This is a genomic window from Xenorhabdus thuongxuanensis (assembly GCF_001908095.1).
Taxonomy (GTDB): Bacteria; Pseudomonadota; Gammaproteobacteria; order Enterobacterales; family Enterobacteriaceae; genus Xenorhabdus; species Xenorhabdus thuongxuanensis.
Genome location: NZ_MKGR01000016.1, coordinates 37,877 through 87,988, shown reverse-complemented (window position 1 = coordinate 87,988; position 50,112 = coordinate 37,877). Strand labels below are relative to the sequence as shown.

At 43.4% G+C, this 50,112-nt stretch carries 39 protein-coding genes; 21 read left to right on the top strand and 18 right to left on the bottom strand.

The genetic code is table 11. The features are described from left to right. Positions 1 to 993: 993 nt before the first annotated feature. Positions 994 to 1,314, bottom strand: coding sequence for a thioredoxin (gene trxA / locus Xentx_RS11780; protein WP_074020425.1), 321 nt, complete (start codon positions 1,312 to 1,314; stop codon positions 994 to 996). An 833-nt stretch (positions 1,315 to 2,147) separates the two neighbouring features. On the opposite strand from trxA, the gene Xentx_RS11775 reads away from it, so the two are divergent. From Xentx_RS11775 to Xentx_RS11740, 8 genes are all read left to right on the top strand, one after another. After that, a complete protein-coding gene (locus Xentx_RS11775) occupies positions 2,148 to 5,567 on the top strand; it encodes a non-ribosomal peptide synthetase (protein ID WP_074020424.1) in 3,420 nt (1,139 codons plus the stop codon). Further along, positions 5,564 to 7,216 (top strand): GMC family oxidoreductase, encoded by a 1,653-nt coding sequence (locus Xentx_RS11770; protein ID WP_074020423.1) that lies wholly within the window; start codon positions 5,564 to 5,566, stop codon positions 7,214 to 7,216. The genes Xentx_RS11775 and Xentx_RS11770 overlap by 4 nt, the downstream gene beginning before the upstream one ends. Next, positions 7,206 to 7,958 (top strand): thioesterase II family protein, encoded by a 753-nt coding sequence (locus tag Xentx_RS11765; RefSeq protein WP_074020422.1) that lies wholly within the window; start codon positions 7,206 to 7,208, stop codon positions 7,956 to 7,958. The genes Xentx_RS11770 and Xentx_RS11765 overlap by 11 nt, the downstream gene beginning before the upstream one ends. 2 nt (positions 7,959 to 7,960) lie before the next feature. Next, the gene (locus Xentx_RS11760) at positions 7,961 to 9,097 is read left to right on the top strand and encodes an acyl-CoA dehydrogenase family protein (protein ID WP_074020421.1); all 1,137 of its coding nucleotides are present in this window, start codon (positions 7,961 to 7,963) and stop codon (positions 9,095 to 9,097) included. A 136-nt stretch (positions 9,098 to 9,233) separates the two neighbouring features. Continuing rightward, positions 9,234 to 9,698: a group II truncated hemoglobin gene (locus Xentx_RS11755; RefSeq protein ID WP_074020420.1), complete on the top strand. Its 465-nt coding sequence runs from the start codon at positions 9,234 to 9,236 to the stop codon at positions 9,696 to 9,698. Positions 9,699 to 9,739: 41 nt separating this feature from the next. Continuing rightward, entirely contained in the window at positions 9,740 to 10,582 is an 843-nt protein-coding gene (locus Xentx_RS11750; protein ID WP_074020419.1) for a metallophosphoesterase family protein, read from the top strand. Between the two features lie 34 nt (positions 10,583 to 10,616). Continuing rightward, a complete protein-coding gene (locus tag Xentx_RS11745; protein WP_074020418.1) occupies positions 10,617 to 11,192 on the top strand; it encodes a flavoprotein in 576 nt (191 codons plus the stop codon). Positions 11,193 to 11,497: 305 nt separating this feature from the next. Beyond that, entirely contained in the window at positions 11,498 to 12,769 is a 1,272-nt protein-coding gene (locus Xentx_RS11740) for an MFS transporter (protein ID WP_074020417.1), read from the top strand. Between the two features lie 60 nt (positions 12,770 to 12,829). Here the strand turns inward: Xentx_RS11740 and satP are convergent, their stop codons facing one another. After that, a complete protein-coding gene (gene satP / locus Xentx_RS11735) occupies positions 12,830 to 13,402 on the bottom strand; it encodes an acetate uptake transporter (protein ID WP_074020416.1) in 573 nt (190 codons plus the stop codon). 348 nt (positions 13,403 to 13,750) lie between these two features. On the opposite strand from satP, the gene dnaK reads away from it, so the two are divergent. Next, positions 13,751 to 15,664, top strand: a complete 1,914-nt coding sequence (gene dnaK, locus Xentx_RS11730) for a molecular chaperone DnaK (RefSeq protein WP_074020415.1) — start codon at positions 13,751 to 13,753, stop codon at positions 15,662 to 15,664. A gap of 104 nt (positions 15,665 to 15,768) precedes the next feature. Next, positions 15,769 to 16,905 (top strand): molecular chaperone DnaJ, encoded by a 1,137-nt coding sequence (gene dnaJ / locus Xentx_RS11725; protein WP_074020414.1) that lies wholly within the window; start codon positions 15,769 to 15,771, stop codon positions 16,903 to 16,905. A gap of 123 nt (positions 16,906 to 17,028) precedes the next feature. Here dnaJ and Xentx_RS11720 read toward each other — a convergent pair whose 3' ends face one another. Next, positions 17,029 to 17,874: a DMT family transporter gene (locus Xentx_RS11720; protein ID WP_074020413.1), complete on the bottom strand. Its 846-nt coding sequence runs from the start codon at positions 17,872 to 17,874 to the stop codon at positions 17,029 to 17,031. A gap of 207 nt (positions 17,875 to 18,081) precedes the next feature. On the opposite strand from Xentx_RS11720, the gene nhaA reads away from it, so the two are divergent. Then, a complete protein-coding gene (gene nhaA, locus Xentx_RS11715) occupies positions 18,082 to 19,281 on the top strand; it encodes a Na+/H+ antiporter NhaA (protein ID WP_074020412.1) in 1,200 nt (399 codons plus the stop codon). A gap of 222 nt (positions 19,282 to 19,503) precedes the next feature. Further along, the gene (nhaR, locus tag Xentx_RS11710) at positions 19,504 to 20,430 is read left to right on the top strand and encodes a transcriptional activator NhaR (protein ID WP_074020411.1); all 927 of its coding nucleotides are present in this window, start codon (positions 19,504 to 19,506) and stop codon (positions 20,428 to 20,430) included. Positions 20,431 to 20,533: 103 nt separating this feature from the next. Here the strand turns inward: nhaR and rpsT are convergent, their stop codons facing one another. Continuing rightward, entirely contained in the window at positions 20,534 to 20,794 is a 261-nt protein-coding gene (rpsT, locus tag Xentx_RS11705) for a 30S ribosomal protein S20 (protein WP_038240544.1), read from the bottom strand. 348 nt (positions 20,795 to 21,142) lie between these two features. Between rpsT and ribF the strand changes: the two genes are divergently transcribed. The 5 genes from ribF (at position 21,143) to ispH (ending at position 26,959) form a co-directional block, all read left to right on the top strand. Then, positions 21,143 to 22,087, top strand: coding sequence for a bifunctional riboflavin kinase/FAD synthetase (ribF, locus tag Xentx_RS11700; protein WP_074020410.1), 945 nt, complete (start codon positions 21,143 to 21,145; stop codon positions 22,085 to 22,087). 26 nt (positions 22,088 to 22,113) lie between these two features. Continuing rightward, a complete protein-coding gene (gene ileS, locus Xentx_RS11695) occupies positions 22,114 to 24,927 on the top strand; it encodes an isoleucine--tRNA ligase (protein WP_074020409.1) in 2,814 nt (937 codons plus the stop codon). Further along, positions 24,927 to 25,439: a signal peptidase II gene (gene lspA / locus Xentx_RS11690; protein WP_074020408.1), complete on the top strand. Its 513-nt coding sequence runs from the start codon at positions 24,927 to 24,929 to the stop codon at positions 25,437 to 25,439. The genes ileS and lspA overlap by 1 nt, the downstream gene beginning before the upstream one ends. Before the next feature lie 115 nt (positions 25,440 to 25,554). After that, positions 25,555 to 26,025 (top strand): FKBP-type peptidyl-prolyl cis-trans isomerase, encoded by a 471-nt coding sequence (gene fkpB / locus Xentx_RS11685; RefSeq protein WP_074020407.1) that lies wholly within the window; start codon positions 25,555 to 25,557, stop codon positions 26,023 to 26,025. Further along, on the top strand, positions 26,006 to 26,959 hold the full coding sequence (gene ispH / locus Xentx_RS11680) for a 4-hydroxy-3-methylbut-2-enyl diphosphate reductase (protein ID WP_074020406.1): 954 nt from the start codon (positions 26,006 to 26,008) through the stop codon (positions 26,957 to 26,959). Before fkpB ends, ispH begins: the two co-directional genes overlap by 20 nt. 115 nt (positions 26,960 to 27,074) lie before the next feature. On the opposite strand, the gene Xentx_RS11675 is transcribed toward ispH, so the two are convergent. Continuing rightward, the gene (locus Xentx_RS11675) at positions 27,075 to 27,725 is read right to left on the bottom strand and encodes an alanyl-tRNA editing protein (protein ID WP_074020405.1); all 651 of its coding nucleotides are present in this window, start codon (positions 27,723 to 27,725) and stop codon (positions 27,075 to 27,077) included. Between the two features lie 94 nt (positions 27,726 to 27,819). On the opposite strand from Xentx_RS11675, the gene Xentx_RS11670 reads away from it, so the two are divergent. From Xentx_RS11670 to carB, 4 genes are all read left to right on the top strand, one after another. Continuing rightward, positions 27,820 to 28,803, top strand: coding sequence for a LysR family transcriptional regulator (locus Xentx_RS11670; RefSeq protein ID WP_074020404.1), 984 nt, complete (start codon positions 27,820 to 27,822; stop codon positions 28,801 to 28,803). Positions 28,804 to 28,941: 138 nt separating this feature from the next. Beyond that, positions 28,942 to 29,763, top strand: a complete 822-nt coding sequence (gene dapB, locus Xentx_RS11665) for a 4-hydroxy-tetrahydrodipicolinate reductase (RefSeq protein ID WP_074020403.1) — start codon at positions 28,942 to 28,944, stop codon at positions 29,761 to 29,763. A 437-nt stretch (positions 29,764 to 30,200) separates the two neighbouring features. Further along, a complete protein-coding gene (carA, locus tag Xentx_RS11660; protein WP_074020402.1) occupies positions 30,201 to 31,361 on the top strand; it encodes a glutamine-hydrolyzing carbamoyl-phosphate synthase small subunit in 1,161 nt (386 codons plus the stop codon). 16 nt (positions 31,362 to 31,377) lie between these two features. Next, a complete protein-coding gene (carB, locus tag Xentx_RS11655; RefSeq protein WP_074020401.1) occupies positions 31,378 to 34,602 on the top strand; it encodes a carbamoyl-phosphate synthase large subunit in 3,225 nt (1,074 codons plus the stop codon). A 149-nt stretch (positions 34,603 to 34,751) separates the two neighbouring features. Here carB and Xentx_RS11650 read toward each other — a convergent pair whose 3' ends face one another. From Xentx_RS11650 to Xentx_RS11590, 13 genes are all read right to left on the bottom strand, one after another. Beyond that, the gene (locus Xentx_RS11650) at positions 34,752 to 35,027 is read right to left on the bottom strand and encodes a helix-turn-helix domain-containing protein (protein ID WP_074020400.1); all 276 of its coding nucleotides are present in this window, start codon (positions 35,025 to 35,027) and stop codon (positions 34,752 to 34,754) included. A gap of 18 nt (positions 35,028 to 35,045) precedes the next feature. Then, positions 35,046 to 35,876: an MrpH family fimbial adhesin gene (locus Xentx_RS11645; protein ID WP_074020399.1), complete on the bottom strand. Its 831-nt coding sequence runs from the start codon at positions 35,874 to 35,876 to the stop codon at positions 35,046 to 35,048. 64 nt (positions 35,877 to 35,940) lie between these two features. After that, the gene (locus Xentx_RS11640; RefSeq protein ID WP_074020398.1) at positions 35,941 to 36,504 is read right to left on the bottom strand and encodes a fimbrial protein; all 564 of its coding nucleotides are present in this window, start codon (positions 36,502 to 36,504) and stop codon (positions 35,941 to 35,943) included. 120 nt (positions 36,505 to 36,624) lie between these two features. Continuing rightward, a complete protein-coding gene (locus Xentx_RS11635; protein ID WP_074020397.1) occupies positions 36,625 to 37,383 on the bottom strand; it encodes a fimbria/pilus periplasmic chaperone in 759 nt (252 codons plus the stop codon). A 130-nt stretch (positions 37,384 to 37,513) separates the two neighbouring features. Then, the gene (locus Xentx_RS11630; RefSeq protein ID WP_083600951.1) at positions 37,514 to 40,156 is read right to left on the bottom strand and encodes an outer membrane usher protein; all 2,643 of its coding nucleotides are present in this window, start codon (positions 40,154 to 40,156) and stop codon (positions 37,514 to 37,516) included. 497 nt (positions 40,157 to 40,653) lie between these two features. After that, positions 40,654 to 41,193: a fimbrial protein gene (locus Xentx_RS11625; RefSeq protein ID WP_074020395.1), complete on the bottom strand. Its 540-nt coding sequence runs from the start codon at positions 41,191 to 41,193 to the stop codon at positions 40,654 to 40,656. Between the two features lie 712 nt (positions 41,194 to 41,905). Continuing rightward, on the bottom strand, positions 41,906 to 42,622 hold the full coding sequence (deoD, locus tag Xentx_RS11620) for a purine-nucleoside phosphorylase (protein ID WP_074020394.1): 717 nt from the start codon (positions 42,620 to 42,622) through the stop codon (positions 41,906 to 41,908). Between the two features lie 73 nt (positions 42,623 to 42,695). Then, entirely contained in the window at positions 42,696 to 43,919 is a 1,224-nt protein-coding gene (gene deoB, locus Xentx_RS11615) for a phosphopentomutase (RefSeq protein ID WP_074020393.1), read from the bottom strand. Between the two features lie 77 nt (positions 43,920 to 43,996). Further along, the gene (deoA, locus tag Xentx_RS11610; protein ID WP_074020392.1) at positions 43,997 to 45,373 is read right to left on the bottom strand and encodes a thymidine phosphorylase; all 1,377 of its coding nucleotides are present in this window, start codon (positions 45,371 to 45,373) and stop codon (positions 43,997 to 43,999) included. Between the two features lie 87 nt (positions 45,374 to 45,460). Continuing rightward, entirely contained in the window at positions 45,461 to 46,240 is a 780-nt protein-coding gene (gene deoC, locus Xentx_RS11605; RefSeq protein ID WP_074020391.1) for a deoxyribose-phosphate aldolase, read from the bottom strand. A 108-nt stretch (positions 46,241 to 46,348) separates the two neighbouring features. Continuing rightward, positions 46,349 to 47,614: a NupC/NupG family nucleoside CNT transporter gene (locus tag Xentx_RS11600; protein ID WP_208607578.1), complete on the bottom strand. Its 1,266-nt coding sequence runs from the start codon at positions 47,612 to 47,614 to the stop codon at positions 46,349 to 46,351. A 297-nt stretch (positions 47,615 to 47,911) separates the two neighbouring features. Further along, complete coding sequence (locus Xentx_RS11595; protein ID WP_074020389.1) at positions 47,912 to 48,682, bottom strand: TatD family hydrolase; 771 nt, start codon at positions 48,680 to 48,682, stop codon at positions 47,912 to 47,914. After that, positions 48,683 to 49,801, bottom strand: coding sequence for a patatin-like phospholipase family protein (locus Xentx_RS11590; RefSeq protein WP_074020388.1), 1,119 nt, complete (start codon positions 49,799 to 49,801; stop codon positions 48,683 to 48,685). Positions 49,802 to 50,112: the final 311 nt, after the last annotated feature.

The following is a 50,112-nucleotide window of genomic DNA, read 5'->3' as shown; positions in this document are numbered from 1 at the left end:
CGTTAAAAGGGATGTGAAGTGAAGGCTCTCAGAGTCTGAACTAGTAACGCCCCTCTGGGGCGAAATCAAAGCCGCCTTCTATGAAGGCGGATTTTTACTAAAAAAATAGTCTGGTTTGAAATTTTAGTCAACGATAAATAATCTATGCCACTTTATTCCTTACCCATCATATAACCATTTGTTATTAAATGGGAATATAAGGTATGAGTTTCTAACTAACTTAGCAATTTCTGTTATTCAATGATAAAAGCCAATATTTACATACTGGCATAATTTCATTATGACTTATTTTATTTTGTTACTATTGCTAGGAAATATTTAATTTTGGCAAAAATTCGCAGATTAATTGATGAAGAACAGTACTAAACAGATTTACCTAATTATTTCATTTAAAAACTAAACACCCAGTCATTTCTGAATGGCCTTAATGTGTTAATAATATTATGAATTATTAAACTGTAACCATTTCACTACATCAAATGCCGCCATACATCCTGAACCTGCTAATATTCTTGCCTGACATATTTGTCATCAGAAGCATCGCCTGCTGCAAATACCCCAGGAATTGATGTCATGTTTCAAAATAATGAGATCTGCCATTAACAATAATACATCCATTATTTAGTTTTAATTTATTTTTCAAAAACCTGTATTCGGATTATGACCTATAGCCATAAAACAACCACTGATAGGAAGATCAAATAACATGCAATTGACCCTGTCGCAATAATGATACTTTCTGCCTGGTATTTATTTTTCGCCCCTGAAACCAAGAAGGGTTTAAAATCAAAATCACAACAACAGGAGAGAAACCGCCCTAGCTGCATATATCACCGCAGTATACCCAAAAGGGCCAGTTTCTATAATTAATTCTTTCGTATAAATAAACAGTAAATGCTCCTTTATTTTACTAATTAAAAGCAAATGATGATATTGGTTTAGACTGTTAGGTAAGGCAGGCTCCTCAAATCATTAAATTTAACTCAACCTGAACTACAAATTTTGAGAAACCATATTCTTAAATTGCGATAATGAAGCGACGCCAACAAGAGAATCTACAGGTTGCCCATCTTTATATACTAATGTCGTTGGTATGCCGCGAATGCCATATCTCATAGCGATATTATTAGCATCATCAATATTGATTTCCCCGAAAGTGGCACTATCTTTCATATCAATTGATAATTGATTAAACGTTGGTGCTACTGCACGACACGGGCCACACCATGGCGCCCAGAATCTAACAACACAGATCCCTTTAGAACCGACTACACTATCAAAATTATCTTCGGTTAATTCAATTAATGTACTCATATTGAATCCTCAATAAAAATTTTTAAGTTACTAAAATACAGCTCATAAATGAAACGTGGGGTATGCGCATGTATATTTGTTAACTTTGGTATTGGAACATTCATTTTATGAATCCATGTACAAAATAATCGCTAACTCAGAATACTCGACACCCTTAATTAAATTATTATATTGAATATTATAATTAGATCAATAGATCTTTTCCTATCAGGAAGATAGGCATAAGCTATCAATTAATAACGGTCAGTTATTAAAATTCTTAAAATCAATCACATAAATTCTGATTGATAACTTTAACCAGAGAAAAAACCAATGGAGAATTTGCTAATTATAAATACGATGATTTCATATACTAACTATTAAAAAATAAAAAATAACTTTATAATATGTTTACCTAAAGTTATTAACTTAGCTGCGGAAGAGTTAGCGGGTTGGTGAGGTATCAGAAATTATTATACGACTGCCAACTTGAATTTGATCAGCATCCATATATTTCACATAACAATAATCGTTAATAAAATATTATTATTTGATATTACATTTAGTTATAAACATGTTATTTTTGCACAAAAGAAAACCAACAAATAAAACTAAACACCTTACTAAGATTAATGAGGCGTCTGAATATGCACTACTTTTATTTTAAACTCGTGAGTCAATATATTAATCTGATAGTAAATGATGTTTATTTTCACAAAAATAAATTGGTGAATTGTAAAAAGATTATTTGTTAAGAATTCCAACCATACTCCCAGCACTATTTTATTTCAAAGATAAAAAACAACCTCAAAAAAGCATAAGTTAACTTATCAATCAAATACAAGGGATAATGCATGCAAAATTTTCTCCAGGCATTACAAGAATCCGGATTAGAAACCTCTAATCCCCCTGAATTATATAAACCAGAAAATAAAAATTTAGAAGTAGAGTTATCAAATTTGAAACAGCAAGTTAATGGGATACTTCAAAACAGATTACCATTAATAAATACTATCATTCCTGTAACTCTACAAGAAGATACGATTGAGGCAGAAATTTTTCCATTAACAGATATTCAATATGCCTATTTAATTGGGCGTAACCCCGGACTGGAACTAGGGGGGTTAACCAGTTGTCTATATACTGAATTAGATATTAATTCATTAGATATCAACTTGTTAAATAACGCATTAAACAAAATCATTGAATATCACCCTATGTTAAGGGCGACTTTATCTTTAGATGGACAACAGCGGATTTTACCCACGCCATTAAATTACATCATTCCTATTCAGGATTGTAGAAAGTGGTCAGAGTCAGAAAAAGATAATATGCTGGCAAAACTTCGTCAGGAAATGGAAACGCAATTATTACCTATAGATAAAGCACCTACATTCGATATACGGGCAACAATACTTAATAATGATATTACCCGTCTACATATTTATTTCGACCTGATGTTTGTCGATATTCATAGTGTCCGTTTGGTATTACGTGATTGGTGGCAAGTTTATCAAGGTTATGAGCTGCCTGCTCTACCTGATAATATAAATTTCCCCAGTTATATCAAATTAGAACGTTATCTACAGGGGCAGCCACAAGGATTACGTGATAAAACTTATTGGGAACAACAACTAGAGCATTTACCTCAACCACCGGAATTACCGTTAAAAAATGCACCAGAGATACTTTCTCCACCTGCGTTCAAACGTTACAGCCGAACAATTTCTTCTGAAACATTATTAGCTCTGAGAAAAAAAGCGGAATTACGCAAATTAACATTGGAAACTGTACTTCTCGGTATGTACGCAGAAGTGCTTCGTCAATGGTCGAAACGTCAGACTTTTACACTGACTGTCACTCAATTTGGACGCCGACCCTATTTTGATGGTATTGAAAATGTTGTCGGCAATTTCCTGCAACCCATGTTACTTGGTATTGGAGGAACAGGAGAAGAAAGCCTCAATAATCGTTTGGTACAGATCCAGACTGATTTGATGATGAACCGCTGGCACTGTTCCTACAATGGTGTTCAAGTTCTCAGAGAACTGACCCGCCGAAATCATGGCAACCGAGCAGCAACCGCCCCCGTAGTATTTAGCAATACTCTGACGGCCAATTTGGATAATGTCGTGACAGATGTCAGTTGGACAGAAGCGACCCAAATTTATAGTAGTAATCAAACCCCACAAGTTTGGTTAGAGAACCAGATTGTTCGTGTTGATGATCTTGTGCAAATTAACTGGAATACAGTCAATGAGCTATTCCCTGATGGCATGGTGGAAGCTATGTTGGATGCGTATCTGGCGCTGATAACGACTTGTGCAGAAGACAATTCAGTATGGGATAAAAACACACCACTGGTGAAATTACCTGCCTCAGATTTAGTGGAAAGAACAAAAGCCAATGCAACGGCTACCGAATTTGATCTCAAGCTACTGCATGAAATGGTTTTGCAAGCTGCTGGCAAATATCCTAATGCAATTGCACTTATTCAGGGCGAAAAACAAGTTACTTATGCAGAAATGGCCAACAAAGCCTATGCAGTAGCACAACAACTACGAAGCTCTGTCCTAATTCATCCCAATGATATTGTCGCTGTCTCCCTGCCACAAAGCCCAGAGTTAGTCATTGGTTTACTGGGTGTTCTTATGTCAGGTGCTGCCTACGTAGCCATTGATCCCCAACTGCCTGCTGAGCGTCGAATGAGTTTGCTCAACCGCTGTTCAGCCAAAGGGATTGTCACTGACAGCACAGTTTTTGAACATGATGAATTTACGCATTTACTTCGTATCAATTTGGATGAGTGTTCCATACACCAGGCAATGGATGCAGAGCAAATGACTACAGCACATTGGTCTTCCATGTCTTCAATGCAAGGATTAGATGATCTGGCCTATGTCATCTTTACCTCTGGTTCAACAGGAGAACCGAAAGGGGTGATGGCTTCCCACCGTAATGCTGCCAATACCGTATTTGATATTAATCATAAATTCCAGGTAACAGAAAAAGATGTTGTGTTGTCTGTCGCGCCTGCTGGGTTTGATTTGTCCGTCTATGACTATTTCGGGCTATTAGGTGTGGGAGGAAAAGTTATTTTTTCCATGCCAGAAACGGCCAATGACCCCAAAATCTGGCTAGACATGCTGCTCAAACATCAAATTACGATCTGGAATAGTGTCCCTGCTCCCGTGAAAGTATTGGTAGACAGAAATGGTTCCGCACTGTCCGAGACCCAATTAAGGCTAATCCTTATGAGCGGAGACTGGATACCTGTCGATCTCCCTGAACGTATTCGGGAAAGTTTGCCAAATACTGCGATCATTAGTCTCGGTGGAGCAACTGAAGGCTCTATCTGGTCGATACATTACCCCATTGAAACAATTGATAAAAACTGGAAAAGCATTCCTTATGGCAAGCCGCTGGCAAATCAAACTTTCCATGTTTTGAATAACTGGCTTCTTCCCTGCCCCAAATGGGTAACCGGAGAACTCTATATTGGTGGAGACGGAGTGACTCAAGGTTATTTGGGCGATGCAGAAAAAACTGCACTACGCTTTATTACTCATCCCGTCACAGGTGAACGGCTGTACAGAACTGGAGATTTGGGACGATATATTGCCGATGGCCTAATAGAAATTTTAGGGCGTGAAGATAATCAGGTAAAAATCAATGGATACCGCATTGAATTAGGTGAAATTGAAGCCTGCCTTCTGACCCACGAAAATGCCAGCCATGTCGTCATTGATGCTCCCATCCATGCTAAAACCGGACAACGACATATCGTCTCCTATGTTGTGCCTGAGACGCCAGAAACGTTGGATGACCCGACCCATTTTCAGGAGCAATTGAGGGAAATTGCCCGCAAAACGTTGCCCTCTTATATGGTGCCCAGTTATTACATCTTATTGCCCCATATGCCATTAACCAGTAATGGAAAAATTGACCGCAAAGCGCTGCCTATTCCTTGGTCTGATTCCGAAGAACATGCAGATGCTCCGGTTGCACCCGCTAATGAGATAGAAGCGAAAATCCTGAAACTCTGGCAAGCACAACTTCAGCACGATGATTTTGATGTCACCGATGGCTTTTTTGATATTGGCGGTGATTCACTCCATGCCGTTGGTTTACTTAGTGCACTGCGACAGGAATTTAATATTACGCCAGTTGGCGAACAGGACATCATTGAAGGGCTGTTCATGAATTCTAATATTCAGTCTTTCTCTCGCATCATCGAAACCATCGTCCAATCTCAAGCGGTGAATGAACTATGACCAAAGCATATGATTATATCGTGGTAGGCGGTGGTTCAGCAGGATGCGTGGCAGCCTCTCGCCTGTCTGAAAATAGCACAAAGTCCGTACTGCTGATTGAAGCAGGTCACGAATCTGATGTACACAACCCTGCCAGTCCACTCAGAGATGCATCAAGGCTGGTGCTGGAAGGATATAATTGGGATTACGAAGCCAATGTACGCAATGATGATGATCGGTTCGCCGCTCTCATTGCTTCTCCTGCCCATGGACAAGATAACAAACAACACTCTCGTAAGCACAAAGAGCGCAAGCCGTTCAATTATCGCGTGGGGAAAGTCCTTGGGGGTTCTTCCGCAGTCAACGGCGCTATTGCCTTGCGAGGATTTCGGAGCGATTTCGATAAATGGGCCCAAATGGGTTGCCCTAATTGGTCTTGGGAGCAAGTCCTGCCGTGGTTTAAGCATTTAGAGAATGACACTGATTATATCGGTGATGATAACCACGGCTCACAGGGACCGATGTGTCTGCGCAGACCGGCAAATAGCGAGATCCATCCCCTTGATATGGCTTTTGCCCATGCCTGCGAACAGTTTGGTGTACCTTACGTCAATGATCTCAATGTCGGTGAAGATCCCGCCGTCGGCCCTGTGCCCGCCAATGTCGTTAACGGAGCAGAAAGAGTCGATGTTTATCGCTCATACCTTGAACCGATCCTGAATAGAGCAAATCTGCATGTGCTGACGGATGCCCTGGTCACTCAGATCATTTTCAACGGCACTATCGCCTCAGGGGTAAAAATTATTCAGGCGGGAGAAGAGCTGGTTTATCAGGCCAAACAAATTATTCTCTGCGCTGGCGCAATTGGTTCGGCAACATTATTACAGCGCTCAGGTGTAGGTGATCCAGAACATCTGAGCAGATTAGGTATCCCTGTTGTTGCACAAGTGCCCGCCGTTGGCAGAAATCTAACTGACCATGCTTCCGTGGTGCTCTGGGCGCTGCCTAAAGCCGGTGTCTGTACCACGGGCCTGCCGTGGCGGCAAATTGCTGCCCGCATCAGAAGCGGTTATGACGCAAAAGTCGATGTACAAATTGGCTTGTTGAACAATGTTGCCAGTGACACCGTACCGGGATTCAGAGATCGCGTTACTTATCCAATGCTAGTTGGTGCTTCCGTCATGTTAATGCGTCCTGAGATTCAAGGACGGGTTTTCATCAATTCAGCTACGCCCACGATATTACCCCAAATTGATCTGCCGTTGACTCACTCCCCATCAAATATCGCACGCCTTGTGGGGGGAGTGCGTAAAATTTGGCAGGTTTTACGCCACCCGGAAGTGGATGTTTTTCTTGATGGCATCCAATTTTGGTCAGACTCCATGATTCATAACGACGAAATCATGAACAGTGCAATCAAAAACCTGGTTAATCCAGGCTGGCATGCGTCTGGAACGCTCAGAATGGGTGCCCATGATGATCCTGATAGCGCCGCACAAGAAGATGGCCGAGTCCATGGCATTACGGGTGTAACAGTTGCTGACGCTTCTCTATTCCCCACCATTCCCTCTATGCCAACTAATCTGACAACCATTATGACGGCTGAACGTATTGTCAGTTTTTTAATAGAGAGAGAAGCCACCAGCGAGCGGAGGACAAATGGAAACTAATTGCAGACGGGTGATTTATGCCTTTCCCCATGCAGGAGCAACAACAGCGATTTATCGCCCCTGGCTAACTGATCTCATGACCACTCAATCTGCGATCTTACAACCCGTTGCGATCCCTGGTCGTGGTTATCTGGCTAAAGAACCTGAAATTCACGATCTCGATTCCCTGATTGAACGACTGGCATCAGATATCTGGACTGATTTCCAGCAAAAACAAGCACAGGGTATCACGGAGTGGATCACCTTTGGTCATAGCTTTGGCGGCGCGCTGAGTATCGCGGTAGGTCAGGCGATAATAAAAAACTATGGCACTTCTCCTTTATTTGGCGTGGTATCCAGCTCTGTCCCTCCTCATCGTCAACCCAAAGATGAACGGCATGAATGGACAGATGAACAATTGATTCAGAAAACCAAAGCAGATCAAGGGACACCCGAAGCAATCTTGAACGAACCTGCGCTGATAAAACCTATCATCCGGCAACTGCGCAATGATTACCTGATACGCAGCCAATTTCCCCAGCTTGGCAATATACAGGTGAGTTATCCACTGGTGCTGGTTTCCGCCACTCGCGACAGTTATGTCACTTTGGCAGACATGGAAGCCTGGAAAAATTACACCTCTGACGATATTTCACTCATCCATATTGAAGGGGATCACTTTGCTGTGTACCACCACTGGGATGTTATTAAACAAATATTGCTGAGTGAAAAACCATTTGGTCTGACAAAGAACCTGGAGTAAATATGCGTATTGAGATTGATAATTTTGATAATTACCGGAAATCCTGTCGTGAATTCCTTGAGCGTGAAATCGTCCCTGAACATCAGAGGTGGGAAGAGGATGGGCTGGTTGAACGCACCTTTTGGGAGAAATTGGGCCAGTCAGGGTTATTAGGTATGAGTGTCAGCCCTGAGCTTGGGGGACTGGGAAAAAACGATTATCGGTTTGCGGTCATTCTGACAGAAGAACTCATCAAAGCAGGTGTAACTGTACCAGGTATCGTCGCTCATAACGATATTGTTGCTAGCTACATCTTTGCCCTCGGTAATCAGGAACAGAAAAAAAGATGGCTGCCAGAATTGTGTAGCGGAAAACGAGTTGCAGCCATTGCCATGACGGAACCGAGTGGAGGTTCCAATACAGCAGACATCAAAACTGTGGCTAAACGTCAAGGTGATTACTATCTGGTTAATGGCGGCAAAACTTACATCACCAATGGTATCAATGCGGATCTGATCGTTGTAGCTGTAAAAACAGAAGAGGGGCAACAAGGTCAGGGTATCAGTTTACTGGCAATAGAACGGGATATGCCCGGATTCACCAGAGGAGAACCACTAAAGAAAATTGGCTGGAATGGCAGCGACACGGCTGAACTCTTTTTCCATGACTGTCAGGTTCCTGTCACCAACCTGATTGGCCGTGAAAACCTCGGTAACTATTACTTTATGTCAGCAATGCCTCGTGAACGCCTCAGTATCTCAACTGTGGCGGTTGCCAGTGCAGAACATATATTGCAGAGCACACTGGAATATGTGAAAGAAAGAACAGCCTTCAATCAACCGATCGGCTCCTTTCAATACAACCGTTTTATTCTTGCGCAATTAGATACCGAAGTAAAAATTGCCCGAATCTACCTGGATAACGCTGTTGATCTCTTTAATCAGGGACTTTTCAGTTTAGTAGATGCAGCCCGCATCAAGTGGTGGACGACCGAACTACAAATGAAAGTGGCAGATCGTTGCCTGCAATTGCACGGCGGCTTGGGTTATATGCGTGATTCCATTGCTGGCAAAAACTGGCTAAATAGCCGCGCCCAAACTATTTACGGTGGAACCAGCGAAGTGCTGCAAGAAATCATCAGTAAATCAATTGGACTTTAAGACACAGTAATACGCAGTGGGAGGGGATAAGGTCAAGGCCATTGCGTCTTTGGAGTTAGGGTAATGGATATCAACAAACAGCCATTACCTGAATCGCAACATCATTAATAAATGTATTCATATGAGAGGTTATGTTATGGCAAATGAAACACCGACCTTATTTGAATGGATGGGAGGCCGTGAGGTTCTCATGAAACTCATGGACACCTTTTATGCCAAGGTTGAAAAAGATGAGCTGCTTGCTCCGCTGTTTAAAAATATGAAATCCGATCACCCTGGTCACGTCGCCATGTGGTTGGAAGAAGTACTCGGCGGAGAAAATCTCTATACCAAAGATCGTGGTGGCTTCAAAGTTATGATAAGCCGTCACAGAGGCAGAAGCATTCAATCTGAACAAAGAAAGAGATGGGTAGAACTGTTAATGGAATCTGCTGATGAAATCGGCTTACCTTCTGATCCTGAATTTCGCGCAGCATTCGCCGGTTACATCGAGTGGGGTTCACGCAGGGCTGAGGCCAATTCTCAACCCAATGCTGCCCCTTCACGTCGCGAAACTGTACCTAAATGGGGATGGGGAGAAGCCCCTCCAGGAACCCCTTGATTTTTAAAGAAACTTACAAGTAAAGTTAGAGAGGTGAGCTTATGCTGTTGGCCGTCAGTGATTTACATGTATCTCATGCAACAAATAGGGCTATAGTCGAATCATTCAGGCCATCAACACCTGACGATTGGCTGCTGCTGGCAGGCGACATCGCAGAACAGGAGTCAGACTTTACATGGGTCATCAGTATGCTTTCCCAACGGTTTGCTCAAGTCGTCTGGACGCCAGGAAATCATGAACTCTGGTGCACACCAAAAGATCAATTAAAGTTGCCTGGCGTACTGCGTTATGAACATCTGGTCAATATCTGCCGGCAGCATAACGTACTCACCCCCGAAGATGAATTTCGTCATTACCACATGGGCAATGGTACAACGGTGACCATTGCCCCTATTTTTACCCTATACGATTATTCATTTAGAAATACCTATGACTATACGGCGGAACAGGCCATAGAGCGCGCTCGTCGTTGTGGTGTCATTAGCTCTGACGAGTTCTTCCTGAAAACCTATCCCCATAGAAATATTATCGATTGGTGTCGGGAACGTATCCAATATACCGACAAACGCTTGAACGCCATTCCAGATGGCGAAGATATCGTACTGATAAGCCATTTCCCCATCATCCGTAAGCCGCTCGAATCCTTACGTAACATCGAATTTTCCATTTGGTGTGGCAGTGAAAAAACTCACCAATGGGCATCAAAAAAAGGGGTTCGTATGGTGGTATATGGACACCTACACATTCCTAATCTCGAATATATTCAAGATGTTGCTCATTTGGAAGTCTCTTTGGGATATCCGCGGGAATGGCAAGAGCGTGGCAGAAGTTCTTACTTAGTACAACTAGACGGATTACTGGAACACGCTAACGCGTATAGCTAATCATCTATTTTTATAATAAGAGGCTAATTTACCGATGAAAAATGATGAAATAACTCCACAGATAAAACCTCGGATCTTAATTGGGGCAACTGGGTCAGTAGATATCACTCTCCTCCCCAAATATCTTTCAGCAATTAAGGCGACGATCGACTGTACATTAACAGTATTGATGACAAACAATGCCACTACCTTTTTACCCGCCTCAACCATAGCACTCTATGCCGATCGGGTCATTAGCGGAGAGATGCCACAGGATTGGCCAACAGACAAACCTTCACGCATTGTCGCAGATCATGACATTCTCGCAGTTTTACCTGCAACGGCTAATACACTTGCGACCGTTGCTTGTGGTGGCGCAACCAATCGATTAACAACTGTCGTTCTGGCCTCCACATTTCCTGTACTGTTTTTCCCAGTCATGGGACACGTGATGTGGGAAAAAAAAGCGACACGTCGCAATATCACTCAATTACGTGATGATGGCTATCATGTTATTGAACCCGTATGGCATGAAAATTTTGATGTTTCACTACAACGAATGGTTGGACATCCTTCATTACCAGATATTGAAACAGTTATTTCACTACTGAAACAACATCTGTCAGAATAAGTTCGAGATTAATCGCGTTATGGAAGAGTATTTCGCCCCTTAATTGACAAAAAATATTCGACATGAAAGTGATCTAACATGTGGGCTGGGTACTCTTTTATTTCACATTTTCCCTGATATATAGCTGTAAATTCTTCCTTTATTCAAATATAAGTTACATATTACCACAATGGGTTCTTTTTAAAATTTGTAGAATAAATATCTTTTAATATAGCATAAGTTTTATTTTCATCTATTTTGAGTCTGGCCAGAACATTGAAAATAAACACCTTATAACCCATTTTATAACTATAAATCGGTAACTTATGTCACAACATCACAATCGTCCATTAAATAAACAAGATTATAAAACGCTGTCCTTAGCGGCTTTAGGTGGCGCACTGGAATTTTACGACTTTATTATCTTTGTCTTTTTTGCTGTTGCACTTGGAGAACTCTTCTTCCCTGCGGATATACCTGAATGGCTCAGACAACTACAGACATTTGGTATTTTTGCAGCGGGTTATCTGGTTCGGCCTTTAGGTGGGATAGTCATGGCTCATTTTGGCGATCTCATTGGGCGTAAGAAAATGTTTTCACTCAGCATATTGATGATGGCCATACCAACACTGGCCATTGGCATGTTACCCACCTATGATACCATAGGTATTACTGCCCCTATTCTTCTGTTATTAATGCGGATTATGCAGGGCGCTGCAATTGGTGGAGAAGTGCCCGGAGCTTGGGTTTTTGTGGCAGAACATGTTCCTCATAAACGTGTCGGATTTGCCTGTGGTGTTTTAACGGCAGGATTGAGTTTGGGGATTTTATTTGGTTCTCTCGTAGCAACCATTATTACTACTATTTATTCCAGACAAGAAGTCTTGGATTGGGCATGGCGCCTGCCATTTTTCTTAGGCGGTATTTTCGGTTTATGCGCCATGTATCTGCGCCGTTGGTTGCATGAAACCCCTGTCTTCAAGGAAATGCAGGAACGCAAAGCGTTGGCAGAAGAGTTACCACTAAAAACTGTCGTTTTTAATCACAAGCGCGCCATCTCTATTTCCATGCTGCTGACATGGCTCCTTTCCGCAGGCATTGTCGTTGTCATCTTGATGACGCCAACCTATATGCAGACAGTATTTAATCTGGAACAATCACTGACTTTGAAAGCAAACAGTCTGGCCATCATTTCATTGGCGATTGGCTGTATCTCTGTAGGATATTTATGTGATAAATGGGGAGCCGGTATCGTGCTGATTATCGGTTGCATTCTATTAGCTGCCACAACATGGTTTTTCTACCACAATATTAGCCATGAACCGCTTAAACTATTTAGTGCTTATTCCCTCGCTGGTCTGGCTGTAGGTGTGATTGGCGCAACTCCTTTTGTCATGGTAAAGAGCTATCCGCCAGAAGTCAGGTTCAGTGGCATTTCATTTTCATATAATTTGGCTTATGCCATTTTTGGTGGATTGACACCTATTTTCGTCACCTTATTGCTGGCATATACCTCACTGGCCCCCGCTTACTATATGATGACTTTATCGGCTGTCGGTCTTTTATTGGGGTTTTACTTGCGGAAAAAATCTATCTGAAAAAGCAGATGGAAATAAAGTGCAGGATGAGCATAAATCACTCATCCTGTCTAAAAACGGTTAAGCGTGTTTCACTTCACCAATCGGCAGAACAGTACGGCCATATTGTTCATTCAGAACTTCAGCCATTGCCAGATAGAAAGCACTCGCACCACAGATAACGCCTTCAAAACCTGCGAAGGTCAAGATGCTGGCATTACCGGTGATATTGCCAATTGCCAGCAGTGCAAACAGCAGCGTCAAGCTGCCAAAGACAAATTGCAGGACACGGTTAGCTTTCAACGTACCAAAGAACATAAACAGCGTGAAAATTCCCCATAGAGCGAGATAAACGCCAAGGAACGCATTGCTGGTTGCTTCAGCCAGCCCCATTTTTGGCAGGAGCAGCAAAGCAATCAGGCTCAACCAAAACAAACCGTAAGAGGTAAATGCGGTTGCAGCAAACGTATTTCCTTTTTTATACTCAAAGATGCCGGCCAGAATCTGAGCCAAACCACCATAAAAAATTCCCATGCTCAAAATTACTGAGGCTAATGGGAAAAAACCTGCATTGTGCAGATTCAACAAAATGGTTGTCATGCCAAAACCCATTAAACCCAGTGGGCCTGGGTTTGCCAACTGATTAGAATGCATATTTCCCCTAAAAAATTCAAATAAAACAAAATACTCAAAAAATTATCGTGGCGCTTTCCTGCACCACGAAATCAGAAAAGGCGGCGAATCATAATGTGATGACATCAACTACACAATGGCTCGTGAAAAATTTTTTTATTAAATCTCAATTTTTTTTCAATTCTCCCCTTGATGACGAGATGAATGACCCCATCTAAGTCTCAACTACAGTTACTACTGAATATTTCGGCATTAGCTGGAAAACAAAATGAGGAATTTCTGGCAAACAGGGCCATTGAAAAGCAAACATTCGTCCTCATATAGCTAGTAACTTGACCGAATATATGAATTTTTTGTGGAGGCGTTTAGATGGGTAAAATTATTGGTATCGACTTGGGAACTACCAACTCTTGTGTAGCAATTATGGACGGCACAACCACTCGTGTGCTTGAAAACAGCGAAGGTGACCGTACCACACCTTCTATCATCGCATATACTCAGGATGGTGAAACTCTGGTTGGTCAACCAGCTAAACGTCAGGCTGTTACTAACCCGCAAAACACCCTGTTCGCCATTAAACGCTTGATTGGCCGTCGTTTCCAAGACGAAGAAGTGCAGCGTGACGTATCTATCATGCCATACAAAATCATGGGTGCAGACAACGGCGATGCGTGGCTGGAAGTCAAAGGCCAAAAAATAGCTCCACCTCAGGTTTCTGCTGAAGTTCTGAAAAAAATGAAGAAAACCGCGGAAGATTATCTGGGAGAACCAGTAACCGAAGCAGTTATCACCGTTCCTGCATACTTCAACGACGCACAGCGTCAGGCAACTAAAGATGCTGGCCGTATCGCAGGTCTGGAAGTTAAGCGTATCATCAACGAACCCACTGCGGCTGCACTGGCTTACGGCCTGGACAGAGAAGTGGGCAACCGCACCATCGCAGTTTATGACTTGGGTGGTGGTACTTTCGACATCTCTATCATCGAAATCGATGAAGTTGATGGCGAAAAAACGTATGAAGTTCTGGCAACCAATGGTGATACCCACTTAGGTGGTGAAGATTTCGACAGCCGCATGATCAACTATCTGGTTGACGAATTTAAGAAAGAACAAGGCATCGATCTGCGTAATGACCCACTGGCAATGCAGCGTCTGAAAGAAGCAGCAGAAAAAGCGAAAATCGAACTTTCTTCTGCACAGCAGACTGATGTAAACCTGCCATACATCACAGCAGATGCAACCGGTCCTAAGCACATGAACATTAAAGTGACTCGTGCAAAACTGGAATCTCTGGTTGAAGACTTGGTTAAACGTTCTATCGAGCCTCTGAAAGTTGCATTGAATGACGCGGGCCTGTCTGTCTCTGACGTTAACGACGTTATTCTGGTTGGTGGTCAGACTCGTATGCCACTGGTGCAGAAAGCAGTTGCAGATTTCTTCGGCAAAGAACCACGTAAAGACGTGAACCCAGATGAAGCAGTTGCAATGGGTGCAGCAGTTCAAGGCGGTGTACTGGCTGGTGACGTGAAAGACGTTCTGCTGCTGGACGTAACTCCACTGTCTCTGGGTATTGAAACCATGGGCGGCGTGATGACTTCCCTGATTTCTAAGAACACCACTATCCCAACTAAACATAGTCAAGTGTTCTCTACAGCGGAAGACAACCAGTCTGCGGTAACGATCCATGTACTACAAGGTGAGCGTAAGCGTGCCAGCGATAACAAATCTCTGGGTCAGTTCAACCTGGATGGTATCCAGCCAGCAATGCGCGGTACTCCGCAGATCGAAGTTACTTTCGATATCGATGCTGACGGCATCCTGCACGTTTCTGCGAAAGACAAAAACTCGGGCCGTGAGCAAAACATCACCATCAAGGCATCTTCTGGTTTGAACGAAGAAGAAATCCAACAGATGGTACGTGACGCAGAAGCAAACGCAGAAGCTGACCGCAAGTTTGAAGAGTTGGTTCAGATTCGTAACCAAGCTGACCAATTGATCCACGGCACTCGTAAGCAAGTTGAAGAAGCGGGTGACAAACTCACTGCGGATGATAAAGCGGCAATCGAGAAAGCAACTTCTGAACTGGAAACTGCTGCGAAAGGCGAAGATAAAGCTGAAATTGAAGCGAAGATCCAAGCCCTGGTTGAAGCATCCAAGAAACTGCTGGAAATTGCACAACAACAAGCCCAGGCTGGTGCTGCTGCCGATGCTGGCGCAAACAACGCGAAGAAAGACGACGACGTTGTAGACGCTGAATTCGAAGAAGTTAAAGACAAAAAATAATAGCCCTTAGCGGGCAAAGTAACAGGGCGCCTGTTACTTGTTAACTGGCACGGGCGTTGAGGTAACTCCACGCCCGTGCGTGCGTGTTAAGGGTAAACAATACGATGGCAAAAAAAGATTATTACGAAGTTTTGGGAGTTTCCAAAACCGCAGACGAAAAAGAGATCAAAAAAGCCTATAAACGGCTGGCAATGAAATATCACCCTGACCGTAACCAGGGTGATAAAGAATCAGAAAGTAAATTCAAAGAAATTAAAGAAGCGTATGAGATCCTGACAGACTCTCAGAAACGTGCCGCTTATGACCAATATGGTCACGCAGCCTTTGAACAGGGTGGCATGGGCGGTGGCGCAGGTGGTTTCGGTGGCGGAGCTGACTTTAGCGATATCTTTGGTGACGTTTTCGGAGATATTTTCGGTGGTGGCCGTCGTCAGCAGCGTCCTAGCCGTGGCTCAGACCTGCGTTACAGCATGGAATTAACCCTGGAAGAAGCTGTCCGTGGTGTGACCAAAGAGATCCGCATTCCAACCCTGGAATCTTGTGATACCTGTCATGGCAGCGGAGCTAAAGCGGGCACCAGCCCAGAAACTTGCCCAACCTGTCACGGGGCAGGTCAGGTACAAATGCGCCAAGGGTTCTTCGCAGTTCAACAGGCTTGTCCGCAGTGTCATGGACGCGGAAAAATCATCAAAGATCCTTGCGGTAAATGTCATGGACATGGTCGTGTTGAAAAATACAAAACGCTGTCCGTTAAAATTCCAGCAGGCGTCGACACTGGCGATCGCATTCGCTTGAGTGGTGAAGGTGAAGCCGGTGAACACGGAGCACCATCCGGCGATTTGTACGTTCAGGTGCAAGTCAAGCCTCACCATATCTTCGAGCGCGATGGTAGCAATCTTTATTGTGAAGTTCCGATCAACTTCGCAACCGCGGCATTGGGCGGAGAAATTGAAGTTCCAACCCTTGATGGTCGTGTCAGCCTGAAAATCCCGACGGAAACCCAGACTGGCAAGTTGTTCCGTATGAAAGGTAAAGGTGTTAAATCCGTCCGTGGCGGTGTTCAGGGCGACTTGCTGTGCCGTGTCGTAGTAGAAACACCGGTTAAGCTGAATGAAGAGCAAAAAGAACTGATGCGTAAATTGGGCGAATCTTTTGGCGGAAAAAGCGGTGAAACCAACAGCCCTCGCTCCAAAAGTTTCCTTGATGGCGTGAAGAAATTTTTTGATGATCTGACTAAGTAATTTGATACCTTTGTGAGATCTCGCATAAATCCCGCCTGATTATCTTTCTAATGTGTTGATAATCCGGCGGGATTTCTAATCTATTAAGTTACCTTCAATTTTAAAGGGAAGTGAATTTTTGCTTTACCCTAGCTTCGTACCAATAACCCCAGCCACAATCACAATACAAGCTAATAATCGCATTTTACTAAACGGTTCCCGCAAGATAACGACTGACAATAACATTGCAAATAACACGCTAGTTTCGCGCAATGCCGCAACCAGCACGATAGGTGCATGGCTCATAGCCCAAATCACGATGCCATAACTCAATAATTGCATCAGCCCGCCCAGTACTCCCTGTTTCCAGTATTGGTGGAGCATCCTTCCGGCAGTATTCCAATACCGGAAATACATAATTGCGCCCATTACCCAGCCATTGATAGCAAACAGCCATAAGATATAGGACAAAGTATTATCGCTGGCTCTGGAGCCGGCTCCATCGGATAAAGTATAACCAGCGGTAAATACCGATGTTGTGATTACTGCAATTAACGTTTTGCGATCCAGTTGAAGAGAATTTTTCCCGTGTGGAAAAGCAATTAACATAATCCCCACGATAATAAGCCCTACTCCTAACATAGCAAGGGGAGGTAACATTTCCTGCAAAATTACCCAACTAAATAAAGCGGTAATGAGTGGCGCACAACCTCTGGCAATTGGATATACCTGCCCTAAATCTCCCGTAGCATAAGAGCGGCTTAAAAACAGACAATAAGCCGTATGTAAAACAGCAGAGAAGATTAACCACGGCAGAGAGGATAATGATGGCAATTCAACCCAAAACAATCCCAATGTGGCGATAATTCCGGCAAAAAAGACAATGATTGAAATGCCCAAGAACCGATCTGCGCTAATCTTAACCAAGGCATTCCAACTGGCATGTAGCAACGCTGCGCCAAGGACAAACAGGAAAAGTAACGTTGTCATGGAGTATCTTACTCATATCGTTAGCACAAATAATGATTAAAATTTCTTCTTCTATACAGTGTAATTTATCAATAGTTCGAAAAATATTATTTCATTATATTACAATTCGAATATAGCGATTAATATAGCATAAATAATCTACTTTTTCCGAAGTTATGACTAGCATAACATGCATGACTTTGATCCATTTCATAGGTTAATTTATCCATGACTGCAATCATTCGCCAATTTTTGAAATTAGAGGCCGCTGGAGGAGTCCTTCTCATTATAGCGGCCATTTTTGCGCTGGTTATGGCGAATACGCCATTGCAGGGTATTTATCATCAATTTCTCAACCTTCCTGTTGCAGTGCAATTCGCAGCGCTGGAAATCAATAAGCCATTATTACTATGGATAAATGATGGATTAATGGCCGTGTTTTTTCTCATTGTCGGGCTGGAAGTGAAACGGGAACTCATGGAAGGCTCACTTGCTGGTCGCGACAAAGCCATTTTCCCAGCCATTGCTGCACTTGGGGGGATGTTAGCTCCAGCATTGATCTATCTGCTGTTTAATGGCAGTGATGAAATCACCCAACAAGGTTGGGCAATTCCCTGCGCAACAGATATTGCTTTTGCACTAGGGATCATGGCGTTATTGGGGAAACGCGTTCCCACCGCATTAAAAGTATTTTTGCTTGCGCTGGCGATTATTGATGATTTAGGTGTCATCATTATTATCGCTTTGTTCTATACCAAAACAATATCCTTGGCAGCATTAGGCTTGGCGACTGCCATGATTGGGCTATTGGCTTGGATGAATTGGAAAGGAATAGCTAAAACATCCGCTTATCTGATTGTTGGTGCTGTTTTATGGGTGTGTATCTTGAAATCAGGTGTTCATGCCACACTGGCTGGCGTTATTGTTGGATTCTTGATCCCTCTTCGAGATAAAAAAGGTGAGTCACCCTCAGAAACCCTGGAGCATGAACTGCATTCATGGGTTGCTTATTTAATTCTGCCACTGTTTGCTTTTGCCAATGCGGGTGTTTCACTACGGGGCGTCACATTAGGTGGCTTAACCAGTATATTACCAATAGGCATTGCACTTGGCCTGTTTATTGGTAAGCCATTGGGTATTTTCCTGTTTAGCTGGATTTCGGTAAAACTGGGAATCGCCAAATTGCCGGAAAAAATTGGCATGAAACAAATCTTTGCTGTTTCCGTACTGTGTGGAATCGGTTTTACCATGTCTATCTTTATCTCAGGTCTGGCATTTGAAGGTCTCAATGATACCTTCAGTACTTATTCACGCTTGGGCATATTGATTGGTTCCACAACCGCGGCTGTTGTTGGTTATGGGTTACTCACCATACTGTTACCGAAGAAAAATGCCGAAGAAAAAACGTGGTCAAAAAGAGATGAATAGATTAATTTAAGCACAGATATAGAAAGAATTTCCGAGGTAATTCACTCTTTTAATATTTGCGGCAAAACTTTTATAACTGCAATGCCATAACTGAGATGCCGCGAGTATTTTCATAGTAATAAAAATAGTGATAGAAAAATAGGAAAACGCCATAATCTGGCGACCTGAAATGTATGGTCACGACTGTTATACAGATGTGAGGCGATACACAAGGATAAATATATGCGGGTTTCACATTTAAATTTTAACCACCTCTATTATTTTTGGCACGTTTGCAAGGAAGGCTCTGTTGTGGGAGCGGCAGAAGCGCTATATCTGACCCCACAAACCATTACAGGACAGATAAAAGCGTTGGAAGAGCGTCTGGGTGGAAAGTTATTCAAACGCCAGGGAAGAGGATTAGTACCCTCAGAACTAGGACAATTAGTTTTCCGCTATGCGGATAAGATGTTTACACTCAGCCAAGAAATGATGGACATCGTTACTTACAGCCGAGAATCAAATCTGCTGTTTGATGTGGGTGTCGCTGATGCGCTGTCCAAACGTTTAGTCAGTAAAGTGTTGGAAACGACCGTTGTAGAGCACGAAAAGATCCACTTGCGGTGTTTTGAATCGACACATGAAATGCTGCTTGAACAACTTAGCCAGCATAAGCTGGATATGATCCTATCCGATTGTCCAGTAGATTCTTCTCAACAGGAAGGATTGTTTTCAGTGAAATTGGGGGAATGTAATATCAGTTTTTACTGCCGCCAACCGATCCCAGAAAAACCCTTTCCAGCATGTTTGGAAGAGCGCCGTTTATTAATTCCGGGTCGCCGCTCGATGTTGGGCAGAAAGCTCCTGACATGGATACGCAATAAAAATCTTGAAGTTGAAGTGCTGGGCGAATTTGATGATGCCGCTTTGATGAAAGCATTTGGTTTGTATCACAACGCCATTTTCATTGCGCCTTCTTTCTACGCCAATGATATTTTCGCTGATAGTGATATTGTTGAGATAGGTCGATTGGATACGGTACAGGAAGAATATTACGTCATCTTTGCCGAGCGTATGATTCAGCATCCGGCAGTCCAGCGCGTGTGTAACAAAGATTTTTCTGCTTTATTCAGCTCACCGCCAAAAAGTCGCCCTGAAAAATTATATTAAAGTTATTGTTTAAAAACAGCATATTAAAACTAATACGTTAAAACCAGCAGATACAAAAAAACCGGCTTTGAGCCGGTTTTTTTAGCATCATCAAAACCAATGATTACATTGCTTTGATTTGTGCTGCCAGAGCAGATTTATGACGTGCTGCTTTGTTTTTGTGGATCAGACCTTTGCAGGCGTGACGATCAACAATTGGTTGCATGTCATTGAATGCTTTCTGTGCAGCTTCTTTATCGCCAGCAGCGATAGCCGCGTAGACTTTCTTGATAAAAGTGCGCACCATAGAACGACGGCTCGCATTGTGCTGACGGCGTTTCTCAGACTGTACGGCGCGTTTCTTAGCTGATTTGATATTAGCCAAGGTCCAACTCCCAAATATATTCTATCGAGGACAATTCAAAGGCCGAGGAATATGCCTGTTCAGCCTTCTTTTGTCAATGGATTTGTGCAAATAAGCGTCGTTGTACAGCGACGCTGGTTACGTTGTGATGGGGCGGGATTTTATCAGCTTACTCAGAGGGAATACAGTCTTTCGCAATAAAAAACTGAATGAATCACAGAGAAATGCGATAAATTAAATATTTTTCGGGCATCTAGCCTATTTTTATTGTATGAATCAGGTTATTAATTAAAACCCTTTGTGATCGTGGGTTAACCTTAAGCTTTGTACAAGGTATAATCCAACAATTTCCACGGTATTGAGCCAGCTATGGAGCTAATTCGCGGTATACACAATATCCGGGCGCGTCACCATGGTTGCGTGCTGACGATTGGTAATTTTGATGGTGTCCATCGCGGGCATCAAGCTTTATTAAAACACTTGAAGCAAGAAGGGCAGCGTCTCGGATTACCGACGATGGTTATGATTTTCGAACCGCAGCCTCTGGAAGTTTTTGTGGCAGATAAAGCGCCAGCTCGCCTGACTAGGCTGAGAGATAAAATAAAGTATCTAGCCCAAAATGACGTTGATTATCTGTTATGTGTGAAATTTGACAAACATTTTGCAGCCAACTCACCTGAAGCCTTTGTTTCACAGTTGCTCGTTGAAAAACTGGGTGTTAAGTTTCTGGCAATAGGAGACGATTTCCGTTTTGGCAAAAATCGCCGCGGAGATTTCCACTATTTGCAGCAAGCAGGTAAACAATACCGTTTTGATGTCGCCAGCACAGACAGTTTTTGTGACAGCGGTCTTAGGATCAGCAGTACAGCCATTCGTCAGGCACTGCAAAGTGATGACTTGGCCTTGGCTGAAATATTACTGGGGCATCCTTACAGTATAAGTGGCAGAGTTGTTCATGGTAAGCAATTGGGACGCACCATTGGTTTTCCCACTGCCAACTTACCATTGAAACGTCTCGTTGCGCCTGTTAAGGGCGTTTATGCTGTTGAGGTCCACGGACTGGGCGATACCCCCCTACCGGGTGTTGCAAACATAGGCAATCGCCCCACAGTTGCTGGCCTTGGCCTGCAACTTGAAGTGCATTTGATTGATACCCAAATGGATCTGTATGGGCATCATATCGATGTGGTATTACGTAAAAAATTGCGTAATGAGCAGCGATTTGCTTCGCTTGATGCGCTTAAACAGCAAATCGCAAATGATGTGGTTGTTGCGAGGAACTATCTCTTGCAGCGATCCAAGTCATGTATCTAGCGGAAAATTGGAACTGAGAATCTATAATGAGTGACTATAAAGACACCCTGAATTTACCGGAAACAGGGTTCCCTATGCGCGGGGATTTAGCTAAGCGCGAACCAGATATGTTGAAACGTTGGTACAAAGAAGGTTTGTATCAGGCAATTAGAAAAGCAAAATCTGGCAAGAAAACGTTTATTTTGCATGATGGCCCTCCCTATGCAAACGGCGATATTCATATTGGTCACTCAGTTAATAAAATTCTCAAAGATATTGTTATTAAGTCCAAGGGGCTATCAGGCTTCGACTCGCCTTATATTCCAGGTTGGGACTGCCACGGTTTGCCTATTGAGCTCAAGGTTGAGCAGATTATCGGCAAGCCAGGGGAAAAATTTTCCGCCGCTGAATTCCGTGCTGAGTGCCGTAAATATGCCATAACTCAGGTCGAAGCACAGAAAGCGGGCTTCAAACGTCTGGGTATACTGGGCGATTGGGATAAACCTTACCTGACCATGGACTTCAAAACCGAAGCTGACATCATTCGTGCACTAGGCCGTATTATCAAAAATGGACACTTGCTGAAAGGCGTAAAACCCGTTCACTGGTGTACTGACTGTGGTTCCTCCCTCGCCGAAGCGGAAGTGGAATACTACGATAAAACCTCCCCTTCCATCGACGTGCGCTTCGCGGCCGTTGATGCCGATGCCGTGTATGCCAAATTTGATGTACAACCACAAGGGCTGCCTGTTTCTTTAATCATCTGGACAACCACCCCGTGGACACTGCCAGCAAACCGTGCAATTGCCTTAGGTGCGGAAATTAGCTACCAATTGGTCAAAATCAATGATGAATGCATCATTCTGGCGGCTGAACTTGTCGAAAGCGTTATGCAGCGCGCGGATATCACTGCATGGGAAGTTTTAGGCGATTGCACGGGTACAGCTCTGGAACTGTTGCGCTTCAACCATCCATTCATGAGTTACGATGTTCCCGCCATCCTCGGTGATCACGTAACGCTTGAAGCTGGTACAGGTGCTGTACATACTGCTGGTGGTCACGGTCCAGACGATTACTCTATCAGCTTAAAATATGGCCTTGAAATCGCCAATCCGGTTGGTCCGAATGGCTGCTATCTCTCTGGCACTTATCCTTCACTGGATGGACAATTTGTCTTTAAAGCCAACGACATCATTGTTGAATTGCTGAAAGAAAAAAGCACACTACTGAGTCTGGCAAAAATCCAACACAGCTACCCGTGCTGTTGGCGCCACAAAAAACCAATTATCTTCCGTGCAACACCACAATGGTTCATTAGCATGGACAAAAATGGTTTACGCGCACAATCTCTAAAAGAGATCAAAGATGTTCAGTGGATCCCTGGTTGGGGGCAAGCACGTATCGAATCAATGGTAGAAAACCGTCCAGACTGGTGTATCTCTCGCCAACGTACATGGGGTGTACCAATGTCTCTGTTCATTCATAAAGAGACACAAGAGCCACATCCTCGTACCGTTGAATTGATCGAAGAAGTCGCCAAGCGCGTCGAAGTCGATGGCATTCAGGCATGGTGGGATCTGGACACAGCAGACCTGCTGGGTGATGAAGCCGCAGATTACACCAAGGCACCAGATACACTGGATGTTTGGTTTGATTCAGGAAGTACCCATTCTTCGGTTGTGGATGCCCGTCCAGAATTCAACGGCAATTCAGCCGATCTGTATCTGGAAGGTTCTGACCAGCACCGTGGCTGGTTCATGTCTTCATTGATGCTGTCCACTGCGATCAAAGGCAAAGCCCCTTACCGCCAAGTTCTGACTCATGGTTTCACCGTTGATGAACAAGGGCGTAAAATGTCCAAATCCATCGGTAATACCGTCAGCCCACAAGATGTGATGAACAAACTGGGCGCAGATATCCTGCGTTTATGGGTGGCAGCCACTGACTACACTGGCGAAATCGCTGTTTCTGACGAAATCTTGAAACGTTCTGCTGATGCTTACCGCCGTATCCGCAACACCGCCCGTTTCCTGCTGGCAAACCTGAATGGTTTCAACCCAGAAGAGCATATGGTAAACGCAGAAGATATGGTTGTTCTGGACCGCTGGGCAGTAGGTCGTGCCCAAGCCGCACAGACAGATATCCTTAAATACTATGAAGAATATGATTTCCATTCTGTGGTTCAACGCTTGATGCAATTCTGTTCCGTGGAAATGGGCTCATTCTATCTGGATATCATCAAAGATCGCCAGTATACCGCGAAAAGTGATGGCCTTGCCCGTCGTAGCTGCCAGACTGCATTGTTCCATATCGCAGAAGCCTTGGTTCGCTGGATGATGCCGATTCTGTCGTTTACTGCTGATGAAATTTGGCATGAATTGCCAGGTAAACGTGCTCAATACGTCTTTACCGAAGAGTGGTATGACGGACTGTTTGGGCTGGCAGATGGTGAAGATATGAACGATACTTTCTGGGCTGATCTGCTGGCAGTACGTAGCGAAGTGAACAAAGTTCTGGAACAGGCTCGTAATGATAAGCATATACGCAGTTCACTGGAAGCCGCTGTCACACTCTATGCAAATGAAGCACTGGCAGAAAAACTCAACAAACTGTCTGATGAACTGCGCTTTGTCCTGCTGACCTCTCAGGTTGAAGTTGCTGCTTATGCAGCCGCCGGTGAGGATGCACAGCAAAGCGAAATTGCAGGCCTGAAAGTGGCCTTGCGCAAAGCAGACGGAGAAAAATGTCCACGTTGCTGGCACTATGCTAAAAACGTGGGCCAGGTGGCGGAACATGCAGAACTTTGCGGCCGCTGTGTGACTAACGTTGCCGGTAACGGTGAAGAGCGTAAATTTGCCTGATGAGTAAACCCATTTGTTCCACCGGACTTCGCTGGCTTTGGCTGGTTGTTGTGGTATTAATACTGGATTTGGGAAGCAAATACTTAGTGTTGCAGCATTTCACGCTGTACGAATCCATTCCATTGATACCTTATTTCAATCTGACTTACGCCCAGAACTTAGGGGCAGCCTTCAGTTTTCTGGCCGATAAGGGTGGCTGGCAGCGTTGGTTCTTTGCATTGGTGGCCGTTGCCATCACGGTTGTATTGCTGGTAATGATGTATCGTTCCAATGCCAAGCAAAAACTGAGCAATATTGCCTACGCCTTAGTGATTGGTGGGGCTTTGGGAAATTTGTTCGATAGGCTGGTGCATGGCTTTGTTGTCGATTTTATCGACTTTTATGTCGGAGAGTGGCACTGGCCTACCTTTAATATTGCTGATTCTGCAATTTGCATCGGAGCTGCTCTCATTATCATTGAGAGCTTTATCAGCCCTGATGACCAGGACAAGCAAGCAGTCTCGAAAACTTAGTCATTGAAAGAATGATAATAAACCAGCCCTAGCATGGTTAACTGGGGCTGGTAACTTCGTCTATACCCAATAACGGTATACTTGCAATCATTTTTAAGTAAAAGGCTTGAGCAACATGTCAATGCAGGTGCAAGCGCACAGTGCAGTTTTATTACATTTCACATTAAAGCTGGATGATGGCTCTACGGCAGATTCGACTTATAGTCAAGGTAAACCCGCATTATTCCGCCTCGGTGATGGTAGCCTCTCTGCCCCACTGGAAGAGCAGCTTCTTGGGTTGAAAGTTGGTGATAAGCATCAATTTACGCTGGCTGGGGAAACTATTTTTGGCAAACACAACCCTGATTTAGTCCAATATTTTACTCCTCGCGATTTTTCCGATGCCGGTGTCCCAGAAGTAGGAACCATTATGTTATTTACGGCCATAAACGGCAGTGAAATGCCGGGATTTGTCAAAGAAGTGGCTGAAGGTTCCATTACTGTTGATTTTAACCATCCGCTGGCTGAACAAAACATCACTTTTGAAATTGAAGTGCTGGAAATTGACCCTCAGTTGGAGGAAACCCATGCAAATATTGCTGGCTAACCCTCGTGGTTTCTGTGCGGGTGTTGATCGTGCTATCAGCATCGTGGAACGCGCACTGGAATTGTACGGTGCTCCCATCTATGTTCGTCATGAAGTGGTACACAACCGTTATGTGGTTGACAACCTCAGGAAACGTGGTGCCATTTTCATTGAAGAAATTTCAGAAGTGCCTGATGGCGCCATTTTGATCTTCTCTGCTCATGGTGTTTCCCAGGCCATTCGTGCAGAAGCCCGCTCCCGTCATTTAACCATGCTGTTTGATGCTACCTGCCCGCTGGTCACTAAAGTTCATATGGAAGTAGCAAGAGCAAGTCGCAAAGGCAAGGAGGCGATTTTAATCGGACATGCCGGTCATCCTGAAGTAGAAGGTACAATGGGGCAATACAATAACCCCAACGGTGGCATGTATCTGGTGGAATCGCCGGAAGATGTGTGGAAACTGCAAGTTAAGGATGAAAATAACCTCTGCTTTATGACACAAACAACACTTTCTGTTGATGATACCTCAGAAGTGATTGATGCGCTTAATGCAAGGTTCCCCAATATTGTTGGCCCACGCAAAGACGATATCTGCTATGCCACAACTAACCGCCAAGAAGCGGTACGTGATTTGGCATTAGGGGCTGATGTAGTGTTAGTTGTTGGTTCTAAAAACTCATCAAACTCAAATCGTCTGGCGGAACTTGCGCAGCGCGTAGGCAAGCCTGCCTATTTGATTGATTCTGCCGAAGATATCCAGCCAGAGTGGATCACAGGTGTAAGCGCAGTGGGTGTCACGGCAGGTGCATCGGCGCCTGATATTTTAGTACAACAGGTTATTGAACGCTTGAAAAATTTCGGCGCAGAAACAGTTAACGAACTGTATGGTCGAGAAGAAAATATTGTTTTTGAAGTACCAAAAGAGTTACGGGTTGAAGTGAAAGAGGTTAATTAGCTTCAGTTTTATTTAAACTCGGTTTTTTTAGGTTGGGACGTATGATCAATTAATTAATCCTGATACGATTTCCAGCAAAAAACCGAGTTTCAATCAAAAAAGAAAGTATTTATTATTAAGTGAATGATGATGGCAATACTACATCATATTGTACTGATAACTTACCTTTCTTTTCTTGTATAGCCTGTATCTGAAGACCATGAATTTGCCTTAATGACGCCACATGTGTTCCACCACAAGGGTAAGGTATAAATTCGCCAAAACCGACTTCCCTAAACCCATCATCATGCATAGTGATTTGGCAAGGTAAGTTCTCATCAATAAATTGGTCACATTTTTCTTGGAGATATTCAATTGAAAAGATTTGTGCATCAGGGCCTGGCTTGAAGGCAACACGGCTTTCTCCAGGCCAGTGGTGTGCCTTAATGGGATGCCAACCCAGAAGCTCGGTAATATGGCCGATAAGATGCCCCGCAGAATGCAACTGTGAATGTAATTGTCGGCGTTTCTCATCAACACGGGCAAAGGCAATCCCTGTGTTTACTGGATGTGTTGTGTAATGGATTATTCTATCATTTTCTAACGTGACATGAATGACCTCTACATCATTAAGCCAGCCAATATCACTGGGTTGCCCTCCTCCTTGAGGATGAAATGGAGTTTCTTTTAATTGGATCGCATAACGTTGATCGTCACAAAGTGAGCAATCCAGAATTTCAACTTCTCCTGCCAGTATAGAGCTGGATAAATAAAGGCGTTCAGACATAATTAATATTCCCTGATATCAACATATTTCCCCTGATTGTATTAAATGAACCTAATTGTGATAATCCATCAAAAAATCAAATAACTTTTGACTTATGAGCACAAATAACACGATAAATCTAATGCGGGAGATGGCCATTTTCGCGAAAGTGGTTGAGACAGGTAGCTTCTCAGAAACAGCACGTCAGCTTGCAGCTACTCCTTCCGCCATTAGTCGCTCTGTGGCCAAACTGGAAAAAGCACTTGGAACTCGCCTCTTACAGAGAACAACACGTAAGCTACGTTTGAGTGAAAATGGGCTGGAAATTTACGAACATTGCTTGGATATGGTAAATGCTGCCCAGGAAGTGATGTCTGTATCAGGAAATTTTAGTCATGAGCCACAAGGAATAATACGAGTCAGTGTTCCTAAAGCGGTAGGGCGTTTTGTCGTTCATCCTCATATACCTGCTTTCCTTGCCTGTTATCCCAAAGTAGACGTGAATTTACGGCTTGATGATCGGTATGTGGATTTGATAGATGATCAGATTGATCTCGTCATACGAATTACTGATCAACCGCCTTCTGGTCTTATGGGACGGCGTTTATTGAATATTTGGCATATGTTATGTGCAACACCTGAATACCTTGCAAAACATGGCACTCCACAGCATCCACACGACCTGAAAAATCATAGCTGTATCTATCTTGGAGAAGAACCAAGTGATTCACGCTGGAAATTTAGTCAGGGAAGCAAAATTGCTACCGTCAATATTCATGGACGTTATGCTGCCAATCATACAGGAGTCAGGCTTGATGCAGTGTTGCAACATATCGGTATTGGCAGTTTACCTTACTTTACTGCTAAACAGGCCTTACAACAGGGACGGCTAGTCCAAGTACTGCCTGATTGGAACTTTAAGGCCAACTACACTGGTGAACTCTGGATACTCTACCCACCAACGCGACATTTACCACCAAAACTTAGTGTATTCATAGAGTTTCTAGCTAAATGCCTCCGTAACGAAGCCACTTCGGACAAAATAATAACTAAATATCACTCAAACAATCATTACGAATTACCAGAAGCAGGAAAATAAACAAATTTTATAATTTCCAACATAATCCCTGTTTTTCTTATTGCCAGACTATAAGTCTGGCGCAGCCAGTTCTTGCCAGTTAAGCTGTAGAACTTTCCTTTGTTACCTCAATTAAAAATGATTTATAGAGAGGGCCTTATGGCTGATACAGATACTCGTGTTGCTATCGTGGGCGCTGGCGGGCGCATGGGACGCCACCTCATTCAGGCTGTCCAGTTGTTGGATGGTGTTACGCTTGGTGCAGCATTAGAGCGTTCCGGCTCATCATTAGTGGGAACCGATGCTGGAGAGCTGGCTGGGATTGGTAAAAACGGCGTGATTATCAGTGATGACCTGCATCAGGTCATTGAACACTTTGATGTACTGGTCGATTTTACTCGCCCTGAAGGCACATTGACCTACCTCTCCATTTGTCGGCAATATCGCAAATCAATGGTCATCGGCACAACAGGTTTTGATGATGCCGGTAAACAAGCCATTGCAGAAGCCTCCCGTGAGATCCCCATTGTTTTTGCTGCGAACTTTAGTGTCGGCGTCAATCTGGTACTAAAATTGCTGGAAAAAGCTGCCGCAGTTATGGGGGAATATACCGACATCGAGATTATTGAAGCCCACCATCGCCATAAAGTAGATGCGCCATCAGGAACAGCACTGGCAATGGGTGAATCCATCGCCAATACATTGAGCCGCGATCTCAAAAACTGCGCAGTTTATGGCCGTGAAGGCCATACAGGAGAACGAGATCCTAAAAGCATTGGATTTGCCACCGTACGAGCAGGTGATATTGTGGGAGAGCATACCGCGATTTTTGCCGATATCGGTGAACGTGTAGAGATAAGCCACAAGGCTTCAAGCCGCATGACCTTTGCTAATGGCGCAATTAAGGCAGCAATATGGCTAACAGGAAAAAACAGTGGGCTTTATAATATGAAAGATGTACTAAATCTTGATGAAATTTAAATTTTAAATATTATAATTATTTGTTATTACGCAATTATTTTTAAAATAATTGCGTAATAATGATATATAGACAATCTATGATTAAATATCCAAATTAATTACTATTTCTCTAATAATATTTAGTCTTTTTGTTGTCTTTTTCCCATAAACACGAAAAAAACCACATATTTTTTCTGTTCTTAAGTTTTCTCTCACCATAATCGTTTATCTGCTCACCCTTTCCTTATATTTTTCAGCTACATTTACTCAAATTCAGACCAAGAGTTGTAAAAAAGCCAATAAAAATGCCATTTTTTGTAGACAACCCCCCTTCTCATCATTAGAATGCGCGCAATTTGCCAAAATTTTGACAAAAATCATGATTGGCATTGATTTTAAGGATTAATTCTGAATTAATATGCATTGGATGCGACTTATTATTCATCTTGGAGGGCGTTTTGATTAAGTCAGCTATATTGGTTCTAGAAGATGGAACCCAATTTCACGGTCGCGCCATTGGTGCTGAGGGTGTGGCTGTTGGGGAAGTGGTCTTCAATACCTCAATGACCGGATATCAAGAAATACTTACCGACCCTTCCTATTCCCGCCAAATTGTTACTCTTACTTATCCCCATATTGGTAATGTCGGCATCAATGCCGCTGATGAAGAATCCCCCGCCATTCAAGCCCAAGGCTTAGTTATTCGTGATTTACCCTTAGTGACCAGTAATTTCCGCAGCGAAGAAAACCTGTCTGATTACCTGAAACGTCATAATATCGTTGCCATCGCGGATATCGATACACGCAAACTGACCCGACTATTAAGAGAAAAAGGGGCACAAAACGGCTGTATCATTGCAGGTCATGAAACGGATGCTCAAATTGCACTGGAAAAAGCAAAAGCATTTCCTGGCCTGAAAGGCATGGATTTAGCAAAAGAAGTCACGACAACACAATCTTACCAATGGGTACAAGGAAGCTGGACATTAGCGAATGGGCTACCCGAAGCTCGCAAAGAGCAAGAATTGCCTTACCACATTGTGGCCTATGATTTTGGAGTGAAGCGCAATATCTTGCGTATGCTGGTAGATCGCGGTTGCCGCGTTACCGTTGTTCCGGCAAAAACCCCCGCAGATGAAGTGCTGAAAATGGCACCGGATGGTATTTTCCTGTCCAATGGACCTGGTGACCCAGAGCCATGCGACTATGCTATCGAAGCGATTAAAACCTTCCTGGATACCGAAATTCCTGTATTTGGCATCTGCTTAGGGCACCAGTTGCTAGCACTGGCCAGTGGTGCAAAAACGGTGAAAATGAAGTTTGGTCATCATGGTGGAAACCATCCAGTCAAAGATTTGGATCGCAATGTTGTCATGATCACGGCACAGAACCACGGTTTTGCTGTTGATGAAAGCTCACTTCCAGCCAATCTGCGTGTAACACATAAATCACTTTTTGATGGCACATTGCAAGGCATTCATCGTACTGATAAACCAGCATTCAGTTTTCAGGGGCACCCAGAAGCTAGCCCTGGCCCACATGAAGCCGCTTCGCTGTTCGATCATTTTATCGAGTTAATTGAGCAATATCGCCTGACAAACGTTCAGAACACCAAATAATCAGGAGAAGAAAAAAATGGCAAAACGTACTGATATTAAAAGTATCCTGATCTTAGGTGCTGGCCCAATTGTAATTGGCCAGGCTTGTGAATTTGACTACTCCGGCGCACAGGCTTGTAAAGCGCTGCGGGAAGAAGGTTATCGCGTCATTCTGGTAAACTCAAATCCAGCAACGATAATGACCGATCCTGAAATGGCTGATGCAACTTATATCGAGCCGATCCATTGGGAAGTAGTGCGCAAAATTATTGAAAAAGAGCGCCCGGATGCCATCCTGCCAACAATGGGTGGGCAAACGGCACTAAACTGTGCATTGGAGCTGGAGCGCCAAGGTGTACTGAAAGAATTTGGCGTCACCATGATTGGTGCGACCGCTGATGCCATTGATAAAGCAGAAGATCGCCAGCGTTTTGACAAGGCGATGAAGAAAATCGGCCTGGACACCGCTCGTTCTGGCATTGCCCACACGATGGAAGAAGCGCTGGCGGTAGCCGAAGAAGTCGGTTTCCCTTGTATTATCCGCCCCTCTTTTACCATGGGTGGAAGCGGTGGAGGTATCGCCTACAACCGTGAAGAGTTCGAAGAAATCTGCGAACGCGGCTTAGACCTCTCTCCAACCAATGAATTGCTGATCGATGAATCCCTGATTGGCTGGAAAGAGTATGAGATGGAAGTAGTGCGGGATAAAAACGATAACTGCATTATCATCTGCTCCATTGAAAACTTCGATCCAATGGGTATCCATACCGGTGACTCCATCACCGTAGCGCCAGCACAGACACTGACCGACAAAGAATACCAAATCATGCGTAACGCTTCGATGGCGGTATTGCGTGAAATTGGCGTAGAAACCGGTGGTTCAAACGTTCAGTTTGCAGTAAACCCGAAAAATGGCCGCCTGATCGTCATTGAAATGAACCCACGAGTATCTCGTTCATCAGCATTGGCTTCCAAGGCAACAGGTTTCCCAATCGCAAAAATCGCCGCAAAACTGGCGGTCGGTTATACCCTTGATGAATTGATGAACGACATCACGGGCGGACGCACCCCTGCGTCTTTCGAGCCTTCCATCGATTATGTTGTGACGAAAATTCCTCGCTTCAACTTTGAGAAATTTGCCGGCAGTAATGACCGCCTAACCACCCAGATGAAATCTGTTGGTGAAGTGATGGCGATTGGCCGTACTTTCCAGGAGTCCATGCAAAAAGCCCTGCGTGGTCTGGAAGTCGGCGCAACCGGATTTGATCCTAAAGTCAATCTTGATGATCCACAATCCCTGACCAAAATCCGTAGTGAATTGAAAGATGCAGGTGCTGAGCGTATTTGGTATATCGCTGATGCTTTCCGCGCTGGTATGTCCGTTGATGGACTCTTCAACCTGACCAATATCGACCGCTGGTTCTTGGTGCAAATTGAAGAGTTAATTCGTCTGGAAGAACAAGTTGCAGAACAAGGTATTAACGGCCTGAACCCTGATTTCTTGCGCCATTTGAAACGCAAAGGTTTTGCTGATGCGCATCTGGCGAAACTGGTGGGAGTCTCTGATAAAGAGCTCCGTAAGCTACGCTATGACTACAACTTATACCCAGTTTATAAGCGTGTTGATACCTGTGCGGCTGAATTTGCTACCGATACTGCTTACATGTACTCCACATACGAAGACGAATGTGAAGCCAACCCGAACAATGACAAACCGAAAATCATGGTATTGGGCGGGGGCCCGAACCGCATCGGGCAAGGCATTGAGTTCGATTATTGCTGCGTACATGCTGCTCTGGCTCTGCGTGAAGATGGTTTTGAAACCATCATGGTGAACTGTAACCCAGAAACCGTTTCTACCGATTATGACACTTCCGATCGCCTTTACTTTGAACCTGTCACTCTGGAAGACGTGCTGGAAATCGTGCGTGTTGAACAACCAAAAGGCGTGATCGTCCAGTATGGCGGCCAGACGCCACTGAAACTGGCTCGTGAACTGGAAGCCGCCGGTGTCCCTATTATCGGCACCAGCCCTGATGCCATTGATCGTGCAGAAGACCGTGAACGTTTCCAGCAAGCCGTTAATCGTCTTGGCCTGAAACAACCAGCCAACGCCACAGTATCCACTATCGAGCAGGCGGTTGAAAAAGGTAATGAGATTGGTTATCCGCTGGTCGTTCGTCCATCTTATGTGCTGGGTGGGCGTGCAATGGAAATCGTATACGACGAGTCAGACTTGCGCCGTTACTTCCAGACTGCGGTTAGCGTATCCAACGATGCACCAGTCTTGCTGGATCGCTTTCTTGATGATGCTGTTGAGGTTGATGTGGATGCTATCTGTGATGGTGAACGTGTCCTGATTGGCGGCATCATGGAACATATCGAGCAAGCAGGTGTTCACTCCGGTGACTCAGCCTGTTCTTTGCCGGCTTATACCTTGAGCAAAGAAATTCAGGATGTTATGCGCCAGCAAGTTGAAAAACTGGCCTTTGAACTGCGTGTCCGCGGTCTGATGAACGTCCAGTTTGCGGTGAAAGACAACGAAGTTTACCTGATTGAAGTGAACCCACGCGCAGCACGTACCGTCCCATTTGTTTCCAAGGCAACGGGTATGCCGCTGGCAAAAATAGCGGCACGTGTGATGGCAGGCCAGTCTCTGCTTGAGCAAGGTACAATTGAAGAGATCATCCCACCTTACTACTCCGTGAAAGAAGTCGTACTGCCATTTAATAAATTCCCAGGTGTTGACCCAATTCTGGGACCAGAAATGCGTTCTACCGGTGAAGTAATGGGGGTTGGTCGGACCTTTGCCGAAGCCTTTTCAAAAGCAATGTTAGGCAGTAATTCCACCATGCGTAAGAAAAGCCGGGCACTACTGTCTGTACGAGAAGGTGATAAAGAACGTGTTGTTGATTTGGCAGCTAAATTACTTAAACACGGCTTTGAACTGGATGCGACGCACGGTACAGCAATTGTATTGGGTGAAGCAGGGATCAACCCACGTTTGGTAAATAAAGTTCATGAAGGACGCCCGCATATTCAGGACAGGATCAAAAATGGTGAATACGACTATATCGTTAATACCACTGCGGGTCGCCAGGCGATTGAAGATTCAAAACTGCTGCGTCGCAGCGCACTGCAATATAAAGTGCACTATGACACAACCCTAAATGGTGGCTTTGCAACGACTATGGCACTTAGTGCTGATCCTACTGAGCAGGTTATTTCTGTACAAGAAATGCATGCTAAAATTGCCAAATAAATACACCTAAAATAACTCTACCAAATAAGATACCGTCATTTTTGGCGGTATCTTTCTGAAAAAATAACTTCCCCAAAGTTGGAAATCTAACGAATAAAAAAACAAAGCCATTCCTGAATTGGAATGGCCACTATTAATTAAATTCAATGTTATAAACCCAGAATTGTTTCTGCTACACAGGTATATTGATTATTCATATGAACTTTAGGAGGAGTAAAACAATCCTCTAAAAACCAATTTGCCGGAGTTTCCAGGGCAATAGAAATAGCAACCAAATGCTCCAGACTAATTTTATTGGTTCCGCGTTCATAACGTGACAATTGCTGATGGCTAACTCCAATTTTGTCTGCCAGCTCTGCTGCTGTCACTCTAATTTCTTTTCTTTTCATTTGGATTCTTTTTCCTACCAGCATACTGATTTGCATAATATCTTTGCTCTCAATTTATAAATAAGTTAAATAAACTATTGCAGTACCTTCATATTTTCCGGCTTTCGGGGGAGTTAGTGTGTGCAATACTGACGTCAGTGTGAAATTATTGATCTCCCTTTTATTATCAACACTCACTTTATCTTCCGCATTTTTGTAATTAATCTGTAACGTCGAATATATTTGTTTATCGGAATCAAGATAAACTTTTTCTTCATTATTAGTTGATCTGGCATGCAGCATAATCTGGCCGCCCTTAATAGCACATGTAAATTTACCCTCAATTGTTTTGGTCGCATTATTCACTTCTGTAGCAGTTAATTCCCCATAAGCAATTTCAGAAGGTAATTCAATTTTACAAACTTGGTTCGGGGGCGGCATTTTGTTGCAAGTGGAATTTGGAAATTGTTGAGACAAACCATATCCCTCTTTTATATCAGTTGTATAAAACAAACCGATACAATCCGCATCTATGGTCATGATGGTAAATGTTACCCGTTTAGGAATACCAAAGTTGAGTTTATAAGCTCGCATAACGTCAGCGGTTGTCCGATAATTACGTGCATCCAAACACACCTTTGCATCCACGCAAGAGCCGTACATTCCCGGCCGATGTCCACTCTTATACATCACATCTGGGCCAACATAGCATGCGGTATCTCCATAGCAAGGATTGGGTATCCCTTCTTCCTCTGTCCATGCAATGATTTCCATAGTCGTAATAGCTTGATCTCCTGAGGAAATCGTATCAACCGGCATAACATAAGCCCCACCATAAGCATGTGTGGCACTGACCAAAAACAACAGGGCTGCTAGCTTCAACAACGATTTTTTAATATGGCGCATAACTTATTTTCCAATAGCATCAAACTCTGACTAAAGATCGTGGATGAAAAACCAGTCAGCTTGACTAGTCGTAATTAACTTCAAAAGTCGCGATTGCAGTAAATGGACCAACACCAATCTTTTTTTCTTGAATAGAGCGGGGAGTAGCTTGTACATACGCCTGGAATGTAATCATGTTATCTCTGCTATTAGCTGATAACGGGAATTCACTGGTTTTATTAAACGGCATCGGCGTACCATCAATTTTTTCCATGCCAATAGCAATGCCATGAAGACGATCGTTGGATCTCACTGCCAGCAACCCCGGTAGCTCTTGACTCATCTCCCCCAAGAATTTGATCCTTAAACGTTTTATCATCTGAGGATCACAATCCTTTAAATACAGATAAAATGGCTTGCCCTTTGTACGATGCCTCAGATAAAGATCGCTGTTAAGAATGTTTCCAAAATCCACTTCTATGTTTTGATCTTCTGTCTTAATCGAACAAGTGGGAGCAAGCACAGTTAGCGTAATTCTGATATCCTGACGCAGATTATCTTGTGCATATGCACTTTGCTGACTACCAATGCCGAAAAGAAACAGCATCGGCAATATATATCTGGATAATCTGATGCTTAACGGATTCATTATTATTTACCCTACATTTATCCAATTATTTACCGAAAAAAACTCATCATAATTTCGGCTAATTCTATATTGATGCCCCGTCAACATCTGGATTGACGGAGTACCATCGGTACAATTCAATCAGTTTCCACTAGTCACAACTTTTATCACTGCACAGGTATTGCCACTACAGTTGAATGTTAACTGTGGACGTCCACCATAATCATTGACATAGGTCAGTACTGGTGTATTACCTAATGAGTTAGCGGTGCCTCCAAGTTTCTCACTACTTCTGGGTGCCAACATGAGAGGCTTAAATGCCTCTACGCTTTCACCGTTCACCTTGTTAGAGGCTTCTGAAATAGTGACATAATAAGGTGTTGGGTTATTCACCACATATTGATTGCCTTCGCGGGTTAAGGTAAGTTTTTCCTGCCAGGGATTATCAAGATCAATACGCCGTGCAATCACAGATTCCGGACGATAGAATAGCTTGACGCGTGTTTGCAAAGCGATTTGTAACACATTGGATTTTTCACTACGTGGTGGGATTTCACGTATGTTGAAATAGAACAGACTTTCCCGATCTTGTGGCAATTGGGTTATCGTCGGCAGTGTTTGAATTTTGACCTGGCTCTTTGCTCCAGCTTCAACACGTTGTACTGGAGGAACAACCACAATCGGGCCATTGATCTTATTTCCCTTATCATCTTCAATCCATGCCTGTGCCAAATAAGGCAAATCAAGATGCTGATTTTCAATGTTCAAGCTGACGGATTTTGTATTGCCATTAAAAATCACGCGAGTACGATCTAACGCTATCGCTGCCGTTGCCTGATGAATTGGCATCAAGCAACTTACCGTCATAGCGGTTATCATTAGAATATTTTTCAGTTTCATAGTGTCATTTGCTCAAGCTCAAAAGAGACTCATGTTTATATTTGCTGTACTAGCTAATCGCCGTATTTTTCAAATCAAACAAACATAATACCTTATTAAATAACGATTTTTCAGATAGTTTCATTACAATTTACTTACCATCGTCTGTTAAGAACTGGCAAGGTAGCAAAAGTGAAGTTAAAGACTCTGACGTCATTTCATCTGGCACTGTAATCTCGCACTGAGCTTGTCCATCCCAATGCACTTGCAGTTTTTCCCCCTGATTTATTCCACTCAGATAGGCATATCCATCATCACTGACAATCCCTATTTCACGCTGAGCAGAATTCAAGACAGAAGCACCAAAAGGTGGGAATGAACCGTCAGGTAACCGGATGACTGTCATTGCTTTACTTCCTGATATCACTTGGAATTTACGATAACCAATCGCGCCTTCCGTTAATGTTGCCTGCTGAACAGAACGCAGTGCCTCTACATCATCAGGTAAGTTATCTAAGTCAATATTTGCTCTGTTGCGATAGTAGTTATTCACATCGGCCAGCACAGCTTTACCAAAGTAGTTGGTATGTACCGCTGAACCAAATCCTCGAATAGGCACATTGCTAACCCCTTCTGTATCTACCATTAAGCGAGTTGCGCCAGGCATATTAGTACGGTGCAGTGCAGCCCCTTTTGCCGTTACAGTTATCCCACCTTGCAGGCCAAGGGCTGCCGTAGTATTGCCACCATCCCGATAACTGGCACTGGCAGTGAGTAATGTCTGATCACCATAATGGTTGTAATATCCATCAACTGATGCCCTACCACCGACACTCGTACCCATTGAAATACGATAGTTATTGCGGTCATCAATACGATCAAAATAACCCACTGTATGTGCATTGCCCTGACGATTAACCAACCCGTTGTAGCTGACAGTGCCACTTTCTCCCCACGGAATGGAAAGATTCAGATACATGCCATCATCTTTTTTATTGTCAAAATTGTTACGATAGGCTGATAGATTGACGCTGATATTTTTATAACGCCCAATATCAAAATATTTGGATAAGGAAATGTTATAGCGATCGTTTGTTGGCCGATTCCAGTAAGTTTGATGGCTATAGTTAAGGTAGGCATTTAAACCAATATCTGTAAATTGTTTGTTGAAGGTAATGGTATACATCTCCTTACCGCTATTGGAAGAAACGTTGCGATAGCGGCGATCGATATACTGTCCCATATTCATGAAATTACGCTCAGAGAAACGATATCCAGCAAACGTCACCTGACTGTTATATTGATCAAAACGTTTCGAATAACTAAGACGATAAGATCCACCTGTCAGGGTTTTGTTTTCTCCCGGTAATCTTGCCCTCGATTCCGTCATATCAAGCGACAATGCACCAAACATCATCAAATCACGGCCGATCCCCAATGATAAGGCGTTATAATCTCCCGCAGCTAAAAGACCACCATACAGCGACCAACCGTTGTTAATTCCCCACGAGAATTCACCCAGGCCGAACGCAGGCCCTTCACGACGATGCTTATCATTAGTGGATTGACCACCAACAAATTTATATTGTACTCGTCCAGGGCGGGTCAGATAAGGAATAGTCGCAGTATTAACCTGAAACTCTTGCACACCACCGTCTTGCTCTTCGACTCTGACATCCAGTGTTCCAACTACCGCATCACTCAGATCCTGAATACGGAATGGACCGGAAGCAACCTGAGTTTCATACAACACTCTCCCCTGTTGCCTAACTGTCACCTTGGCATTAGTCCGTGCTACACCTGTGACTTCAGGCGCATATCCACGTAAATTCGGTGGCAACATATTTTCATCAGTCACTAAACTGACACCCGTATAGCGGAAACTATCGAAGATGCTGGAATTGAGGTAATCCTCACCCAATGTCAACTTCGCTTCCAAACGAGGGATCGCACGATACACATAGTAACGACTCCAATCCCAATCACGTTCTCTCCCCCCAGAAGAACTCAATTTATCACCCCCCTGGTTTTTGAAACGGTTATATTTGGCCTGCCAATCAGCCCGAAAACGCCACTCCCCGACATTCATACCCGCTGTTCCAATAGCACTTATCTGTTGGCTACTATTACCGTGAACGGGTTTAGAGGTTTGTGCGTTAACGTTATAATCAAACAGTAATCCAGGTATTCCATTATCCCAACGAGAAGGAGGATCCCAATCTGGTAAGTCATATTCCAAGTAAATTTTAGGTATGATTAAATAAAGCTTATAAGTAGCGAGATCACCTCTGGCTGATGTACCTGGCAATGTAGTGAGATCAAGGCATTTACCTTCATTCTGCCAACCTAATTTTTCTACCCACTGTTGTTTCAGTGCGATTTGTTTCACCAATTCAGGGGATATACAGGCTTCACTATCTGTTGGCTCATCAGGCGGTGCAATGAAATCGATGGAATAGGTATCCTGGAGTTCATGCTGATTCATCCGGACACTCATCATATAATTGCCCGGCATGATATAACCAGCACGTGCAAATTTATCCAAATCAATATTGGCACGTTCATTGACATCCAGTGCACCAATATTGAATTCAACTGATGGCTTGGAATGAGTAACCTGAATGCCAGATAATGCAAACAGTATAAGAGCAAAAAGAGGATTAATTCCGAATAGCAGGTGTTCTGTTTTTATTTTATTAGCTATTCTTTTTTGATTAATCACATTATTTCTATTACCGTTTGTCTTTTTATTACTGATTATTTTTCTATTATTAGATAAAAAATCATGACTCATAGAATCTGAAAACAAAGCCATAGCATCCTCTGAACAATGAATCGTTAATCATCCAGTTTGAAATTAGCCGCTGTCAGACATGATCAAGTCTGTAAGCGCACAGGAGTTCTTACCTCATACATGGCGTCATTAAAGTTCATCGATCTAAATTGAGGAGCCTGACCGATACTGAGGTTGCAGAGATAGCCACATGTCCTGCCTAGCTGTAATATGTTACGTTCTCTGTTTGTGCTTCACTGATTGAATAAATAAAAAAGGGTATTTCAATTTACCTCTATAGGGATAGCTTTGTTAATGACACAATCTGCTTACTCAAGCATTAATAATATTGATTTACATCAATAAAACAGATCTTGTTACAGACTATTGTAGTCATACCTTACTTACATGTTATATCCCAGAAATACCCTAAATATATTATCAGGAAAGTCAAGGCTAACAATTAAAGTGAATTTCCTGATATTCAAATAATAAAAATTATCAGATAGCTTGCAATATTATAGGTAGTTTAAGGTAAAGTTTGCGATAGCAGTGAAATCACCTGGTTTCACTTCTCCGGTGCCTTTACCGTCTTCTCCTACTACTGTCAGACCTTTCAGATATGCTGCGAAGTTCAGATCATTGTTGCCTTCATGTAGGGACATTGCGCCTGACTCTGTACCCAAAGGAATAACGTCATTGCCGTGGTTAGTGATTGCGATCGCTGCACCTTGTGCTGTACCTTCAATAGCCAGCAAACCTTTCTCACTAGCTTCTGCACCAGTAAAGGTAGTTTTCACGCCATTTTTAGTCTCAGCAGTACAACCTTCTAATTCAATTTTGAAAGGCTTGGAAGCTGAACGGCCACCATCTTTCAAAACGTGACTGGAAACAGCACCCATATCAACTTCGACATTGGTGTGTTTGATTGAGCAAGGTGCATCAATGATGGAACCTCTGAATTTAACTGTACCACTACCTTGGTTAGTAGCACTTGCAGCGCCAGCAGCTAAAGCCGCACCAAAACCTACAACTATCGCTAATTTGTTCAGTTTCATAATTTTACTTATTCCTTTAATAAAAAAGTAGATATTAATAACCAAAGGGAAGCCGAAGCACAGAAATTAATTTCTGACACTTAGGCAAATGATTATTTAGTTTTTTGACATAGATCATAACCTGTCAAAATAAACCAAACCGGCAATATCATTCTACATAATAAACCCTAAGTCAAATTTCAGTCGATAAAACTGCTTATGCTTCTTAACATCATATGAAATATGAATTTTTGCAAAAAAGTACGCATAATGAGTAGGATATTTTACTAATTATTTTTTAATTTTGGATTATTCCCCTAAGTTATATCGAGCAATGTTTAGTAATTTAGTATCTTAATTGGCGTTGTTTTATTGTTCTACTTTATCTACCAAAAAGGGGTTTTTATTTTATTATCCTGATATAACCATAACATTTAGTTTTTATTATCATGATTATCTGGATAGTTAATATAAAAACAGAATATTTATCTAAATAATATGATTATCAATTGAAAATATTTCCTAAAAAACCATTAAAGTTATATTAACTGTATTGTTTTTATTGACTTTCCAATCAAATTAGAAAAAGAGAAAACACCAATTAAATAAACGACTAAAGACTATTCTTAATAATAGACATAAATTGGTATATAATTTATAAACAAAAAGCCCTTTCCAATAACGGAAAGGGCTTATAATTTTTTAATAAAATGCTAAAACTATTGACGCTTTTTTAATTATCACCCAGCAAAATGGATTCAAGCGCAATCTCGATCATGTCATTAAATGTATTTTGCCGCTCTTCAGCAGTGGTTTGTTCACCAGTACGGATATGGTCAGACACAGTACAAATCGCCAACGCTTTTGCACCAAATTCAGCAGCAACGCCGTAAATACCCGCGGCCTCCATTTCAACACCCAAGATGCCATATTTTTCCATCACATCGAACATTTGAGGGTCTGGCGTATAAAACAGATCAACAGAGAAGATATTGCCGACACGCGTGTTGATATTCTTCGCCTTCGCTGCATCAACTGCATTACGAACCAGATCAAAGTCAGCAATAGCAGCAAAGTCGTGATCTTTAAAACGCAGGCGGTTTACTTTGGAATCAGTACATGCCCCCATACCGATCACAACATCACGGATTTTAACGTCTTCGCTAACCGCACCACAGGAACCGATACGAATGATTTTTTTAACACCAAATTCAGTGATCAGCTCTTTGGCATAGATAGAGCAAGATGGGATGCCCATTCCATGGCCCATGACCGAAATGCGACGACCTTTATAAGTACCGGTGAAACCCAGCATACCGCGGACATCGTTAACCTGACGAGCATCTTCCAAGAAAGTTTCCGCAATGTATTTTGCACGCAGTGGATCACCAGGCATCAAAACAACATCAGCAAAATCGCCCATCTCAGCATTAATATGTGGGGTAGCCATAAATTTATTTCCTTGTTTTTATTACATATCAAAATAGATGAAAATAGGGAGCCCCTGAGGTCTCCGCCAAAAATTAAAACATCGGTTTACCGTAATCCATTGGCGTCAGATCGAAGTATTTTGCTACTGTCTGACCCATATCGGCGAACGTTTCACGATGTCCTAGTGAACCTGGTTTAACTTTAGGTCCATAAACCAGAACAGGGACATGTTCACGGGTATGATCTGTTCCTGCCCAAGTTGGGTCACAACCATGGTCAGCGGTCAAAATCAGAATGTCATCTTCTTTAACCAATTTCAGCATTTCTGGCAGACGACGGTCGAACAATTCCAGCGCTGCTGCGTAACCGGCGACATCACGGCGGTGACCATAGGAAGAGTCAAAATCAACAAAGTTGGTAAATACGATGGTGTTATCTCCCGCCTGCTCCATTTCAATTAGCGAAGCATCAAACAGGGCATCAATTCCTGTCGCCTTGACCTTTTTGGTGATCCCTACATTCGCGTAGATATCTGCAATTTTACCAATGGAAACCACTTCCCCCTGCTTTTCATCAAGTAGTTTTTTCAGGACAGTTGGGGCTGGTGGCTCAACGGCCAAATCATGACGGTTGCCAGTACGCTGGAAATTCCCTGCTTTATCCCCCACAAATGGACGGGCAATAACGCGGCCAATGTTATATTCACCAATATTCAACTCTTCACGAGCGATTTCACACAGCTCATACAGACGATCCAAGCCAAATGTTTCTTCATGGCAAGCAATCTGGAAAACAGAATCTGCAGAGGTATAGAAAATCGGTTTACCGGTTTTCATATGTTCTTCACCCAACTTGTCCAAAATAACGGTACCAGAAGAGTGACAGTTACCCAAATAGCCAGGCAGATTTGCCCGCTCGACCAGTTTATCCAGCAATTCCTGCGGGAAGCTGTTTTCTTCGTCACGGAAATAACCCCAGTCAAACAGAACCGGAACGCCGGCAATTTCCCAATGTCCTGACGGCGTGTCTTTACCAGAAGAAAGTTCGCTCGCGTAACCATAAGCGCCAATAATTTCAGCATCTTTATCCAGACCTATTGGGAACGTTCCACAAGACTCTTCCGCTGCTTTGCCCAATCCCAAACGGCTCAGGTTTGGTAAGTGTAGTGACCCCTTACGGCCAATATCAGCCTCACCACGGGCACATCGCTCTGCAATATGACCCAAAGTATTAGATCCCTTGTCACCAAACTTTTCAGCATCAGCAGTTGCACCGATACCAAAGGAATCCAATACCATGATGAATGTACGTTTCATAATTTTCTCCTGCGTCAATTCACGCTATCAATGCGGAAACTGCCAGCTATTAAAATCAATTTAACTGCTTGTATGATTTATCCACGGATATAACGATAAACCATAGGTGTGGTAGGTTGTGTCTCTCTTTCTTTAAAAACCGTTTCCTTATCCTTAAAAACAAGAGCTTTACGTACTGCTTCTGCGGCTTCATGCCAAGCATGCTCACTATTGGCATGAATTATTGCCAAAGGAGTATCCACGTTCACTTTTGTACCCAGCGCAACGATATCACTCAGCCCCACACTGTAATTAATCGGATCTGTCGCCTTACGACGTCCTCCACCCAATGCAACAACAGACATTCCTAATACACGGGTATCCATTTCTGCAACAATGCAATTTTTCCCCGCTAACATCTGTTCAGCTAATACCTCTCCAGCTAATACTGGCTTGACGAATTCCGCAGTCGGGAGGTAGCGGATATAATTTTCAACAAAATCAGTTGGCCCTTTCTGTGCTGCCACCATGCGCCCAAATGTTTCCGCCGCCCTGCCACTGTCCAGTGCTGCCTGTAGCTTACGGTATGCATCGTCACGATCAATAGCCAAATTACCTGAAACCAGCATTTCAGCAGACAATGCCATGGTGACTTCAAATAACCGAGGGTTACGGTATTCTCCCGTCAAGAATTGGACGGCTTCACGCACTTCCAAAGCATTACCCGCGCTGGATGCCAAAACTTGATTCATATCCGTCAACAGTGCCGTGGTTTTGCACCCCGCACCATTGGCGACTTCAACGATAGCTTCGGCCAATCGTTCCGATTGTTCGTAGGTCGGCATAAATGCCCCAGAACCCACTTTCACATCCATGACCAAAGCATCCAGCCCTTCGGCTAATTTTTTACCCAAGATAGAGGCGGTGATCAAAGGGATAGAATCAACGGTCGCCGTAATATCACGTGTCGCATAAAAGCGTTTATCCGCAGGTGCCAGCGAACTTGTTTGTCCGATAATGGCAATACCTACATCGCGAATAATATCGCGGAAACGGTACTTATCGGGGAAAATATCAAAACCGGGAATGGATTCTAATTTATCCAACGTTCCTCCGGTATGCCCCAAGCCACGTCCCGATATCATCGGCACATATCCCCCGCAAGCTGCCACCATTGGGCCAAGCATCAGGGAAGTGACATCCCCCACACCACCCGTCGAGTGTTTATCGACAATCGGGCCAGGTAAATTCAATTGCTTCCAATTTAAAACCGTACCAGAATCACGTATCGCTAATGTCAATGCGACACGTTCCTCCATCGTCATGTCATGGAAATAGATAGTCATTGCCAATGCAGCAATCTGCCCCTCGGAAACCGTATTATCGCGGATGCCGTTAATAAAGAAGCGGATCTCTTCTTCATTCAATGGATGACCATCACGTTTTTTGCGGATAATTTCCTGTGCCAAAAACAAAGCTACCTCCCAATCATTATTATCTGAAAAGAATGGCAGTAGTAATACACACTATCTTCTCATGTGTACAATCAGTCATTATTGATCTTAATAACCACTACTCTGCTTTTGGCCATGATGTCCAAGAGTAGTCAGCAAACTGCCCAACAAACTGGAAGCACCGAAACGGAAATGACGGGGATCAACCCACCTGTCTCCCATAATACGTTCTGCCAACGTCAAATATTGTGCTGCTTCTTCGCTAGTGCGCACACCGCCTGCCGGTTTAAAGCCAACGCTATCACCTACACCCATATCACGGATCACGCTCAACATAATTTCGGCACTTTCCAGCGTTGCATTGACAGGAACCTTACCGGTTGAGGTTTTGATGAAATCCGCTCCAGCCTTAATTGCAATTTCCGATGCCTTGCGAATCAAAGCTGCTTCTTTTAATTCACCGGTTTCAATAATGACTTTTAGCCAGGCGCCTGATTCAGCACAGACCGTTTTACAGGCTGTGACCAAGTCAAAACCAATCTGCTCATTACCCGCCATCAAGGCACGATAAGGGAACACAACATCCACTTCATCAGCACCATAAGCTATGGCAGCACGAGTTTCAGCCAGTGCAATGTCGATATCATCATTGCCATGCGGGAAGTTAGTCACCGTGGCAATGCGAATATCAGGGGTTCCTTGTTCGCGCAATACCTTACGTGCCACAGGAATAAAACGTGGGTAGATACAGATAGCAGCCGTCTGTCCGGCAGGACTGTTTGCCTGACGACAAAGTGCTGTTACTTTCTCATCCGTATCATCATCATTAAGTGTAGTTAAATCCATCAAACCCAGCGCACGCTGAGCGGCGGCAGTTAAATCGGTCATAAAACTCTCCAACGGTATTATTATCGTCACTGAATCAGACAACAGACTTAAAACAAAAGCAGGTGAGAAATCTCACCTGCATTCAATTTAATATAGACTTCCTGCGTCTTACAACGAGAGGAAGAATCCGGCAATTGTTGCACTCATCAAGTTAGAGAGTGAACCCGCCAATATAGCTTTCAAGCCGAAACGGGCAATGTCACCGCGACGGTTTGGAGCCATACCACCTAAGCCGCCCAGAAGGATCGCGACAGAAGACAAGTTAGCAAAGCCACACAGAGCAAAAGAGATAATTGCTTTAGTATGGTCAGAAAGCACTTGCAGACCCGCAGCCTGAACGACATCATCCGCTTTCAGGTATTCACCAAAGTTCATAAATGCCACGAACTCGTTGACAACTAATTTCTGCCCTATGAAAGAACCCGCGATTGTTGCTTCATGCCACGGAATACCAATCAGATAGGCGATTGGTGCAAAGACCCAACCCAAAATCAGTTCCATAGATAATTGAGGATAATCAAACCAGCCACCGATACCACCTAAGATACCGTTTAGCAAAGCAATCAATGCAGTGAATGCCAACAGCATTGCACCGACATTCAGGGCTAGCTGCATACCGGATGCTGCACCCGATGCCGCGGCATCAATCACATTTGCAGGACGCTCTTCCGCCGTAATCAACGATGCTACATCAGCCGTATCGTGGGTTTTTTCCGTTTCCGGCACCATCAATTTCGCAAACAATAAACCACCTGGTGCTGCCATAAATGAAGCCGCAATCAGGTATTCCAATGGAACACCCATAGATGCATAGCCCGCCAGTACGGAGCCAGCAACAGAAGCCAAGCCACCACACATCACGGCGAACAGCTCAGACTGAGTCATGGTCGCGATATAAGGGCGCACAACCAGAGGAGCTTCAGTATGACCCACGAAAATATTCGCCGTTGCAGACAAAGATTCAGTCCGTGATGTTCCCAGTAATTTCTGCAATCCACCACCCAATACTTTAATGATAATCTGCATAATGCCCATGTAATACAACACCGCAATCAGTGATGAGAAGAAAACAATCACTGGCAGGACACGCAAGGCAAAGACAAAACCACCACTGCCGAACACTTCAAACATTTTGTCGGAAACCAGACCGCCAAAAATAAAATCTGTCCCTTTTTGTCCATATCCAATCACGTTGGAAACGCCTGCGGACATTCCCTCCAGAACGTCTTTACCGGCTGGTACGTAAAGTACAAATGCCCCCATGCCAACCTGAATCAGAAAGGCGCCTAGGACAGTGCGGATTTTAATGGCTCGATAATTACTGGAAAAAAGTACTGCGATAAAAACCAGCACTACCATCCCGATCAGGCTCATAAGGAGTTGCATTGGAAGAATCCCTGTTCACTGAATAAATAATAAGAAAATATGTCAGTTATTCGATAAATTCCTACTGACATTGTGTGCGAGCCGATTATACCTAGGACTAAAAAGGAACAAGCAACTAACATCACAAATTAATACTGCAAAAAGTAATATAAAAATTCAAAATGAGATATATGTCACATAAAGCCATCTAGTTTTGGTGGGATTAGATAATTTAACGGAGAAAAAGGTGAAACACAGGATAAATAGGCAAGGAATATCAGTTAAACATTATTAATATGTTATAAGTCAACTCAATGCAAATAGAGCCATACTATTTTGGTAAATTTGATTGGCAATTTCATCTGACGGCTCTCGACGCAACTCACACAATACGGAGAAAATCTGTGCAACTCTTTCTGGTCGATTTGGCTGCCCCTGAAACCCTGATAAAGGCATATCAGGCGCATCTGTTTCCAACACCAAAGATGACAGGGGCAATTGTGAAATGGTATTACGTGTCTTTTGCGCCCTGTCATAGGTAATTGTTCCGCCGACACCAATGTAAAACCCCAGACGAATAAAGACTTGAGCCTGGGATAAACTCCCTGCAAAACCATGAATAACCCCTGCTCGTGGTAATTTGTACTTTCTCAAGATTGCCGCCAAGTGATCATGGCTTTTTCTGGAATGGAGGATCACAGGTAGATCATATTGTTTAGCAAGTTTTAGCTGTGCTTCTAACATGCTTTTCTGCTTTTCAAACTGCGGATCTGGCATATAGAGGTCAAGGCCAATTTCACCTACTGCCACACATTTGACCTCTTTTTCCTGTAGTTTTTGCTCCAACTCATCCAAATGCACCTCTTGGTGTTCAGCAATATAGAGTGGATGTAAACCAAATGCGGCATAAATCGAAGAATAAGCCTCAGCCAACGCAGAAACTCTCTGGAAGTTCATTTGACTTACCGTGGGAACGATAATTTTTTCCACGCCCATTTGTCTGGCTTGTTGCAGACTCGCTATTTCATCACCAGCAAAAGGGGGAAAATCAAAATGGCAATGTGTATCAATAAACATTTAATTATCCGAGTTATCCATCATAAGCGTCCCTGTTGTTTGCATATGTTCCAACACATCAGGCGCAGGAGACTCCACTGGCGGGCAATGATTGCCGCTGTTCAGGAAATGGTTTCGCCGAAAACAGTGGTGGTCAGAACTTAACCCCGTACGGCATACTCCATAGCTATTACGTTCTGCATCCCCAAATTTTCCTTCAACAAAAGTATGCCCAATCGTTGCCAGAAAATATCGTCCGCAACGCCGTCCCAAATGATAATCCTGATTTAACGCACTGAGCCGACTGCCCAAAGCCATCGTAGCCAATGGTGCTGGTGGATAGATTTCAAATATTTGCACATCATCCGGTGGGTTTTCGATAAATTTCTGTGTTCGGCGGTAACTCTGTGCATGAAGGTTTAGCATCTTGACCATTTTTTGCAAGCTACTGGCCTCTAACCAGCGCTCTATGCGTTTGAACCACTGGGGCGTATAGTAAAGCTGTGAAGGCACTGTGCGAATCACGACTATAGTATCCGCCCCTCGGCGATAGGCCTCCTGCACTGGGATCGCATCACAAATGCCACCATCTTGATAAACTACATCACCAAGAGTAACGCCATTACGATAAAACCCCGGAATAGCGCTTGAGGCTTTGACAATATCCATCCAACTTTTGTCATCTGGATGCAAGTAACTTGGCTCAAAATTATCCGATCGGCAAGCACACATGTAGAATTCACGTCCAGCATCAAACTGACGCATTGCGACAGAAAGATTGAGTGGTAACTGATCAGATATGGTATCAACATACCAATCTAAATCGATCAAATGCCCACCGCGTACAAAGCGCAATGGATTAAAAAAAGCGGGGTCGGTTGTATAACGGTTGATTACCTTGCGTGCATATCCCCTCTGGCCACAAATATAAGCAGAAAGGTTTTGCGCTCCCGCAGATGTCCCAAGGAACAGCTCAAACGGATTAAAATCAAGACGGAGAAATTCATCCAAAACACCGGCGGTAAAAATACCTCGCTGACCACCACCTTCACAAACGAGTGCAATTTTCCCTGGTTTGATCTGTGACTTATAAGCTAAAGGTTCGATATTACCCAATGTTATTGAAATATGTTTCCCCACTCTTTTCTCCCTCTGAAAGCCGCTGAATATCTATCAGTATATCGTTGCTTGAACAACTTGCTTGTAACATTTTTATAAAAAGTGAAAAACAAAGCATCAATAGTTAAATTGATACAAGTGATATGAGAATAGCAAGTTATCGGAATGCCGCCGGAGAATAACATTCCTATGAATAATTTCGTAACTTGACAAAATATTATTTGAGGAAAAGAAATCAGAACCACCCGCATAGCGGGTGGTTTGCTCTAGCCCTATAAGGGCATGTTACCGACTGCGCCTAAATGACGCGGCTTTCTCTTCGTTCAAGCTAA

Coding starts and splice junctions, on each gene's coding strand:
- trxA (WP_074020425.1), bottom strand. CDS start 1,314: ATGAGTACATTAATTGAATTAACCGAAGATAATTTTGATAGTGTAGTC.
- Xentx_RS11775 (WP_074020424.1), top strand. CDS start 2,148: ATGCAAAATTTTCTCCAGGCATTACAAGAATCCGGATTAGAAACCTCT.
- Xentx_RS11770 (WP_074020423.1), top strand. CDS start 5,564: ATGACCAAAGCATATGATTATATCGTGGTAGGCGGTGGTTCAGCAGGA.
- Xentx_RS11765 (WP_074020422.1), top strand. CDS start 7,206: ATGGAAACTAATTGCAGACGGGTGATTTATGCCTTTCCCCATGCAGGA.
- Xentx_RS11760 (WP_074020421.1), top strand. CDS start 7,961: ATGCGTATTGAGATTGATAATTTTGATAATTACCGGAAATCCTGTCGT.
- Xentx_RS11755 (WP_074020420.1), top strand. CDS start 9,234: ATGGCAAATGAAACACCGACCTTATTTGAATGGATGGGAGGCCGTGAG.
- Xentx_RS11750 (WP_074020419.1), top strand. CDS start 9,740: ATGCTGTTGGCCGTCAGTGATTTACATGTATCTCATGCAACAAATAGG.
- Xentx_RS11745 (WP_074020418.1), top strand. CDS start 10,617: ATGAAAAATGATGAAATAACTCCACAGATAAAACCTCGGATCTTAATT.
- Xentx_RS11740 (WP_074020417.1), top strand. CDS start 11,498: ATGTCACAACATCACAATCGTCCATTAAATAAACAAGATTATAAAACG.
- satP (WP_074020416.1), bottom strand. CDS start 13,402: ATGCATTCTAATCAGTTGGCAAACCCAGGCCCACTGGGTTTAATGGGT.
- dnaK (WP_074020415.1), top strand. CDS start 13,751: ATGGGTAAAATTATTGGTATCGACTTGGGAACTACCAACTCTTGTGTA.
- dnaJ (WP_074020414.1), top strand. CDS start 15,769: ATGGCAAAAAAAGATTATTACGAAGTTTTGGGAGTTTCCAAAACCGCA.
- Xentx_RS11720 (WP_074020413.1), bottom strand. CDS start 17,874: ATGACAACGTTACTTTTCCTGTTTGTCCTTGGCGCAGCGTTGCTACAT.
- nhaA (WP_074020412.1), top strand. CDS start 18,082: ATGACTGCAATCATTCGCCAATTTTTGAAATTAGAGGCCGCTGGAGGA.
- nhaR (WP_074020411.1), top strand. CDS start 19,504: ATGCGGGTTTCACATTTAAATTTTAACCACCTCTATTATTTTTGGCAC.
- ribF (WP_074020410.1), top strand. CDS start 21,143: ATGGAGCTAATTCGCGGTATACACAATATCCGGGCGCGTCACCATGGT.
- ileS (WP_074020409.1), top strand. CDS start 22,114: ATGAGTGACTATAAAGACACCCTGAATTTACCGGAAACAGGGTTCCCT.
- lspA (WP_074020408.1), top strand. CDS start 24,927: ATGAGTAAACCCATTTGTTCCACCGGACTTCGCTGGCTTTGGCTGGTT.
- fkpB (WP_074020407.1), top strand. CDS start 25,555: ATGTCAATGCAGGTGCAAGCGCACAGTGCAGTTTTATTACATTTCACA.
- ispH (WP_074020406.1), top strand. CDS start 26,006: ATGCAAATATTGCTGGCTAACCCTCGTGGTTTCTGTGCGGGTGTTGAT.
- Xentx_RS11675 (WP_074020405.1), bottom strand. CDS start 27,725: ATGTCTGAACGCCTTTATTTATCCAGCTCTATACTGGCAGGAGAAGTT.
- Xentx_RS11670 (WP_074020404.1), top strand. CDS start 27,820: ATGAGCACAAATAACACGATAAATCTAATGCGGGAGATGGCCATTTTC.
- dapB (WP_074020403.1), top strand. CDS start 28,942: ATGGCTGATACAGATACTCGTGTTGCTATCGTGGGCGCTGGCGGGCGC.
- carB (WP_074020401.1), top strand. CDS start 31,378: ATGGCAAAACGTACTGATATTAAAAGTATCCTGATCTTAGGTGCTGGC.
- Xentx_RS11650 (WP_074020400.1), bottom strand. CDS start 35,027: ATGCAAATCAGTATGCTGGTAGGAAAAAGAATCCAAATGAAAAGAAAA.
- Xentx_RS11645 (WP_074020399.1), bottom strand. CDS start 35,876: ATGCGCCATATTAAAAAATCGTTGTTGAAGCTAGCAGCCCTGTTGTTT.
- Xentx_RS11640 (WP_074020398.1), bottom strand. CDS start 36,504: ATGAATCCGTTAAGCATCAGATTATCCAGATATATATTGCCGATGCTG.
- Xentx_RS11635 (WP_074020397.1), bottom strand. CDS start 37,383: ATGAAACTGAAAAATATTCTAATGATAACCGCTATGACGGTAAGTTGC.
- Xentx_RS11630 (WP_083600951.1), bottom strand. CDS start 40,156: ATGAGTCATGATTTTTTATCTAATAATAGAAAAATAATCAGTAATAAA.
- Xentx_RS11625 (WP_074020395.1), bottom strand. CDS start 41,193: ATGAAACTGAACAAATTAGCGATAGTTGTAGGTTTTGGTGCGGCTTTA.
- deoD (WP_074020394.1), bottom strand. CDS start 42,622: ATGGCTACCCCACATATTAATGCTGAGATGGGCGATTTTGCTGATGTT.
- deoB (WP_074020393.1), bottom strand. CDS start 43,919: ATGAAACGTACATTCATCATGGTATTGGATTCCTTTGGTATCGGTGCA.
- deoC (WP_074020391.1), bottom strand. CDS start 46,240: ATGACCGATTTAACTGCCGCCGCTCAGCGTGCGCTGGGTTTGATGGAT.
- Xentx_RS11600 (WP_208607578.1), bottom strand. CDS start 47,614: ATGAGCCTGATCGGGATGGTAGTGCTGGTTTTTATCGCAGTACTTTTT.
- Xentx_RS11595 (WP_074020389.1), bottom strand. CDS start 48,682: ATGTTTATTGATACACATTGCCATTTTGATTTTCCCCCTTTTGCTGGT.